This window comes from Prosthecobacter sp. Pr1 (assembly GCF_057652315.1).
Map to the genome: position 1 here is coordinate 460222 of NZ_JBYFBS010000004.1, position 57671 is coordinate 517892.

Sequence of the window (57671 nt, forward strand, 5' to 3'; positions counted from 1 at the left end):
CTCACGATTGGCTGCGCGCGCTGTCATGACCATAAGTTTGATCCCATTTTGCAGACGGACTACTATCGCATTAGGGCCATGTTTGAGGGTGTGCAGCATGCAGAGCGTGAACTGCGTCCGGCAGATGCTGATCAACGGCTGAAGGAGGCCGAAGGCGTTCGAGCAGAGATCGCGAAGGTGGATGCGGCACTTGCTCGCTTCCAACCGCGCGCCCAACTGACGCGGCGTGTGCTGGTGGATGATGATCTGCCGCCGCCAACGAAGCCAGATGCCATTGGCTGCGTGCAGATCGAACAGCCCACGAATGGCAAGCCCATCGAATACTCACCGGGCACAGAGCTGGGCCAAGCCGCAGATCCAGGTGATGCAACACGGCTGCCCAATCTTGGCGAAAGTTACCGCTACTGGAAGGCGGAGAAGGATGCCGCCGCACAGGATTTCTTCTCATGGAATCCGCGCGTCTCTGGCAAACAACGCATCTGGCTTTCATGGGCGGCGTGGACGACGCATGCGAAAGATGCGCGCTACATCCTCGATCTGGATGGCGATGCGAACACGAATGGCGACCAGCAAGAAATCGCCAGCGTGGATCAAAGCAAGTTTGCCGACGGCAGCGGTGCGATTCCTGGACAGAAGCGCTGGAGCGGTTTCAAGTATGCCGGAACGTATGCGGTGACGCCGGATTCCATCCTCATTCTGCGCAGCGGCAAACTCGGCGGGCCGACCGTGGCTGATGCGGTGCTGTTTGAAGCCTCGGACGGAACCCAGCCTGCATCACAGCCGCATCTGCGCGCGCCCGTGACGCATCTGGCGAACCGAGAGAGCTTTGATGCGGTGAAGGCGAAGTTTGTGCGCTTCACGATTCATGCGACGATCGGCGGTCAACCGTGCATCGATGAGCTGGAAGTGTTTTCCGCCGGGAAGCAGCCACGCAACGTGGCGCTGGCGAAGAACGGCGCGAAGGTGACGGCTTCGGATGTGTTCAGTGATGGTACGAATCCGATTCATCAGATCGCGCACGCAAATGATGGTCTGTATGGCAACGCGAAGAGCTGGATTTCGAAGAATGCAGGCAAGGGCTGGTTGCAGATCGAGCTGCCACGTGAAGAAAGCATCAGCAGCGTGGTGTGGAGCCGGGATCGCGGAGAGAAGAAGGGCAAGGTCTATGAGGATCGTCTCACCACGGATTATGTGATTGAGACTTCGCTGGATGGGAAAACATGGCAGGCGGTGGCTACATCGGCTGACCGGCTGGGCGTGGAGTATCGGGACCGTATTCGCGACATTCCGACACTGAGCGGAGTCTCTTCTGACAATGCTGCCACGGTGAGGAAACACAGCGAGCAGCGTGCCGTGCTGCAGCGCAGGTTGAAGGAAATGACGAGTTTCCCCATGGCTTACCTGGGCAAGTTTGAGCAGCCGGGACCGACCTACCGGCTGCAACGCGGCGACCCGATGACGCCGCAGGAGGAAATTGCACCGGGGGCGCTGGCGCAGATCGGCGCGAAACTGGATCTGCCCAAAGACACACCGGAAGCGGAGCGGCGCATGGCCTTGGCGAAATGGCTGACCGATCCACAGAATCCGCTGACGGCGCGAGTGATGGTGAACCGAATCTGGCACTATCATTTTGGTACGGGCATCGTGGATACGCCGAGCGATCTTGGATTTAATGGTGGCAAGCCGTCACATCCTGAACTGCTCGACTGGCTGGCTACGCAGTTCATGCAGCGCAAATGGAGCATGAAGGAGATGCACCGGCTCATCATGAACTCAGCGGCTTACCGGCAGTCGAGCACGACCAATGACGCGGGCATGCTGGCGGATTCAGGCGCGCGGCTGCTGTGGCGATTCCCGACGAGGCGGCTCGAAGCGGAGCCGCTGCGCGACACGATTCTCGCCGTAAGCGGCGTGCTGGACCTGACCATGGGCGGGCCGGGCTTTGATCTCTTTGTGCCGAATGACAACTACGTAAAGGTGTATCAGTCGAAGCAGGAGTTTGGGCCCGACACGTTCCGGCGCATGGTGTACCAGAGCAAGCCACGCGTGCAGCTTGATGACACGTTTGGAGCGTTCGATGTGCCGGATGCGGGGCAGATCGCCCCGCGCCGAACCTCAAGCACGACACCGCTGCAGGCGCTGAATTTCTTGAACAGCACGTTTGCCATGCAGCAGAGCGAGCTGCTGGCGGCACGGCTCGAAAAGGAGGCTGGCAAGGAGCCTGATGCGCAAGTGAAGCGGGCATTTCAACTGGCCTATCAACGCGAGCCTAAACCGGATGAGGTGACGGCTGCCGCAGAGCTGATTTCACAACACGGGCTGGCGATGTTCTGCCGCGCGCTGTTCAACACGAGCGAGTTCATGACCCTGTATTGATCCTGTTATGCAAAACCATCTTCTTTCCCGTCGGAACTTTCTCAATCAAGGCGTCAGCGGATTGAGCAGCATCGCTTTGACCTCGCTGCTGGCGCAGAAGGGTCTGCTGGCGAACGACCCCATTCGCCCGCGCATTGATCCGGCGCATCCCTATGCGCCGCGACCGCCGCATTTTGAACCGCGCGCGAAGAACGTGCTCGTCATTTTCTGCTCGGGAGCGATGAGCCATGTGGACACGTTTGATTACAAGCCGGAGCTGGTGAAGCGGCACGGCATGCCGCTGCCGGGCGCGGCGGATTTGATCACCTTCCAGGGAGCGCAGGGGAACCTCGTCAAACCCATCTGGGAGTTCAAGCCACGCGGACAGAGCGGCAAGATGATCAGCGAACTGCTGCCGAACATCGCCGGGCTCGCGGATGACATGTGCTTCATCCATTCCATGACGGCCAAGTCGAACACGCACGGCCCGGCGGAGAATCAGATGAGCACAGGGTACATTCTGGACGGCTTCCCGGGCATGGGCTCCTGGGTGACGTATGCGCTCGGCTCCGAGTGCGATGACATGCCGGCCTTTGTGGCGATCCCTGACCCGCGTGGCGTGCCGCAGATCGGCCCAAGGCACTGGAACTCGGCGTTTCTGCCTGCGGCATTCCAAGGCACGGCATTCAATGCGAGCAAGCCGATTCCCAATTTGATCCGCCCTGCGAGTGTGAGCGAGGCGGCAGACCGCGACACGCGTGCATTCGTGAATTTGCTCAATCAGAAACAGGCGCAGGAGCATCCGGCGGACAGCGACCTGGCGGCACGGATTTCGTCCTACGAACTGGCGGCGCGGATGCAGATTGCCGCTTCAGAGGTCGGCAACATGTCGAACGAGAGCAAGGCCACGCTGGATCTGTACGGTGTGAACGACAGCAACGAGACGAAGGCCGGCTTTGCCAAGAACTGCCTGCTGGCGCGGCGCCTGATCGAGCGCGGGGTGCGGTTTGTGCAGCTTTTCAACGGCTCCTACGCCATGGGCGAGGGCGTGGGCAACTGGGACGGGCACAAAACGATCGAGCAGCAGTACTCGGTGCATGGGCCGATCCTCGACCAGCCTGTGGCCGGGCTGCTGAAGGACCTGAAAGCCCGGGGGCTGCTGCAGGACACGCTGGTGGCCTTTGTGACCGAGTTTGGGCGCATGCCGACCTTCCAGAAGGGTGCGAATGGTCGCGACCACAACCCGAAGGGCTTCACCGTCTGGCTGGCCGGTGCAGGGGTGAAAAAGGGCTTCAGCTACGGGGCGACGGACGAATTTGGCTACAAAGCCGCCGAGCGCGTGAGCACCATTTACGATCTGCATGCCACGATTTTGCACCTGCTGGGCATCGACCACGAGCGCCTGAGCTACTACAATAACGGCATCGAAAGACGGCTCACGGACGTCCATGGGCATGTGCTCAAAGACGTGCTGGCATGAGCCGACCTGAGAATGAGGGGGAAAAAACGTTTGATTTTCTTCTCAAAGTCTCCACCATGCGCCTCCCCAAAACCTGACCCCATTCCCGTACACGTACCATGGCAGTTGTTCTCCGTCTCCGTCAAGAAGGCCAAAAAGGCCGTCCAGTCTTCCGTATTGTTGCGGCTGACCAACGCTTCCCAAAAGAAGGCCGTTTCCTCGAAATCCTTGGTACCTACGATCCTCAAAAGGGCGTCAAAGGTGCTGTCGTGAAGCTTGATCGCGTCAATGCCTGGATCTCCCAAGGAGCCAAGCCCTCTGACACCGTCAAGAGCCTCATCAAGCACGCCGCTTCCGTAGTCCCAGCATAAGCTGCCATGGACGCGCCGGAAGCCCTCCGCGAGTTCCTCTCTTATGTGGTGGCGAATTTGATCGACCACCCGCAGCAGGCGACCATTGCCATCGGCACTAATATCAACGGTGCCGTCGCCTACCGTGTGCAGCTGGCACCGGAAGATGTGCGTCATGTCATTGGCAAGAATGGCATGACGATCAGCGCGATCCGCTCCTTGCTCAATACAGCGGCCGCCAAGCACGGGATCAAAATTTCCCTCAAAGTAGGATCCGCACGTGAAGAGGATGCGGAAGCAGCCCTCGAGATGCCTCAGGCTGAAGCCTGAGAGGATCAGGCCAGCTTGCTGCCAGCCCACCAGCCGACGGCTGCGGCGGTGATGCCCAGCAGAATGCTGCCAATGGCATTGAGCAGCGCGAGCCAGGAATGCTGGTTCAGCATCAGCAGCCACGAGTCATTCGCGAGCGTGGAGAAGGTTGTGTAGCCACCCAGTACGCCTGTAGCGGCGAACAGCCATGGGCCGCTGCCTTTTTCCTTCATGGCTGGCAGGGCAAAGAGGAAGCCCAGGATGAAACTGCCAAGGATATTGGCCGCGAGCACGCCCCAGGGAAAGACGGCCTTTGGCAGCAGACGCGCCATGCCGATGACCGTGCCATACCTCAGCACCGAACCGAGGCCGCCACCGAGAAAGATCAGCAGGATGTTCTTCATAGGGGATTGCTGATTGTGATCATGCCGTCACCGCCCCCTCACGTCTGGAGCCGCCGATCGTCTGCGGAGCAATGCGCGCGCGCCACACGTAGCGCTGGAAGAGCACCTTGACCGAGGCTGTGAGAGGCACCGCCAGGATGGCACCGAGCAGACCGCCCAGCAGCAGGCCCCACACAAACACGGAAACAATGACCGTCATGGGGTGCAGCCCGACGGCTTCACCGACGATGCGCGGAGTGATGAACAAAGCATCCACCTGCTGCACCAGAGCGAAGACACCGGTCACCACAAGCGGCATGACCCACCAAGGGTCCGCAGAAATCCACGCGCTCCCTCCCTGCACGGAAGCGATGATCACCGCCGGGATCCAGCAGAGGATGATGCCCAGATACGGGATGATCCCCGCCAGACAGAGCGCCAAACCGATGAGCAGGCCAAAGTCCAGCCCCACGATCATCAGCCCGATGCCCGTGGCGATGCCATTGATCACACTGACAAAAAGCTGGCCACGAAAGAAGGCGACGAGGTAGCTGTTGATCTCGTTCAGGCAGCTCACCAGCTCGTCTTTGAAGGCCGAGGCCCTCAGTGGCAGGTAGTCTGACCACCGCTCCTGAATATTGGCGCTCTCGATCAGGAAATAGTAGAGGTACAGGGGGACGATGATGAAGGAGAGCAGAAAGCCAAAGACACCGAGGAAGCCGCCCACACTGGTTCTGAGAAAGGTCCAGACGATGCCGGGGACTTTGGGCAGAGTGGTCTTCACCCAGTCACCCCGTAACAAGGCCTGAAAATCTGCGTCAGGGGCATCGTTGCCCTCTTTAACTGCCGAGGCTGTCCCCTGCCCTGCTGGTGCTGCTGTAGATGTAGGAGCTGGAGTCGCGGCCGACTCTGTGCGGGGCAGCAGCTTGATGTCGTAGTCTTTTTCGATCTTCGCTGAAAAGTCGATCACCGCCTTCTGCGCCTTGGCGTAATAAACGGGCACGCGGTCTGCCAGATGGTGGGCGGGATCGTCCAGCTTCACCACGATCCACCAGCCCAGACCGCCCATGGCCAGCGTAAACACCGCGAAGGCCAGCAGCACGGAACGCTGGCGGTTGAGGCCGCGGCGCTCCAGCCACTCCACGCCGGGCTCCAGCAGGTAGGCGAGCACGCCCGCCACGGCGAAAGGCACGAGAATGGGCTGCAGAAAGGCCATCACCTGCGTCGCAAGGTAGATCAGCCCGATGGCCAGCGCACCGATGATGGTGATCGACACGGCGGTGATGGCTGCCCATAACGCATTGCGCTGAAAGACGGTGGGAAGATTCTTCATAGGGGAGAATGGTGCTCAGACTAGCTGGGCACTGCCGTTTGGGTACTCCAAAGATAGCCGCAAATTGGACAGCTTAATCTCACTGCGTATCGTCACCCACCATGTCCCGCCCTCAGCCCCAGCCTGTAGATCCCGCCGAACTGCCGCAACTCGCGCAGGCCACCATGCGTGCCGCGAAGTTTCCCATGCTGGCCACGGTGGATGGAGATCAGCCACGGGTGCGCCCTGTTTCACCAGTGCGCACGGACGGTTTCACGGTCTATGTCGCCAATTTGCGCCGCTACGGCAAGACGCATGAGCTGGCGTGTAATCCGAAGGCTGAATTGTGTTACAAAGATGATCAGGACAATCAGGTGCGAATCACGGCCGCGGCCGTGATTGTCACTGAACGACCTCTTTTGGAGGAAATCTGGGCTGCCAATCCTTTGCTGCGTGCCTATCTCGGCAGCATCGACAATCCCGACCTGATCATCTACCGCTTTGTTCCAAGCCAGGTGCGCTACATGCGGGAATGGGCTTTGGAGTATTTTGAAGTGCCCTTTTCGGCACATTCATAAAGTTGATACACGCGTTGGCCTGAGCTGTGCGTTCATGGGGTGGTAGAAACGTGCCCCCAACTGTGAATAACTTCGTCTTTGTGAATAAGTTCTTGCCAGCCACTGCACGTTCTGACACTCTTCAGCAATTACCGTGATTCATTCAAAAAATCACATTTCGGGATCGGTACGTTTGGCTCTCCCCCGCGCCAACGAAAAGCTGTCCCCGCCTTTTTCTCCGCAGGCAACCACTACACCCACTAAAACACCATGGACCGTGACGACCACCCAGCATCGGTAATCTCTTCTGTCATTTCCACCCGCGCTTCTGACCCTGGTCCTGTTTCTGTGAATTCTGCCTCCCCCTCCTCCTCCCGCCGCCGCCGCGCCAACGCCCCGACCGCCACCAAGACTTTCGTTCTCGACACCAACGTCCTGCTGCACGATCCCGCCTGCATTCACCGCTTTGCCGAGCATCACATCTGCATTCCTGTCGATGTCTTGAGCGAACTGGACCGCTTCAAAAACGAGATGACGGAACGCGGCTCCAACGCCCGCGAAGTGCATCGGGCGCTGATGAAAATTTTCTCCAACAAGGGCGCGTCCGTCACCACAGGGGTGCCGACTGATGGCGGCGGCAGCATCCGCGTGGCAGTCTATGATCCTGCTGAGGCGCGCAAGCACGCCAGCGTGCAGGGATTTGAGCGTATTTTTCACGATCTGGACAAAGCTGATCATCGCATCCTGGCCTGCACGCTCTGGCTGAGTGAGCAGGTTTCACCGCCGGTGATTCTCGTCAGCAAGGACCTGAACATGCAGCTCAAGGCACGCGCCGTGGGCATCGAGTGTGAGGACTACCTGCATGACAAAGTGGAGCCGCGTGAGGTGGCAAACTTTGACATCGCCCGTGTGGAAGTCAGCCAGCATGAGCTGCAGCGCTTCGCGAGCAGCGGCTGCCTTTCCGTGCCAGAGACCCGCACCGTGGGGATGGTCGTGAACGACTACGCCCTGCTCACCGCCGGAGACAAAGCCACCATGCCGGCGAAACTGAGCACCAATGGTGAATTCGTCCGCCTGCACCACACGCCGGAGTCGATCAAGGTCGGTCAGGGCCGAGCCATCAAACCGATGAATCTGGGTCAGGCCTGCTTTCTGGATGCCCTGCTTGATCCTGAGATCAGTCTCGTCACCTGCTACGGTCAGGCTGGCACTGGCAAGACCCTGCTCGCTGTCGCAGCCGCCTTGCAGCAGGTGTTTAACCGCACCTACCACGGTGTCACGGTGAGCCGTCCCATCGTTGCGATGGGGCAGACTGTGGGTTTCCTGCCCGGATCTTTGCAGGAAAAAATGCGGCCTTGGCTGCAGCCCGTCTATGACGCGCTGGATCTCCTGATGCGGCCCATGGAGGGCACGCAGCAGGGGCCGGCACGCAAAAAGAACCGCTTCATGCCCGAGCCGCAGCAGCAGATGGCAGCACCTGCCGCGCCGTATGACCCGCTCATTCAGCAGGGTGTCATCGAAGTGGAGGCGCTCTGCTACATCCGTGGTCGCAGCATTCCAGATCGCTTCTTCATCCTGGATGAAGCGCAGCAGCTCACGCCGCTGGAGGCCAAGACGATCGTCACCCGCATGTCTCGCGGCTCCAAGCTCGTCCTCGTCGGCGACCCAGCGCAGATCGACAACCCATATGTGGACAGCCGCAGCAACGGCCTGGTTTACACGCGCCAGCGCATGCGCGGGCAGACGTTCGCGGCGCACGTTCCGCTGGTCAAAGGTGAACGCAGTGCCCTGGCGGAAGCGGCGGCGCGCTTGCTATAGGCTGTATTCATTACAGAAAATTGCACTTAGAAAATTCCTCTGAGAATTTTTGAAATGGAATGATCGCCGCGTCGTTTAACACGCCACGCGCCGGACTGGGCCTCCCAAAATCCAGCGCTCATTATCCACAACCCAATATCAACTCACATGAAAGTTATCACCTCATTCCTGGCCATTCTTGCAATCTCCGCCGTCACCTCCTTCGGAGCTGATGCCCCCAAGAAGCCCAAGATGACGCCAGAAGAAATGTTCACCAAGAAGGATGCCGACAAAGACGGCAAAGTCAGCAAGGAGGAATTCCTCAAGGGTGCCAAGGACGCAGCCAAGGCCGAGGCGTCGTTCACCGCCAAAGACAAGGACAAGGACGGATCTCTTTCCAAGGAAGAGTTTACTGCTGCTCCCAAGAAAAAGAAGGCCGCCTGATCCGAGCTTTGCTCTGACCTGAAAAGTCACCACGCCGCACCCGCTCCGCGCGAGTGCGGCGTTTTGATGTCTGCATCAGGGGGGCCTGATGCTGTTCTCAAAAAACAGTGTTCATTTATCGAAACCAAACGGGCATCTTCTCGTTTAACACGGCAAGCGCCGGACTGGGACATCCAGAATTCCACGCCCTTACATCAACAACCCAACATCGACCTACATGAAAGTTATTACCTCGCTCCTCGCCATCCTGTCGCTCTCCGCAGTCACCTCCTTCGCCGCTGAAGGTGATGCCCCCAAGAAGCCAGAAGGCGACAAGGGCAAGCCCAAGATGAATCCTGAAGAAATGATGAAACGGCTCGACACCGACAAAGACGGCAAAGTTTCCAAGGCGGAATTTCTGGCTTCTCCGAATGCCAAGAAGGACGAAGCCAAGGCCACCGAGCGCTTCGGCAAGATGGACAAGAACAGCGATGGCTCCCTCACACTGGAAGAACTCACCCCGAAGAAAAAGAAGAACGCCTGAGCCGTCTGACTCTCTGACTTCCACCAGTCATCAAGGCCGCACCCGCCCCGCGCGAGTGCGGCTTTTTTGTGGATGCGTTTGCCAGAAGGCGGAAGAAGCCCCCTGCCCGCCAACGTACCTTCTGTCTGTCCTGCTTTTTCTTTTTCGAATGCTTCGCTGCACCTTCATCACATTCCTGCTCTGCACTGCCGCCAGCCATGCGGCGGTGGACTACATCACGCAGATCAAACCGCTGCTGCAACAGCACTGCGTGAAATGCCACGGTGCGACCACGCAGAAATCCCAGCTCAAGCTCGACACCGCCACGGGTGCGCGCACCGGCGGCAAGCATGGCTCCACACTGCCAGACCTCCTTGTGCAGGTCGTCTCCGGGACTCATGCTGAAATCCCGCAGATGCCTTACAAACGCGGGCCGCTGGATTCTGCGCAGATCGCGCTCATCAGACAATGGGTTGCTGAAGGCGCACACTCACCCGCTGAAGAAACTCCGAGCGATGACCGGCACTGGGCCTTCATCGCGCCGGTCAAAGCACCGCTGCCGCAGAGTGACACCAAGCATCCCATTGATGCCTTCATTCGCGCGAGTCTCAGCAAGGCAGGGCTGGAGCCCTCGCCTCCTGCGGCACCTGCCACACTCATCCGCCGTCTCCATCTGGATCTCACCGGCCTGCCGCCGACGCCTGCTGAAGTGGCTGCTTTTCTCAAACAGCCGGCATCAAACAGTGAGGAACTCGTAACAAGGCTGCTCGCCTCCAAACACTATGGCGAACGCTGGGGCCGCTGGTGGCTTGATCAGGCGCGCTATGGCGACAGCAATGGCTACAGCATCGACGCCCCGCGCAGCATGTGGCCGTATCGCGACTACGTCGTCAACGCCTTGAACCAGGACAAGCCCTTCGACCACTTCACGCTGGAACAACTCGCCGGAGACATGCTGCCGAAGCCTTCGCGCGAGCAGCTCATCGCCACCGGATTTCATCGCAACACGCAGATCAATCAGGAGGGCGGCATCGACAAAGAGCAGTTCCGCATCGAGAGCATTTTTGATCGCGTGGCCACCACCGGCACGGTCTGGCTGGGACTGACCATCGGCTGCGCGCAGTGCCATGATCACAAATTTGATCCGATCAGCCAGCGCGAGTACTATCAGCTCTTCGCCTTCCTCAACAACCAGGACGAGCCCACTCTGCCCGTGCCTGATCCTGGGCAGGATCTCGACAAGCTGAAGGCCGAGCACACGCAGGTGCTCAAGCAGATCGATGCGCACATCAAGGCAAGAATCGCCGTGCTGCAGGAGTGGGAAAAGACGCTGGGTGACCAGTCCAAGAAGCTGGTCGATGCCGAGGCGCTGAAGTCCCTGACCAAGCCCGCCGCCAAACGTGGTGCCGCCGATCAGCGCATTCTTTTTAAAGCCATGACCGGCACGTCTGACAGCGTCTTCAATCCGCTCTACGACCGGCACCTTGAACTCGACAACATCTTCAAGAACGGCACCACCACCCTGGTGATGAAGGAGCTGCCGCAGCCGCGCAAAACGACGCTTTTCATCAAAGGGGATTTCACCCGGCCGTCCGATGAAGTCCAGCCCGGCGTCCTCGCCGTGCTGCCGCCGCTGCCCGAAGGGGCCAAGGCTGACCGCCTCGCCCTCGCACGATGGCTCATTGATCCGAAGAACCCGCTCACCGCACGCGTCATTGTGAACCGCGTCTGGCAGCAGTACTTTGGGCGCGGCCTCGTCTCGACGGAAAATGATTTCGGCACCATGGGCCGCCTGCCCACCCACCCCGAACTCCTCGACTGGCTCGCCGTGGATTTCATGGAGCACGGCTGGAGCCTGAAGCACCTGCACAAGCTCATCGTCACCAGCGCGACGTATCAGCAGGCTTCCACGATTCGGCCTACATCAGCTCGCATGGATCCCAACAATGACCTGCTCTGGCGGCAGAACCGCCTGCGGCTGGATGCGGAAGTCGTACGTGATGTCTGCCTCGCCGCCAGCGGCCTTCTCTCGCCCAAGATGGGTGGAGCGCCCGTTTATCCACCGATTCCTGAGGGCGTCATGTCATTGGGGCAAGTCAAACGTGCCTGGCCGCTCAGCAAAGGCAGCGACCGCTACCGGCGCGGCATTTACACCTTCATCTTCCGGGCCACTCCGCCGCCTGCCCTCAGTGTCTTTGATGCTCCCGACGGCTTCAGCACCTGCACACGCCGCATCCGCAGCAACACACCGCTGCAGGCCCTCACCCTGCTCAATGACAGCGCCTATGTGGAGTTCGCGCAGGCTTTGGCTGCACGCCTGATCAAGGAAGCCAAAACGGACGATGCACGCATCTCCCACGCCTGCCAGCTCTGCCTCTCCCGCCCGCCGCTGGATCGTGAACGCCAGACGCTCACACGCCTGCTTGCCGCCGAACGTCAAGCGAAGGCCAATGAGACTCAAGCCTGGCAGGCGGTGGCCCGAGTGATGCTCAATCTGGACGAGACCATCACGCGGGAATAGAAACAGACGCGGTCACCCGGCCATTCCTCAAATGCTCTCCCAAGCGCGCTCGCCTACAGGGTCGCGACCTTCATCATACTCGATGTGGTCGATGAGGGTCTCGATGGGCTTGCCGCTGAGGCCGCTGTCTTGAATGCGCTGGGGAAGCACGGCGGAGCGTTCATCACGCCAGCCGAGTTTGGCGATGAAGCGGTTCCACATGTGGCACTCCTCATCCGTGCGGACGGTGCCGCGGGCATGCACCCAAGTAAGGATTTCCTCGTCGGTGCCGCCTTCGAGGACGCGTGCCTGGAGCGCTGAATAAGGGATGCCGAGGAAACGGCAGCAACGACCGTCGAGGGTGTAATACTGAGTGTCACCCAGCTGCGCCGTGTAATCGGCAGGGAGTTTGGCTGCGGCATGCAGACGGATCTTGTCGAGCATGCGACCGAAATAGATGAGGCGGCCGACCTTAGCGTAGCAACTGCGGAGACCTGGGACGTGGGGCATGAGGGCACTCTTTTCCATCAGACCGCTGTTTGGCAAGCCATGATGACGGAGCGCCTATGTCCTTTTGTCTTCCTCAGGGCGGCGGCAGCGGCACATCATTGATCCTAGGTGCAGCGGGTCTGGGCGCACCACCGGGGACCGGAGTGGATGGCGGGGGAAGAATCGGATTGGGTGGCAGTCCAGTTTGAACAGGCGGGGTGTTCATGTTTCGACGCTGCTGCATGCCCATGCCTTGATTCGGTGCAGCAGGCTGCTGCGTGGGAATGGCACTCCTGACCTCGACGGGTGGTGCGGCGGAGAGATCGGCGAAGCTGATCCAGCCGGCCTGATCTCCCTTTTGTAATTGAATGCGGGTCTTGTCCACGCTCTCGCCAGGTTTGACCGCGCGGATCTTGATGCCCATTTCGTTTTCTGAACCAATGCGCGCCTCCATGACCTGCGAGGTGGTGCGATCCACCAGCACGGCGACGACACCGCCGTCGATCTCATAGATGCCGGAGAGGCTGAGGTTGTCGGCGAAATTAGGCCCTGTCGGTGCATCGGGTGAAGGCAGATCCTTGGTGGTGAAGATGGAACGCTCCCATAGAGGGGCAAAGTGCTGCAGTTTTGGAAACGGCACGGGTGGGGCGTCTTTCTTCTGTGGCTCCTGGGTATACCCGACTACGGAAAGCAACAGCCACAGCATGCAGCTCACAGTAAACGCGTGAGCGTTCTGGAGTGCGTCGGTCCTGCGGCGCTTTCGAACGTCGCATAGCCTGCGAAAAGCTCCAGAGGACTGGAGCAGTCCAGGACGCTGGCGCGCATCATCGACGCTCATGGAATGGAAATGAGATTTCATGGCTAGTTTGCTTTGCTGACCTTGGGTGCCGATTTCTCGCGGTAGAACTGCGTGAACTCGACCTCGGCGTTGATGGTCTTGTTGGTGCCGCTGGGATTGATCTGCATGCGGGTGATGCCGAGGAAACTCTGCGGCTGCTGCAGTGCATGGAGCCAGCCGAAGAAGGCCTGCTCCTGAATGCCTGCGAGGGTGATCTTCACGGTGGCCTTGTCAAAGTAGCCGAGGTTTTCCTCCAATGGCAGACCATCAGGCCCCAGCACGCGCACGGCTTCGATGAATTCCTTGCCGCCGATGCTGATGCCCCTTTTTTCCGCCTCGCCAGTGATGAGTTCAAGCAGCTTGGCTGAAGCCTCCTGCCGGCTGGTGAAGTTCGGGCAATGCTCCTCAAGCCAGCCGTACTTGTCCGCCCAATCCGCGCCCTGTGAGATAGCAAGATTCATATCGGCGAGACGATCCCGCAGGGTGTCGTTTTCCTCGCGGATGGCCGTGTAGTTGTTGAAGGCATACATGAGCCCGCCACCGCCGATGATGGCGAGGAACAGGAAGGCGAAGACGCCTAGCAGCACTTTCTCACTCTTCTTCATTCGCCGGGCCCTCCCTTCATCTCAAAGCTGGCGCTGCCGTCGCTGGCAAAGGCTGGCGGCGGCCCGTTCAATGCGAAAGGAGCGAGTGCTTCGATCGACTTGAGATCCTGGGTGTACTTGAACGCCAGGGTAGCGTCGGGCATGCGCCCGCGCAGACTCATGCGCTCCGGTGTCCATTCCCAATGCGTGATGGAAACTTCCTTGGATGATTCAGGCTCCATGAGGTGCAGCAGGATTTGCTGCGGCCAGGTGGTGGGATCCACGGCAGGCGCGACCTCCTGCCATGCCTTTTTGTGATCCATGACCCGCGAGGCACGCGGCGTGAGAACGGCGACTTTTTCGCGCAGCAGGTTGCGCTCCTGCAAGGCCAGCGATGTTAGCGTGGCAACGAGTGCAATGGCCGCGGCGATCACCGTTCCGGCCGCCAGCGCCATGAAGCGTGTCTTTGCGCGGCGCGTCTGGCTTAGACGCTCTGCAGTAACATCCTGCGGCATGAGCAGGCTGGAGCCACGCTCAGGCATGGTGGGTGCCGGCATGTCGCAGCGGTAGGCGGCCAAACCGGTGACGCGCTGAATCTGCGTGATGTCACCCTCGTCAATCCACAGCACGATGCTTTCCAGCCTGCCAAGCACGCCCTGAAAACCGAGCTGAAGGCAGATGTTGTTGAGCTCTGCGAGTGCGTTGCCATCCAGTTTGTTCGCGGAGAGCGGGGTGCAATAGATCAACTGCGATCCGCTGGTGATGGCGACGACGAGACGCCCCAGCTCACGGAAAATCGTGAGGCTGTTTTGCACCATCGGATAGCACAGAGCATGCAGCGTGACTTCATCCGGCAGCCGTGCGGTGTCGGTAAGCGGCGATGGCAGGTCCTTGAGCGCGAGGATGCGCGTGAGATACGCGCCTTCCTTTCCCTGCATGTTGCGCACCTGCACCGTGGATTCCTCGTCCTCGGCTTTGATGCCCATGCGTTCGAGATGCAGCAGCGCCATGCTGCGCAAATGCTCGGGCTGCCCCTTGAGCCAGGCGGGCAGCGCCCAGAAATGAACGGCGGGAAGTGCGAGAACCCGACGCTGGGCGTCCTTGCCAAATCGGGCGCCTTCGGCGTTTTGCTCGGCGTGCAGCAGGCATGAGGCGCCCTCCGCACCCATCCAGCTTTGCCAGACTTGTGCGCCGGGGAGCAGCAGCTCGCAGGGAGGTTTACGTGTTTTTGCCATGGGCGGGGATTTCACCACGCCAGACGGCCTTGCCGTCCTGCGTGATGAGGATGAGTTTGCGTTGCAGAGGTCCGAGTGAACCGACGCTTTCGATGCGGCGAATGGGACCGGCGAATTGAATCCATTGAGTGAGCTGCTGAAGGATCTGCGGCTGATAGACGCCCAGCAACTGCGCCACCTGCGGCACGCTGCTGAGCCGCACATCATCCTGCGTGTGCAGCGCGCCATCGCGTCCGGCACGCAGCGTGAGCAGCGGCTGAATGCGCTCCAGCGGCAGATCGGCCAGCAATGCGATGAGCTCCGGACGGGCGTCATTTATATCTACGCGGCCATCGCCAAAAACGGTGAACCACTCGCGCCAGTCAGGCCTTTCAACGTTGACGATATCCATGCCGCGCACGAGCAGCATTTCCTCAACTTCTTTGAACGGGCGATTGAACGGCATGCCCTCGAAGCCCATCTTCTCGTAATCACGCTTTTCAGCGCCGTTGAGACTGACATTGGTGTCTGCATCGACCCAGTCCTTCAGCGCATCGCACAGGGCTGAGACAAACTGCTCCTTGAAGCCCCAGCTGGTGAACAAGCGGCGCAGCAGGACCTTGTCACCGGTCTGGATAAGATGGTTGGCGTTCAGCCGCGCCTCCTCGGCGACGAGCTTGACGTTGTAGCCGCCGCCATCGTCTGCATTGAAGTGCAGAAGCGGATCGTCCTCCCGCATGACGGGATGACGCGCCACCTCAAGGCCCATTTCCGCATAACGTTTGGCAAAAATACGCCCGCGCATCATGCGCGTGTACTGCGAGTCTGCCTGCAGAGACTTGGCTCCCGCAAACATGACCATGCCGAGAATCGCGATCATCCAGAACACCACGATGAGTGCGGAGCCGCGCTGCAAGGATGCCTGACGAAGAGCATAAGACGAAGGAATGACAAAGCCCGAACGACGAGTGTGGACTTCCTGACGGGCAGCACTGCCCATCATTCTGTCTTCGGTCGTTGGAGGTTCATTCTTCATTGTGGCGGTGGTGCCTGCGGCACGCTGACCTGAGCCAGGTCGTTCGCGATCCAAAACGTGTACTCGTGCTCACGCGGGTCGGCGGTGAAAGCAAACTTGAGCTTCATGAAGAGCGGCGGCTGCGGGCGTTTCTTCGGATCCCAGCTGGTGTACCATTTCTTTTCCTCCGGCTCATAGAACTGCCACTGCATCTGCTTGAGCCCGTCGAGGATCGGCAGTTCGGCGATGAGGTTGTATTCTCCCGGCGTGCGGGCCTTGGGGTTGAGCTTGAAGTGGCGCACCACGAGGCTCAGGTCTTTGGTCTCCCGATTGCGCACGACGCCAAACTCAACGGCATCGGCGAGCTTCAAATGACGCTCCCAGGCGAATGGCATGTGACCTCCCGCGATGAACATATTGCCCGAGGCACCGCGCGCGACTTTTTCCAACCCGGCGCTGAGCTGGATGCCGGGGTCCATGGTTTCCAGATAGTCGCGCCACTGGGTGACGAAGTTGCTGATGCGGGTCTCGGCCACGCGAGCGGTGCTCATGGATTTGCCCAGCTGCATGGCGCCGTTGGCCACGCCATAGACAGCGCTCAGGATGAAGCCGATGAGCGCCATGGCCATAATGACTTCGAGCAGCGTGAACGCGGCCTTAGATCGGACTGTGGGGCGAATACACATAGGTTTCCATGCTGCGTTTCATGCGCCGCGTGCGCCCGTCATTGATCCATGCTTCGGCGCGGATGCGAAACATGTGGTCGAGTTTGACCTTGTCTTTGTTGATGAGTTCAACCTTCTCGATCGTAGCGCTGGCGTCGATGTGATCAGCGGTGGGATTGAAGGAGATGCTGGCGGCTTTGAACTCGGGCTGATGCGCCACTTCCGCGAGGACCGACTCCAGCACACGCAGCACCTGTGCCTCCTGGCGCGCGGAGGTGGAGGCCTTGGCGATCTGCTCAATCGCGCGCGTCATGCTGACGGCCACGAGCGAGAACAACGCGAGGGCGAGAATGATTTCGAACAAGGCGAAACCATGTGCAGAGGAGGATGTGCGGGTGTGTTTCATCCTTTGACCTGAATGGATTTGCGTTTTGCGCAGGCGGTGAGCGGATCGAAGCCGATCTCGATCTGTCCCGCAGGGCCGCTGATGCGAACCTCGATGGGTTCGCAGATGCCGCTAGGACTGAACTCCCAAGCCTCGCCGCGTTTCGGTTTGCGGAAGGCGGCTTCGCCATAACGGCGCACCTGCAGCATGCCGCTGAACTCATCGCTCGTGCCGAACGCACCGGCGGAAAGTTCCATGCGTACTGTCTGCTGGCTGTTGAGCGCCTGCAGCATGTTTTGCCGGGCGGTGGTTTCGATCATGGCCGCCGCACGCCGCAGCTTGTCTTCAGCGCGCACGCCGGAGATGCTGACGGTGGCAATGCCAATGATCAGCAGGGTGATCGACATCGCGACGATGATCTCCAGCAGGGTGAAGCCTGCTGCGCGGGAATGACTAACACCACGCTGAGCTTTCAGCGTGGTTTGCACGGTCTTGGTGATGGACTGGCAATTCGTCATTCTCGTTTTGTCGTTATTGATCCCAGCTGCCGATGTCGTCAGCGTTGTCGGCAACTCCATCCGGACCGGCCGAGTAGACATCGAAGCCTGTCTTGTCCTTCACGCCGGGGCGGCGGTAGTGGTAGGCGTTGCCCCAAGGGTCGATGGGCAGCTTCTTGAGCTTCGGACTCCAGCTTTGCGGAGCAGGGCGGCTGGTGGGTTTTTCAACTAAAGAGGAGAGTCCTTGCTCAGTGGTGGGCAGGAACATGTTGTCCACTTCATAGGCACGCAGCGCCGAGGTGATGCTGCTGATGTTGCCCTTTGCGGTGGTTTTTTTACCGCCTTCAAGCACACCGCCAAAATTGACGATGGCCGCGCCCACAAGGAGCGCAACGATGGCGAGCACGAGGATCATCTCGACGAGGGTGAAGCCGGACGTCGGGAGGCGTGGTTGGGTTTGGGTGTGTTTCATGAGGATGTGTGAATGAGAACCGGGGCGGCTATTTGTTGATGCTGGAAATGGTCTGGAAGATGGTGGTCATCATGAGGTAGGCCATGAGTCCGACCATCGCGGCCATGAGGCAGACGATGAGGGGCTGGATGAGCGCGGCGAGCGTGTCGATCTTCTTGCTGAGTTCGCGGTCAAAGCGCTCGGCTGCGCGTTCGAGGGCAGCAGGCATGTCGCCTGTTTGCTCGCCCACGTTTACCATGTCGATGAGCAGCGGGGGGAACTGAGCACTGCGGTCCAGCGCACGGGAGAGCGCGACACCTTCGCCCACATTGCGCATGACGCTTTCGAAGCCCTGCTGGAGGTAAGGATTGTCGATGGCCTGATGGGTGAGCTGCATGGCCTGCACCATGGTGAGGCCGTTGCCGAGCAAGTTGGCCATCGTCTCCAGAAACTGGACGTAGAAGCGTGCGCGAAAGATGCCGCCAAAGAGTGGGAGGCGAAGTTTGAAGTGCGCCCAAGGAATGGCCGACTCGGGGCGAGAGACCCATGCCTTGCCGAGAATGTAGGTGGCGATGCCGCCGAGGATGACCATCCACCAGGTGGCCTTGAAGGTGTCGCTGATCTTCAGGATGATCTGCGCTGCAAAGGGCAGCGAGCCACCGGTCGAATCCAACATCTCTGTGAGTTTCGGAATGAGATAAACGACGAACAGCAGGGTGACGGCAACAGCAGCGACGATGAGAAACGCGGGATAGAGCAGCGCGGAGAGCACCTTGGACTTCAGTGCCTGCAGGGAGCGCATGTACTGCGCCTGACGCTTTAAGATGGTGCTCAGCGAACCGCTGGCCTCACCCGCCGAAACGAGAGCGCAGAAGAGCTTGCCGAAGCTGGGACTGGTGGCCGCAATGGCCTTCGAGAACGCCATGCCATCGCGCACTTTGCTGCGCAGGACCGTGGCGAGTGTTTTGATGCCGGAGAGTTCACGGCGGCGCTCCATGGTGGCGAGCGCCGGCTCAAGCTGGATGCCAGCACCGACGAGGTCGGAGAGTTCCTCGATAAAGAGAACCACCTGCGGAAGCTTGAGCTTGATGGGACCACCTGGGATGGTTTCGGCGGCTGCGGCGCTTTGCTTGGCCTTGGTGGCATTGCTGGCTGAAGCTTTTGCGTCACCTGCGGCTTCGAGCTTTATGGGCTGAATTTTCTTTTTCCCCAGCAGTGCAAACGCTTCGCTGCGATCCGACGCAGACAGCTCCCCGGTGATGACACCGGAAGGACCGTGAGCGCTGTAAACGAAGGTGGGCATGGGTTAGGCGGCTAAACGAGTGGAAGGCATGGAGGTCGTCTGCGGCGCGTGATTGCGATCACTTGCGGCGGTGACGCTGAGAACTTCCTCGATGGTGGTTTCACCACTGAGCACTTTCTGGAAACCGTAGCCGCGCATGGGGATGTAACCATCCTTGAGGGCCTGCTTGTGAAACTCGGCGGGATGCGCACGGCTGTTGATGAGGTGCTGCAGCGCATGGGTGACGAGGCAGACTTCATAGATGGAGAGTCGACCTTGGAATCCGCTGCCACGGCAGGCCTCACAACCCACGGCACGCATGATTTTCCCAGACAAATGGGAAGGAAAGCCGATGGACTTGAGATAGCTCTCCTCCACCTCGGTGGGTGTTTTGCACACCGGGCAGAGTTTACGCACGAGACGCTGGGCAAAGAAGGCGCGCACAGCACTGGAGACAAGGAAGGGTTCCACGCCCATGTCGATGAGACGGGTGATGCCGCCGATGGCGTCATTCGTGTGAAGGGTGCTGAAGACGAGGTGACCGGTGAGAGCGGCGCGCACGGCGATCTCGGTGGTTTCGAGGTCGCGCATTTCTCCGATCATCACTACGTTTGGATCGCCGCGCAGAATGCTGCGCAGTCCTGCACCGAAGGTGAGGCCGATCTCCGGCTTCACCGCGATCTGCACGATGCCGGGCATCTTGTACTCCACCGGATCTTCGATGGTGACGATGCGACGATGCGTCTGATTGAGATCGGTGAGGAAAGCGTAAAGCGTGGTGGATTTACCACTGCCGGTGGGGCCGGTTATGAGAATGATGCCGTTGGGCAGCTTCAGCAGTTCATCGACGACGGGACGGATGTTGTCGGTCAGGCCAAGGCGGTTCACGGTGACCTGCTGCTGGGCCAGAAGGCGCAGGCTGATGCTTTCACCTTCAACCGAGGGGATGGTGGCCACGCGCACGTCGATGGCGAGGCCGTCGAGTTCGAGATTGATGCGGCCATCTTGTGGGAGACGCTTCTCGGCGATGTCGAGACGCGCCATGATCTTGAGGCGGGCGATCACCGAGGCCTGCAGTGATTTGATATTCTCCGGCACCGGCAGTTCTTCGAGGCGGCCGTCAATGCGGTAACGAATGCGCAGGCGGTCCTGCTGCGGCTCCACGTGAATGTCCGTGGCGCGTTGTTCAAGGCCACGGCGAATGATTTGATTCACGAAACGAACCACCGAAGCCTCTTCGTCCTCGGGTTCATCGAGCACGGTGACTTCATCCTTCAAATCTTCTGCGCCCCAGTCGGCACGACCACGCAGGATTTTTTCAAACGTATCGGCACCCAGGCCGTAGAGTTTTTGCAGACCTTCGACAATGCGGGTGCGCTGACCTACATGCCAAACCACGGGCATCGACAGACTCGCTGCTACGCGCTGATGTGCCACGAGGCTTAGCGGATCAAACGTGGCGATGTGCAAGGTGCGCTCCGTTTCCGAACCGTCATCGTTCTTCGTTTCTTCCGTGAAAACAGGCAGCAAGCGATGACGCAGAGCGATCTCCGCCGGCAGCATGCGGCGCATCCCCTGCTCTGTGGGTTGGTCTTCATCCTTCGGCTCCCACCATGGCAGGCTGAGAGTCTTGGCCAGGGCCGTCAGGAAATCACGCTCACGCACGCCTTCGCAATCCAGTACGGCATCCACAAAGGACGTCTGATTGAAGCACGCCTCTTCCACCGCCTGCCGCACAGCAGGAAGATCGGCACAACCCGAGTCTTTGAGGATCTGATCGATGAGTGGAAGCATGAGGACGGAGCGCCTAAATTCGGCCTTATAATACCGTATAATTATGGTTTTTCATAGAAATGGCAAGTTTTTAATACTTCCAAACCATTTAGAGAGCCGAAAAGTTGAGGTAACCCAACCCTCGTTTGGCACGATTAGGGAGATCTACCCGTACCGCCCGCCGCCTATTTGGCAGCGTTGATCTGCGCCACCATCGCGTCCAGAGACCCATTTTTGATCGCGATCAGGCCCTTGGGGTCGATGAGATAAAGGGTGGGAAAGTTGCGCAGGTTGTAGAGGGTGGTGTTGGGGCCGCTGCTGGTGTTGTCCAGCACGTTGCGGAAGCTGACCTGGTAATCGGCGAGTGCTTTTTTGGCCTCGGTCTCGATGTCGGTGTTCACACCGATCACGACGGCGTTTTTGTCTTTGAGCTGCGCGGCGGCCTGGTTCATCAGCGGCAGAGTGCCGTGGCAGGCATGGCACCAGCCGCCCCAGAAGATGACGATGACGTATTTGCCACGGTAGTCGCTGAGCTTGAAGCTCACGCCATCGGCGTCCTTGCCCTCGATTTCCGGCGCTTCACACCCAACCTGCAGGCTGGTCATCTCAAAGAACATTTTGGCGACGGAATCTGAGAGCTTGAAGCCCTGGATGGTGACGTCCTCGTAGTCGGCATAAAGCTGCTGAAAGCATTCGAGCGCCTTGCTCTTCGAGGCAGCGGCGGAGTCACGATCCGCAGAGGCGTCGAAGTTTTTAAAGTGGATGGCACCCAGGGCATAGAGCGCGGCGGCCTTTTCATCCCGATGCGTGTTCTTTTCGATCACAGCCTTCAGCACCGGTTCGGCCGGCAGGCCGTGGTATTCGAGCTGCTTCACGGCTTCGGCGATGCCCGCGCGATCCGCGAAGGTGGTGCCAAGCATCTTCAGCGCTTCCTGCCCTTCGGGAAAACCCGCCGCGCCCGTCACGAGCCAGTTCACCCCTTTCACCACATCCGGCTGGTCCAGGTTTGCCTGCACCAATTTCAGCATTTTCGTGGCATAAGGTCCGGCACTGGGGATGCTGGCGCGGAATTTGTTCTTGTCCTCCTCGGTGGTGGCGGCGATGAGCTTCTGCGTATTGGCACGCACTGAGTTTTCGTACTCATCAATGATCGAACGGATCTCCGTGGCCAGCGGTGCAGAGGGAGTCTGGGCCAGAATGGATGCAACGGACAGAAGCAGGAGGACGATGGATCTCATGGTGAATCAACAAAGAGTACGACGAGTGCGAAACAATAGAAACGGCAGGCCTGCTACCAGGCACAGCAGCAGGCTCCCGGGTTCGGGAACAATCATAAACGACTCATAAACATTGTCGGACACCATCACGTAAGCAGGACTTCCGGGGAGGCCATAATCTTCAACATGCTCGTTAAGGGTGAAGGTCTTGGCAGTGAGGCCGGTGTCGGGAGCTTCCACGCGATAGACAACACCATTGGTCAGGCCGGTGAGCGTGATATTGAAACCGCCGGCGCTGTTGCTAAATCCGCTGGCCACGAGGATGCCAGTGGTGTCGTTGTAAACATTGATCGCCTCACCAGCCAATCCTTCCCCGGGCGTGTAAAAGGCATCCGCCAAGATGGTGTCCTGATAAACCGAGCCTGTCAGAATGGCATCTGAAAAGTAGTTGATGCCATCATAGCGAAACTGCGAGGCCAGATGCTCGGTGATGACGTACGGCCCGATGGCTGTGGCATTGCTCCCCGGAATCGAGATGTCCTGGAAGCCGATGCCGATTTCCTTCATGGTTGTATTGAGCAGGAGATCGCGGTGGCCGGCCGGGTTCTGAATGCCATTTCCATAACCGGCCGTTGCGCCATTGCCATCTCCCCAGTCGACCACGAATGCGGCATGCGAATGAAAGGGTGACTGCGCCGAGGCAAAAAGATTCTCGCCGGCATTCAACCAGTTGGCGCTGTAACCGCCGTTGATGATGCGCTGGTCCAAACTGTTCGTGTCCAGCGTGTGTGACTGCTGATCGGAAGTCACCATCAGGTTCGAATAGCTGGTGGCAGAGACATTCAAAGCGCTGCTCCATGCCAGCGGTGGTGCCGCAGCGAGACTGGAAAACTGCGTGGCCAAATCTGAGGCGCTGGTGCCAAAGAAGTTCAATGCGTAGGCGATGCTGGGATCGTTCGACTTGGTGGGAGCCCACACACCTGGAGAGGAAAAATTGACCAGCTTTGCCAGCTCACCCTGGGGATCACTGCGGAAACGATTGGTCAGTTCGAGCATGTACTGCTGCTCTGCCGTGGGATCGGCTCCCTCTGCCAATCCAGGCAGAAGAATGGCCGCACACAACAGTCCTGCGCACCAGCTTCGCCCAAAGTGGTGTGTCGTTTTGCGCAAACCTGACGCGGATTGATTCACTTCCCTTAACTTATGGTAATTATATAAAACTGCCAAGCCTGTTTCGTGTCGGCCAGCAGAATCATCGCTTTGTGGCGCAAAGTTTTACTTGCAGCATTCACTTTGGCGCGCAAAGTGATTCACATGAGCACGACCGAAGCCGCCTTGGAGAATCTCCGCATCATTCGTTCCCTGATGGAAAAGGCGCATATCTACCGGGCCGTCTCTGCTCCTGCGGCGCTCGCTGGCGGTGTGCTGGCACTCGTCGCCTCCGGATGGCCGGTATGGCACGCGGTGAAAATGCAAGGCGATGCCGTGATGTGTGACATGTGCTTCCTGGAGACCTGGCTCATCATTCTGGCCATCGCATCCGCCTTGAATGTCTTCCTGCTGGCCAAAGAAGCCAAACGTCGCAACCAGCCCTTTGTCTCCGCCGGCATGCGCATGGCGCTGCGCGCCTTCGTTCCGCCGTTGCTTGTCGGCGGCAGTGTGGGCATTGGTTTGATCGTGTTCCTGCACAATCTCACCCTTGCCGCGCTGATCTGGGCGCTTTGCTACGGTCTGGCCCTGCTTAGCACCGCCAGCTTTTCGCCACGGTCGCTGGTGCGTCTTGGCTGGGCATTCGTCATCACGGGTCTGCTGACCTTCTTCGTCTGGGCTGCTTGCAGCGATGTGCGCCTGCTCTCCAGTGATCTTGGCCCAGCTTCTCTCGTCATGGGCCTCACCTTCGGCCTGCTGCATGTTGTTTATGCTCTGGCCGTGTTCCTCAGCGCTCAACCTGCGGAGGTGCAGCCGTAATGATCGACTTCGATCAAATCGACAAGCTCATTCACGAAAAGGGCCGCCTCTCCATCATGACGCTGCTCTCCACACGCGGCGAATGGGCCTTTCAGGATCTCAAAGCAGAGCTCAGCATGAGCGACGGCAACCTCATCTCCCACCTCCGCACCCTCGGCACGGCTGGGTACATCAAGGAAACCCGCGACGAATCCGGCACCCGCCCGCGCACCAGCTACGAACTCACCCCCGCCGGACGCGCGGCCTTTAAAGACTACGTCGAAGTGCTCGGCGAGATCGTCAAAGCCGCTCAGCAGACCTGACTTGCCGTTTTTTGCCCATTCACTTTGCCCCACAAAGCTAACACCACCATGAACATCATCCTCGCTCAACATCACGGCATGTGCTTCGGCGTCCGCGACGCCCTGCGCACCACCCACGCAGCCGCCCAGCGCGCGCCGCTCACCATCCTCGGTCAGCTCGTTCACAATCCATTGGTTGATCGCCATCTCGCCACCCTTGGCGCACAGCGCGGTGAGCTTGACGATTTAAACAGCGCCAGCACGCAGCAGGTCGCCATCACCGCCCATGGTGCTTCAGACCGACATCGACAGGCTTGGCAAAGCGCCGGACACACCGTCATCGACACCACCTGCCCTCTTGTGAAGAAGGCGCATCAAGCTCTCGCCATGCTGGTGAACGAAGGCTACCAGCCCATTGTTATCGGCCAAAGTCAGCACGTCGAGGTGCGTGGGCTCATCGGCGATTTCCCTTCCGCCATTGTCGTGCTTGAAGAAGCTGACCTTCATCTTGTGCCAGCTCACCCACGGCTCGGCATCGTTTCACAAACCACGCAGCCGGTCGAACTTGCCCTGCGTCTGGTGGATGCGATCAAGCGGCAGCATTGCAGCTCTGAAGTGCGATTCATCGACACGATCTGCCATCCCACCAAGCAGCGTCAGACAGCCATGGATGATCTGCTGCGCGACTGCGATCACATCGTCGTCATTGGTGGGCGCAACAGCAACAACACACGGCAGCTCGTGCAAAAAGCCACTGCACACGGCCTGCCAGCGATCCAGATTGAGCAAGCTGGTGAATTGGATCCCGCCTGGTTTGGCAAAGCCCGCAATGTGGGGGTCACCGCAGGCACCTCCACGCTGGATGAAACGGTGGATGCCGTGATGCAACGCCTCCGCCAGATCGCCGCCGAAATGCGCAGCAACCCTGTCCACGAATTCCTCCGCTCCATGCTCCACGCCGCCTAACCCACCCACCAACCATCCTCATGAACACCCAACATTGGATCAGCCACTTCGAAGCCAACACCCGCCTCAATCATGAGCTGCAACTGCCGGACACCGCATGCGATCTGCCCGAGCATGTGCGCAGCTCCCTTGCCCGCTCCATTGCCATTTTCCAGCTGGGGGAAAGTGGGGGAGGCACACGTTTGCGCCGTTACACGCGCAGCATCGCTTCACTGGAAAATCTGAAGGGCTATCAGCGCGCCGTTGACCTCTTCGTTGCCGAGGAGCAAAGCCACGCCGCGCTGCTGGCACGCACCGTGAAACATCTGCGCGGCACCTTGCTGCAAAAGCAATGGACCAATTCCATCTTCCGCTGGATGCGCGATCTGGTGAACCTCGAGTTCAACATCCAAGTGCTGCTCACGGCGGAACTCATCGCCGAAGTCTATTTCGGCCTGCTTTCCCTGCGCTGCAGCGATCCCGTCGTGCAAACGGTCGCCAAAAAGCTCCTGCGCGATGAGATGGGCCATCTCTCCTTCCAGCGTGATTTCCTGTTTGAACGCCTCAAGGCACTCACTCCTGCCATGCAGCGTCTCTGGCGCTGGCAGTTCCGGACCATCCACTTCGCGACAGCTTGCGTCGTCTCATGGGATCACCGCGACTGCTTGCGCAGTTTGAACGTCACTCCCGCTGACTTCCGCTCCCGCGCCCTGCGCTGCTGGCAGAGCTTCCAGTCACGTCTGGAACGCCGATTGCATGAGCATGAATCTCACGCCCGCCACGAAGAAGGATCAACACCCGGATACAGCCGCTCCAGCAATGCCACCATGCAGTCTCCGGTGAGCTGACGGGACTGGCGTGAAAGCGCTGCGGGCTGAGTGTCTTTTTGCACGCCGGATTTCCACAGATGATCCAACGCATCAGCATGCAGTTCGGTCACTTCATCCACAACTTCCTGCCAGTGATGCGGCTGCGCGCTTTCCTTCCATTCACCGCGACCACGGCCAAAATGGCAGATGGCCAGGTAGGTGAGAAAGGCCAGTTTGACCTGCTCACGAAAATGCTCGCGTGACCAGCGAAGGCGCTGGTCACTGCCACGCACGAGATTGTAGCTGCGAATCAAAGCATAGGCACCAATGCCGGATGCCAGCCCGCCCAGCAGCGCACCACCACCGAAGGTCATGCCGCCCAGTTTGAGATCGGCAATGAGTCCGCCCATGGCACCGCCGGCGAAACTTCCCAGCACACCCCAGATGTTTTCAGAGACGGCCTGAGGCAGATGAAAATGCTCGCGCGCGATCTCGTTGAGCTCATGGCCAGCCTGACCTTTGAGACCATGGGCTTCGATCAAATTGTTCGTCGTCTGCTCGGTGCGGTCCGCCAGCTGTGTGGCCAGTTTTTGGCGCGCTTCGTTATACTCGCGGTTCAGGTCATCGCGCTGCCATCCCACGCGTTCCAGCAGCGTTTCAGAGCGCACATCCACGCCGTCAAATAGCGCGGCCGTGAGCTGCTCTGAGATCAGGCGTACCGAGGCTTGAAACACCTCCACATTGCGTTGCGCCCAGGCACGTTTGATCTGCAGGAAGGTCGGAATTTTGGAGCCCTGCATCAGGGGGGCCAGGGAGTCCATGAGGATATCCTCCTGCACCCAGCAGCGGGCAAAGGCATCCAGCGTCAGCACTTCGCGCACAATCTCAAACTGCTTCAAATGCGTCCGCCAGGATTCCAGCTCCGCAGCTTCCATGGATGAACTGCCCGGAAGTCCGGTCTGATTCAGCAGCACTACCACGGGTTTTTCCACCCAGCTGAGGATTTCCATCTCAGGCCCGATGTAGGCGGCAGCCTCGGGCGGCTCGGCGGCATTGACGAGGTAAAGCACCACGTCCGCTTCATCGCGCACGTTTTTCAGCGCCTGCTGGCTGCACCACAAAGGCCGGTCGGTGATGCGGTCCCAGGTCTGAGAGAGAAACCACAGCACCGGACTGCGCTCGCGCTGAAGGCGCTTCAACAGCCGCGCACTGTCACCAAAGCCCGGGGTGTCCCACAGACGCAACATGAAGCCGCCTGCTTCGAGCAGCGTGTGCGATTCATTGAAAAGGGTGACATGCGGCGCATCCTTCACCTCCCCCACATCCCGGCGCAGCAGCGTGCGGGCCAGGGTCGTCTTGCCCGCGTTCGTGTGCGAAATGAGGCTCAGCGTGACGATGTCTGAGGCATCACGTACATTCAGTTCCGCCGACTGTCGGTCAGAGGAGCTGGCAGTTTTGGTTCTGGAAAAAAGAGCGGGCACGAGAGACGAAAACTTCATGAACATTACGATACCGGAGGCTTTGCGCGTGCGGATTCTTTGCGTACAGCCACAATCACTTCAGAGGCCAGGCCTTCGACCATCTGCGACCATAATTGCTCACGTCCGGCGATTTTTTCCGGTGACCAGCGTCCCGCAAGACTCGTGCCGTCCAGCAGCACAACGAGCTCCGGCTCGGCATGTTTGGTGAGCAGGCGCTGGCGCACATCGGAGACCAGGCGACGCTGCACCTCGGCCTCGGGCGTGGTGGCCATGTTGAAAAGCATCACCAAATTGGCGCACACGGGCTGCCAGGCAGCGGCAAATTCGTCCTCTTCGCCGGCCGGGATGCGCACATACTCCGCACGGGCCATGCCGCCGAAACGCTCCCTGACGCCGCGGTCCCAGACCTCGCGGTGATGGGCGGTGGGCTCGATGGCATGCACGAGCACCTGAATGCGCTCGCTGCCGCCTTCCACCGCACGCAACAAGGCGCGCAGGTAGCCGCCCCAATTCAAGGCACGGGCCGGTTGCGCCACCACCCGGCAGCAGCGCGCCGCCCCCAGGCCTGCCAGCAGGAGACGAGGAAGAACAATCAGCACCAGCAGCGTGCCTGCGTACAAATGAATCCAGGGCAGTGCAGCAGCCGGTTTCGCCACCTTGCCCAAAGTGCGATGCATGCCGGCGATCTGATCCAGCGGCACGGGAATTCTCAGCACCTTTGAGGCGGGTTTGAACAAGGTCTCAAAAAAGGCCGCGGCCTCGTCGCTCTCTCCCAGCAGGGTACTTTCCCACACGGCACGATATTCGTGCGACCAGCCACGGGCATACAGGGCTACCGCGCCACCTATGGCCAGCAACGCCGCCGCCACATGCAACCATATCCGCAGCCGCATCTGCAAGCGCCGCCAGGCCAGCGGCCAGGCGAGCTCTTCATACCGCGACCGCACGGTTTCAGCGACACCGCTTTCGACCTCCTTGGTCGCTTTGCCCATGCGCGAGATGCCATGAGCGAGAAATTCCGCCACCCAGCCACCCCGGCCAGCCACTGCGGAGGTCGGCATCAGTTCGCACAACAAACCGAGGACAATCACCACCGCATTCCAGGCCAGCAGACCCACCAGCGGCAGTGCCAGCAGATTGAATTCGCCCGCCTGCCCCAGATCGGTAAACCAATAGCCAGTCACCAGCGCCAAGCCCCATCCCGCCAGCGCCCAGGACCAGCGTCCCTGAGGCACACGCAGCAGATCAAGAACATGGATCAGGTCTCCGCGCCAGCCCACGGCCTCGCGCTCCAGCCACTCGGCCCGTTTGTCCAGAAACGACTCGGAACGCTCCTCCAGCACATCTCCGGTGATCTCCTCGGAGGCCAGTCCGGCGCGCGTGTGGGCCGTGGCCTCACGGCGACGCTCCGCATTGACGAGAACGCCATCGGCATCGCCTTCTTCGAGTGCGCGCCATTTCAGGACGCGCTGCCAGTCAGTCCAATCCATGCAGGGGGTGTTTTTGGGACACTAAACGCAGCTTCGGCGGGATTCCAACCGCACAGTGAAAATCATCCCTTCGATTCCACCTCCAGCCGGCCTGCCACCATTCGCAGATGCAGGGTGCCCAGCGCCGCCGCTTCACTGCTGGAATGGGTGACGTGCAAAACGGTGAGCGCATGCTCCTGCTGCACGCGCTGCAGCAAGGTCACAGCCTCCGCGCGCATGCTTTCATCGAGCGCGGACAGCGGCTCGTCGAGGAGCAGCAGCTTGGGCTGGGCCGCCAGCGCACGAGCGAGGGCCACGCGCTGCTTTTCGCCGCCGGAGAGCATGTCGGGCTGGCGATCCATCAGATGAGCAATGCCAAACTGCTCCGCGAGGCGGTTCACGCGTTGGTTGAGTTCCTCAGGAGCCATGCCGCGCAGTTTCGGGGCGAAGCCGATCTGCTCGCGCACGCGAAGGCCCGGAAACAGCGCCAGATCCTGCGGCACGTAGCCGATGCCGCGTTCACGTGGTTCCAGATCGGTCACGTCCACGCCATCCAGCAGCACGCGGCCGGAGGTCGGCTGGCGCAGGCCGCAGAGGATTTCCAGGAGCGTGGTTTTGCCGCAGCCGGTCGATCCCATAAGCACCGCGTAGGTGTTGGCCGGGATCGACACTGTCACGCCCTCCAAGATCGTGCGGCCAGAGACCTTCCAAGTGATTTGTTCGAGCTGGATCATACTTTTTCCCCCGTGGCACGCACCGCCACCAGCACCAGCACAGCCAGCAGCACCATGAACAAGCTGACCGCCACGGCGGCTTCGAGATTCCCAACGCTGAGCTCCAGCCAGACCGTCGTCGGCAGCACCTCCGTCTTCATGCGCGTAGCGCCGGCAAAGACAAGGATGGGCCCAAATTCCCCCAGACTGCGTGCCCAGGCGATGCAGAACGCCGCCACCATGCCGCGCCGTGCCGCCGGAAGCGCCACATGCCACAATGCTTGAAATCGGGTGCAGCCCAGGGTAAGCGCCACGTCTTCAGGACGCGCTGAGAGGTGCTGGAAGGTACCGCGCATGGTGCGGATCGCGAAGGCAGCGGCCACCACGAATTGTGCCAGCACCACGCCGCTAACTTGATAAGTGAAGGGAATCGCCATCTCGATCACCTTTCCGATCTTGGTTTGGAAAAAGATCAGCAGGCACAGACCGACCACCAGCGGAGGCAGGATGATGGGAATATCGAGCGCCGCATCCAGCCAGGATTTGCCGCGAAATTCGAGGCGCGTCATTAAATATCCCACGGGCACCGCCAGCAGCAGCGCAAAGCCTGCCGCGAGCGAACAGGTCACCAAACTCAAAAAAGTCGCATGCCGGATCTCAGGCGAGCGCAGCACCTGCAGCCACGAATCCGGCGTGCTGTACGTCGCCGTGGCTCCAAGCAACAGCGCCCAGAAGAGGAGATAACCCGCTGTGATCAGGGCCAAGGCCAGCCAGCAGAGATTGGAACGGTTCAGGGGCATTGGATTTATTCGGGCTTTCTGAGCCAGAGAGAACGTCGAAGTCTCTCTGGATCCTGCGCTCCGTGGAAAACCGCATAAACGACTACCACGCCACCCGTGAATTCATAATAGATCGTATAAGGAAACCGGCGGACTTTGAAGTGCCTGAATTCATCCATGATTTTGGCAAATCCTTCTGGCATCTGGCAGATCGTTGCCAATGCCGCCTCCAAGCAACGCAGAAACTCTTTTCCAAGTCCAGAGCCTCGCCGCTCCAGCCAGTGGTAGGCATCCGCGATCTCTTGATCAGCCTCGGGTAAAATGATCGACTCAACGGCCATCGCTTCCGAGCAGAGTGTTTTTCACGTCACTCCATGAACGGCCCTGACTCGCACCGCTCACGTAGGCCGCCCTGCGCCGTGTCAATTCCTCGCGCTGCTCTGCGGTGAGAGGAGGCGGCTCCTCAGATTGCGCGATGCGATCCCACATGTCTTCGACCAGCTGAATCTGCTGCGCTGGCTCCAAGAGGGTGAATGCCTGAAGGATGGCTTCTGTGCTCATGGCCTCACTGTGGGTCATGCCAGACGGATTTCAACCAGCCATCCAATCCCGGCCTCACCAGTCCACGTCCTGCCCGATCTTTTCGTCGAGCCACTTGCGCAGCTTGTCGAGGCCTTCGCCGGTTTCGGCGGAGACGGGGTGGATTTTGATGCGTTTGAAGCGCTCTTTGAAGTGGACGAGGTTTTCGGCGCTCTCGGGAAGATCGATCTTGTTGGCGATGATGCACCAGGGGCGTTTGGCCAGTTCTGGAGAGTAGAGAGAGACTTCTTTGCGCACGATTTCCAGATCGGAGACGGGATCGCGGCCTTCGGTGCCGGCGGTGTCGACGACGAAAAGAAGGACCCGGCAGCGCATGATGTGGCGCAGGAAATCATGGCCGAGGCCGATGTTTTCGTGCGCGCCTTCGATCAGACCAGGAATGTCCGCGAGACTGCCGCGACGGTTTGGACCAAACTCGATCACGCCGACCATGGGTTTCAGCGTGGTGAAGGGATAGTTGGCAATCTTCGGCTTGGCGGCGCTCAGTTTGGAAAGGAGCGTGGATTTGCCCGCGTTTGGGGCGCCGACGAATCCGGCATCCGCGATGCTGCGGAGTTCGAAGTGGAAGTCACCCTCCTCACCGGGAGTGCCGGGGGTGAATTCACGCGGAGCCTGGTGCGTGGAGGTCTTGAAGTGCACGTTCCCCTTCCCGCCTTTGCCGCCTTTGCAGAGCACGTAGGTGGAATTGGTCTCGGTCAGGTCGGCCACGGGTTCGTAGCGCGTGACGAGTTCATGGGTTTCGTTGTCGTATTCCTGAGTGACGCGGCTGACGAGGGTGCCCGGCGGCACTTTGTACACCACATCCTTGCCACTGCGGCCGGAGCACTGGGTGGCACCGCCCTTGGCACCGTCTTCGGCAATGAGCTTGCTGTTGAAAACGTAATTGCGCAGGCTGTCCGTGCTGGGATCCACCAGCAGGATGAGGCTGCCCCCGTTCCCGCCGTCGCCGCCGTCAGGGCCGCCTTTGGGACGGAATTTTCCGCGGTGAAAATGAGCGCTGCCATCGCCGCCTTTTCCGGCGCGCGCATGAACTTTGATTTGATCGACAAACATGTGACGGTCCAGTTAACCGGGGATGGGCATGGGAGCAAGGGTTAGCTTCATGTCCCTGCTACTGCGCGGCGGCTTCCCGCTCCCCGCCTGCCACCTTGGCTGGAACGGGGTAGAAAAGCTGCATGGCGCGGCGGATTTGCGGGCTTTTCAGGCTGGCCGCATAGATCGCGTCCGGGATTTTGCGGTTTTTGGCAAACAAATGGTAGGCACTGAGGGCCTCGAAGCCGGCATTCAGCGAACCTTCCATCGGCAGGTAGCTGCGGCCATCGACATTGAGATTTTCGACCATGCCCCAAGGCGGAAAGTAGCTGGCCTTCTCCATGCGTTCGAGCAGGTCAAAGGTCTCCTGGGACTGCGGATTCAGGGTGGCAGACATCAGGATGTAGTGCGGATGGATGAGCTTTTGATCCGGCAGATCGACGCCGCCTACGTAGTAGCCGTTCCCCGCCTCATTTTCGCCGGCAGAGAGACCGTAGATGCCATTGCGTGCGGCATGGGACTGGGGCCAGCGTTTCGGAATGTAGGCGCGCTGCGCGCCCAGCATGGCGCGGCGTACGCTAAGCCAGCGAACACCGTCATGCGCATCGGGCACGTCACTGTCGAAATCCGGATGGAGCAAACTTTGCAGCTCGGTGATGAAACCCGTGCCCTGCCAGGCCTTGCCCGGAGTGCGCATGGGCGGCGGGCGGTGATCGGGGTTGGCGATGCCTTCCATGAGCATCACCAGGGTGGTTTCACCACCCCAGTCCTGCCAGCCATGCGGCAGGAGGGTGATGCCGTCGTCAGCAAGGCCGTGCGAGAGATGGCCGTCTGGCAGGTGCAGCAGATCGTAATCGATCTCTTGGATTTGCAGGATCAGGTCCTCGGCCACAGCAGGGACGTCCAGCATGATCGCCGCCTGCAGCATGGACTGAGTGTAGATCGCCGTGTCCACCGTGCTGTATTCAGTACCCGGATGGATGCTGTAAGCGTTCTCCCGCCCATGCCGGTGTACAAAATGGGGCAGCAGGCCGCAGCCGGTTTTAAGCTTCTTCACCGCTTCATGCGTACGCGTGAGCACCCAGCGCGCGTAATCTGCCGTGACAATACCCAGCGACTCCTGCGCCGCCGCCGCGGAGGCCAGGACATACATGCCCGTGGCGGAGACGGACTCAAAAGCCCCCTCCTCAATGTGAGCGCGGTCACGCACGAAACCGGTCCCGATGGAATAACTGCGGGCGATCTTCGCGTAGGAGGCGAGGAAAGCATAAGAATCCCAGGGAATCTGGGGCTGCTCGATGCCGAGGAACAAGCCGGACACTTTGACTTCCGAACCAGGTTCAGCAGTCCATATGATGGTTTTCCCATCGCGCACTGATTCAGGAGCCACCGGATGGACAAACATGCGGTATTGCGGCTCGTTGAGTTCGATCACCTGCGTCCAGCGCTGTTCGTCGGTGGGAGATTTGATCTCGAGCTTGATCCGGCCGCGCCCGGACGCCCTGAGCATGACCGCAGTGACACGCGGCTGGTATCTGGCAGTGACCGGCTCGGGATAGGCATGCGTGAAATCCATCACGCGGTTCGCATTGCGCGCCTGCCCGGCGAGGCTGTGCCACATGCCCGCCCATGCATCAGGCTGCTGGCCGAGGTGCACCACGACTTCATCGGTGAGCCATTCGATCTCGTGCTCCGCCGGACCATGGAAACCGAAGTCCGTGCCGATGTGGGTGTAAGCCGTGAATGAATTCAGCCGCTTGGTGCCTGCCAGCACCTGCTGCCCTTCGTCACGATGAATGAAATACTCCTGCACCGGCTGCCACACGAGACGTGTGGCAGGCTGCGCCATCACCTGCGTGCCGAGCATCACAGCGACGGCTCCGACGGTTGAAAGGAGACGCATGAAGCATCTACGTTAGTGGCAAACACAAAGTTTTGCCACCTTTGCAGCATTCAAATTAATTCCTGCCCCACCTTTCGTCCGGGTAGAATCAGCGCTCGTCAATCGGCACGACCTTCTGGCCATACGGCTTGCCGACATACTGGCTGAGGGGGCGGAAGAGGCGGTTTTCGCTCCATTGTTCCAGCACGTGGGCGGTCCAGCCGCTCATACGGGCGATGGCGAAGATCGGGGTGAAGAGATCGGTCGGAATGCCGAGGCTGTAATACACCGTGGCGCTGTAGAAGTCGACGTTCGCATTGAGGCCCTTCTGCTCGCGCATGATCTGGGCGATGCGCTCGGACATCTGGATCCACTTCGACTCACCGAGCTGGCTGGTGAGCTGGATGGCCATCTCACGCAGATGCGGAGCGCGGGGGTCGAGGACCTTGTAAACGCGGTGGCCAATGCCCATGATCTTCTTCTTCTGGGCCAGTGCGTCGGCGACCCAGGCGTCCACCTTGTCAGGGGAGCCGATCTCTTCGAGCATGTGGATCACGCCTTCATTGGCACCGCCGTGCAGCGGTCCTTTGAGAGCACCGATGGCGGCGCTGATGGCGGAGAACATGTCGCTCAGCGTCGAAGCCACGACGCGGGCGGTGAAGGTGGAGGCATTGAAACCGTGCTCGGCATGCAGAATGTAGGCAATGTCGAGGGTCTTTTCGGCTTCCTTGCTCGGCACTTCGCCGTTCATCAGGTAGAGGAAGTGGGCGGCTTCGCTGAGGTCCTTGCGCACAGGCGGCAGTTCCAGCCCCTGACGTGCACGGTGGTAGTAGGCGGCAATGACGCCGATCTGCGAAGTGAGGCGGATGGCGTTGGCCATGTTTTCGCTGACTTCGAGGTCATAACGGCTCAAGTCATAGCAGCCGAGCATCGAAACGGCCGTGCGCATGATGTCGATGGGCTTGGCGGTTTTTGGAGCCGCCTTGAGGAAGTCGATGACACCCTGCGGGAGCTCACGCTCGGCACGCAGCGCCGTGGTCAGCTTGTTGAGTTCGGTGCGGTTCGGGAGCTTGTTGTAATAAAGCAGGTAGACGACCTCTTCGTAGCTGACCTTGACCAGTTCGTTGATGTCATAACCGCAGTAAAACAGGATGCCCTCCGCTCCATTCACCTCCCCAAGACGGGTTTCGGCAGCAACGATTCCTTCAAGACCTTTGGATACAACAGACATGGGGTGGGCGTGGGGTTTAGGTTTTGGTAGCAGATAGCGTGCTCAAACTACGGCTCAACCAAAGACTCATTAACAGAAAAAGAAATCTTCCGCTGAGGGATGCCCGGCATCCCCTGAGGACAGGAGGTGGTTTTTGTTTGTGAAACACCTCTCACTGGCCTAGCTCCTTCAATGGCCGCCCCTTATCGCCTCCTTTTTGTCTGCCTGGGCAACATCTGCCGCTCACCTGCGGCAGAGGGCGTCATGCGTGCACTGGTCGAATCTAAAGGTTATGCTGATCGTGTCTCGATCCGTTCGGCGGGCACGGCCGGCTGGCATGCGGGCAAACTGCCCGATCAAAGAATGCGCACCGCAGCGCAAAATCGGGGATATGATCTCAGCAGCCGCGCCCGGCAGGTCACGGAAAACGATTTGAGCGAGTACGACCTCGTTCTCGTCATGGACCGGCAAAACCTGCGCGACGTGCAGTCTTTTGACCGCACATCCCAGTTCAGTTCCAAAATCCGCCTCTTCTGCGAATTCTGCACCGACCATCAGGAAAGCGAAGTGCCGGATCCCTACTACGGCGGTGAGCAGGGTTTTGAACTCGTGCTTAATCTGCTTGAAGATGGCTGCCGTGGCGTGCTGGCGCACATCAGTTCATCCCTCGCGTAAAATGGCCTCCGCCACACGCATGCCGTCAGCAGCAGCGGAGATGATGCCACCGGCATAGCCTGCGCCTTCACCTGCTGGATAAAAATGCTTTACGCCGGTGCATTGCAGCGACTGTGCATCTCGCGGGATGCGCGCGGGTGAGGAACTGCGAGTTTCCACGCCTGTGAGCACAGCGTCATCCAGCGCAAAGCCGGGCAGGTTTTTGTCGATGCGCGGGATGGCTTCCTGAATCGTCTCAATCGTGTATTCGGGCAGCACCTCGCACAAATTGGACCACACCACGCCCGGCTCATAGGATGGCAGCACCTTGCCGGGGCCGGTTGAGGCGCGTCCTGCGAGGAAATCGCCGAGCAGCTGCGCTGGGGCGTGATAATTGCCCCCACCGAGCACGAAGGCCCGGCGCTCCAGATTGCGCTGAAATTCGATGCCGCTCAGCACATCGCCCGCCGGCATGTCCTCGGGCCGAACGTCGACCATGAAGCCGCTGTTGGCATTCGATTCTTCGCGGGCGTAGCTGCTCATGCCGTTGGTCACCACCATTCCCGGCTCCGATGTGGCCGCCACGACGAGTCCGCCGGGACACATGCAGAAACTGTAGGCCGCACGACCCGTACCGCAGTGAGCCACGAACTTGTAGGGCGCTGAACCGAGCCGCTTATCCCCAGCCCATTTGCCGTAGAGACTGCGGTCGATCAATTTCTGCGGATGCTCAATGCGCACGCCGATGGAGAACGGCTTGGCCTCAAATGGCACGCCATGCCGATGCAGCATGTAAAAGGTGTCCCGTGAGCTGTGGCCGATGGCGAAGATGAAGCGCGAGCCTTCGATCGTTTCACCATCCGCGAGCGTCAACGCGCGCATCACGCCTTCTTCGATCACCACATCCACCACACGGGCGCCAAAACGCACTTCGCCGCCCAGCGCGATGATTTCCTCACGCACATGCCGCACGACCTTGATGAGCCGGTCCGTGCCGATGTGGGGCCTGCTTTTGATCAAGATGTCCTCAGGGGCTCCTGCGGCCACCATTTCACGCAGCAGCCAGGGGATGCGGTGCTCGCGGTCCCGAATCTGTGTGTAGAGCTTGCCGTCCGAAAAGGTGCCTGCTCCGCCTTCACCAAACTGCACGTTGGATTCAGGATTGAAATCCCAGCCGCGCCGCCAGAAGCCGGTCACATCACGTGCGCGATCCCCGGCCGCCTTGCCACGCTCCAGCAGCAGCGGCTTGAGTCCCGCACGCGCCAGCAGCAGGCCGCAGAACAAGCCGCAAGGCCCTGTGCCGACGATCACCGGCCGCGCAGAGGCCGAACGCGCTACGTTTTGCGCCACCTCCTGATAGATCTCCTCGGGAGCCGGGCCGATGCGCGGATTTTTGCCGATGCGCTTGAGCACGCGCGCCTCGTCTTTCACTTCGACGAGGAGTGTGAAGCTGAACTCCACATGCCCGCGCCGGGCATCAATCGCCCGCTGCTTCACTTTGACGCTGATCACATCCTCATCGCGTGCTCCCAGCTGTTTCACCACTGCACGACGCAGATCATCTTCTTGATGATCGACGGGAAGGAGAACCTGGGAGAGCTGAAGCATGGGTGACGGGAATTGGCGGCAGTGCCAATAGCCCACGTCAAAGCCATATCAACCCTGCTTCGTGTTCTCAGCCGCATGCGCGTGGCATCCTCACACATTGCCTGCATGGCCGCGTAAATGAATCGAGGGGCCAGGGCTGGAGCATGGACATATCAGTAGGGTTTCACCCCATTGTTGGCCAAGGGCGGCTGGCACGAGGCTTGATGCGTCAAAACGCAATCCACTCAAACCCAACCAACAAAGATGACCACACTCGAAAAACGCATCGCAATCCTAGCAGGAGCGCGCCCCTCAATATGGCGGGCGGCCTGGTGCAGTCTTGGCCTCATGGCCGGGGGCATGCTGTTGCTGGAAGCACCAGCGCATGCGCAGAGCCTGGGGGCGGCATCGAACTTTTCCGTTCTGGGGGGCTCCACTGTCACCAACACAGGGCCCACCCTCCTGATTGGTGACCTGGGTGTGAGTCCGGGATCGGCGATCACAGGCTTCCCACCAGGGGGCGTGACAGGGACGATTTATGTGGGGTCGGACGCGCCGGCGGTCAATGCGCATGCGGACACGTTTACGGCCTATTCTGTCATCTCAGGGCTGGCGGTGGATACCTCCCTGACGGGTCAGGACCTGGGTGGATTAATCCTGACGCCGGGTGTGTATAATTTCACCAGCTCGGCCCAGCTCACGGGTCAGCTGACTCTGGATCCTCTAGGTGATTCGAACGCGGCTTTTTATTTCCAGATCGGAAGCACACTGACAACAGCGGATTTCTCTTCTATCACGGTCGTGGGGAGCCTGCAGCTCGCGAACATCTACTGGCAGGTGGGCAGCTCGGCCACGCTGGGGATCGGATCGGCCTTCGCAGGCAACATCCTGGCCTTGGAAAGCATCACGCTCACCACAGGTGCCAGCCTTTCAAGTGGCAGGGCGCTGGCGATCACCGGCGGCGTGACCCTGGACACCAACAGCATCAACAATGGTGGGCTGGCGGGCGCGCCCCTTGGCATCAACGGCACCTACTGGAAGGGCGGCAACAGCAATCTGTGGTCGGAAATGAACTGGTCTCCAGACACCACCGGCGCGGTGGACCAGTTTATCCCGGCAATGGGTGCAAATGTGATTTTTTCCGTGACAGGTGTGGTACCGCTCCGTCAGGACACCTTGCTTGGCGTGGACCAGAACATCGACAGTCTGGTCATCAATGACAGCGTGGCGGTGAGCATTTCTGGTGCGAACACGCTGACGATTTCGGGCACAGGACTGCTGTCGGGCATCCGGGTCAACAATGGCGCGGGGTTGGTCACGATCGGGAGCAGTCTGGTCCTGGCGGGCACTTCCCAGACGATCAGCGTGAACAACGTCGCAGGAATGGTGATCAGCGGTGTGGTCGATGGCACCATCGGCCTGACCAAGGACGGACTGAAACAGCTCACTCTGACTGGTGAGAATATTTACACGGGCCCCACGATCATCAATGCAGGCACCCTGCAGGTGGGCAATGGCCTCACCGGGTCCATTGCGGCGGGCTCGCTGGTCACCGTGAACGCTGGAGCAAACTTGCTCATTGATCTGGTGAACGGCGGAGTGTGGAGCAATGCCGTCGTCAACAACGGCCAGGTCAAATGGATCGCGCCAGGGAACAACGTCCAGGCGGCGACGAGCGTGATCAGCGGAACGGGCAGCATGCTGATCACCAGTCCGGGCAACACGGTTCTGCTCGGGACGAACACCTTCAGCGGCGGGACGACGATCAACACGCCAGGCAATGTTCTGGTGGGCAGTCCCTTTGCCAGCACTTCGACCGCCTTTGGCACCGGCACGCTGGACATTCAGCAAGGCAATGTGGACACGCTGGGCGGCCAGCTTCTGCAAATCAATGTCGGCGGTTATGTGCAAAGCGGCGGCCAGATCAGCATGCATTTGCAGGGCACCACTCCCGGCACCTACACGCAGTACAATGTGACGGGCACTGCTGCGCTGTCCGGCGGCACGGTGTTCGTGTATGATGACAGCGGCCTGTATGTGCCCAATGGCGCATCGGCTGGCAACCCGACCGGCGACAGGCAAACGATCATCCAGACCACGGGCGGATTGACTGGCCAGTTCGCCTCCAACGCGCCCTTTTCGAGGTTCTACAACGCTCAGTTCAACCAGAACTTCTTATACCATCAAGGTGACACTCTGCTGTACCCGACTGTGACCTACGATGCCAACAATGCTTACATCACCTGGGTCCAAGATGCTTACACTTCGGTGCCGGGCCTGACACCCAACCAGGCCGCGGCGGCCGGAGGTCTTGATGGTTTCCAATTTCTGAATCCTGGGAATGCCGCAGTCACCTACCTCAATGGACAGCCTGTTTCCCGGCTGCCGGGCCTCTATGACCAGATCGCGCCGGATGAAATGACCGCGATTTTTCAGATGGGTTTTCACGCGGCTGAAATTCAGGCGGCGAGCATCCAGCAGCATCTGCAGCAGGTGCGTGACGGTGCCCGTCGCGACAGCAGTGACCTGACGCGAAACACCATCGCATCTTCGGCGGATGGCAAAACAACTGCATCCACTGTCACCGAGCCCTACGAGCGACGCTGGAATTTCTTTGTCGAAGGCCTGGGTGGAAACGCCAATGTGAGCACGACCAGCAATGCGAGCGGTTACAACTTCAACACCATCGGCACCATGATGGGCGCCGACTACCTGCTGAACGACCACTTTGCCTTTGGTGGCATGGGCGGCTACACCCGGTCGAATGCCAGCCTCGTCAATGGAGGCAGCATTCAAGCCGACAGCTTCCGTGGTGCGGTGTACGCCACCCTGTTTGGCGGCGGCTTTTATCTCGACGGGCAGACCGGCCTGACCTACAGCTCTTATGACACCGACCGCTCCTCCCTGCTGGGCCGTGCGACCGGCAGCACGAATGGCGTGGCGTTCAACTCCATGATCAACGGCGGCTACGACCATCATATCGGCGATGCGACCGTAGGGTTGTTCTCCTCACTCGGCTACACGCGGGTGAACTTTGACAACTTTACCGAAAGTGGCTCCCTGACTCCCCTGAGCTATCCCAAACAGCACCAGGAATCACTGCGCTCCAACCTCGGTGTCAGGGTCAGCTACTCGACGCAGGTGGGCCGCATGAGACTTACCCCGCAGGCGCGCGCTTCCTGGCAGCACGAGTTTCTCGACAGCATGCAATCCATCGATTCCAGCTTTGTCGCGGGTCCCGGCCCGATGTTCAGCGTGAATGGTCCAGCCATTGGCCGCGACAGCCTGCGGCTCAGCACCGGTGTGCACCTGCAGATCACTCCCACCGTGGGTGCCTACCTCTTCTACGGTGGCCAGTTCGGGCGCACGAACTACACCTCACACAATGTGACTCTGGGCGTGAACATCAGTTTCTAACACGCCTCTTCGGAGGATGTGAGCGAGCCGCTGCTTAAGCGCGCTCAGCTTAATATCTGTGCGCTGGCACCAAGCAGAATAAACACCTGCTTGGTGTCCAGATGTACGGGAGGCAACAACTTCATGTAAAGGAAGCCAATGACAGCGACCGGCTTGAGAAGCCGGACCACCCTTTGCGCCTGGCAGATGCTTTGATGTCAGCTGTCGCACTCGCGGCATGCCATTGATCTCCACGCCTCATGACTCATGCCAACAGCATCACGGCCCTACTTCGTGTTCGCCACCTTCTCCGGAGGAGGTGAGTACCAGCCGAAGACCTTGTCGCCATTGAACAGCTTGTGGTGCTCCGGCGTCATGCCGCCGTAATCAGCGATGACGCCGGCCTGCTCCACCGTGCCGACGCGCAGATTGGCATACACGTCGCCTTCGTCGTAGAGCACATGCAGCGGATCGCGGCTGTTTAACTGCACGCCTTTGACCGGTTTGACGACGGTGAATCTCCAGGTGGTGTTGATGTGCTGGATGGAACCCAGCTCACGGTAGGTCAGAGCCTTGGGCACATTCTTGAGATCATACTGCGCCACATTGTTGGCACGCCATGGATCATAGGCCGGGCTGCCCGGATTGGAATAGTCACCGGTCCAGAACCGCTGATATGGGGTGGGATCAGGCTGCGCAGCACGGATCGCCGCAGGAGATTGCGTGACCGGGAAATTGTGGATCACCGGCAGCGGATCGATGCGGTCCGCAATTTTGCCCACGAGCGCGAACACATCACTTACCCGGCCATAGGTGAAGAACTGGTGGGAATCCATCAGCTCTGAGGTCGTGACACGGGTCTTCTTGACTGTCAGGCGATGCTCGTTGGCGTTGGAAAACAAATTGAAGCTCAGCAGGTAGTCGATGTCCTTGTCGAGCGCCGGTGTCTTGACGGGCGCATCCTTGGGCATCACCAGAGTCTGAGTACCGTTCTTGGTCTCCTCGGTGGTCAGGTTGAAAACCCGCATCTGCCCACGACGCAGCAAATGGGTGCTGAGACTGTCCGCCAGCGCCCGGCCTAGATCGGGGCGGCGCGTGCCATCCACCGTCACATCCTCGGCAAAGATCGCCACCTTGGGCCGCTCGGCGCTTTTCACACTCCAATCACCCTCGGCATGGATTTTGGCGGAGATGACCGTGCTCAGTAGAGCAGCCAAGGCGAAGGTAATTCGGTGCTTATACATGGCCTGTTGGAGTTCAGGCGATGTTAAAGGTTCAAAAATCGCTTGGGAAGCGAAATTTCGCCCCCTCAGGAGCGTGGGCCGGGGCGGTTCAAAAAGGCCTCATGCTCCGATTTTTCCAGCAGGCCGTCGCTATTTTGATCGATCCACTGGAAGAGCTGTGGCGGACCGATGAACTCCGCTTTGCTGACCTTGCCGTCCTTGTCTTTGTCATCGCGGCCAGTAATGACCTCCCAAGGAATGCCGCGCCGCCCGCCGGTTGGAGGCATGCCTTTGCGTGGATCACGCTCCATCATCGCCGCATCCGCAGTGCTTTCGGTGGTCAGGGCTTCGGCCTTTGCCGTATTGCTTTTCAGTCGTTCGGCAAAGAACTGGCTGACCATGTCGTCGATGTTTTTGCCGGCAAAACCCGGCCCGCCGTGACCTGCGCCGTGGATCGTGTGAAAATGCGCGCTGACCTCGGTTTTCTTCAGTGCATCAAACAGAAGCTGGCTCTGATTGATCGGCACCGTTGGGTCTTTGTCGCCATGCACAATCAGAAAGGGCGGATCATCCCGGGTGACATAGGTGATCGGATTCACCCGGGCTGCCTTGTCTTTGTTTTGCATCACCGCACCGCCGATCAGTTTCGCTTCGGGTGAAGCATCTGTGGCATGACTCTCATATCCAGGTGTGGTGACGAACACGGTGAAGTCCGTCGGACCGTAGTAGTCACACACCGCCTGCACGCGGCTGGATTGATCCAGGTTGGCGCCCACGTCGAACTCCTTCACCTCACCACTGGTGCCGATCAGCGCCACCAGATGCCCGCCTGCCGAACTGCCCCACACGCCAAAGCGCTGCGGATCGAGCGAGTACTCCTTGGCATGCGCCCGCAGCCAGCGGATCGCAGCCTTGCAATCTTCAATCTGCGCCGGGAACACCGCGTGACCACTCAGGCGATAATTGATGCTGGCCACCGCATAACCCTGCGCCACATAACCAGCACGCAGGGGCGGGCAGCCATCTTTGCTGCCGTTCTGCCAGCCGCCGCCATGCACCCAGATGATGAGCGGCAGAGGGCCTTCGGCTTTTTCCGGCAGGTAGAGATCGAGCTTGTGCCGCTCGTGCCCGCCTTCGACGTAAACGAGATCACGATGCGCCTGCACTCCCGCGATCTGCCCCTGTGCAGAAATGACAAGACTCAGCGCAGCAAAGAAGGAGAGGGTGATGCATCTCATAGGCCTGATGAATGCACGGCCTCACTGAAAGTTGCGCCTCAGGCTCAAGGTTTTTTTACCAACGCCATCACTTCCACCGCGCCGATGGCCTGATGAAACACCATCTGGGTGCCCAGCTGATGGATGACGGTGGCTTCACTTTTCTTTTTCCGTGGCGGCAGTGCATCTTCGATCACAGTCTGGATTTCCGACACATGACCCACCGCATTGCCAAACTGATCCATCAACGCAGAACCGCTTGATCCAGGCGCCCAGTCGGTAGTTGTTTCGAGCCACACAGGCTTGGGTGCCTCAGTCCCTTCGGGCAGCTTGTCCGCCTCCTTTTTGGTCATGAACGAACGCTTCACAAATCGGCTCACGATGCCCTCGCTGAAGTAGCCGCGTTTGCCGTTGGGGTCGCTGAAACACCACACGGAATCCCCCGGACTCACGTCCAGAGTGAGCGGCAGCGGGGTGAGCGGCTGGGCGGACTTCACTCGAATGATGGCGCAGTCGGTACCAATGTTGCAGGCGAGCACTTCCGTGACGGGCAGGATCACATCCTCCTCCGTCGCCACCACCAGCCAGCCCTCTTTCATGTTAGGCGGCGGCGCGATTACATGCGCACAGGTGGCCACCACGCCATCGGCCGTGATGGCATAGCCGCCCGACAGATCGAGATGCCATTTGTCACACTTGGAACACAGGTACAACTGCCCCACCCGCAGGTGTGACATGCGCGCACGCTGCCAGCGTTCGCGTGGACTGAGCGGCTTGGAATCTGCGACCGGCAGGGTGATGTCGCACTGCGTGCGCTGCGCCTGCTCCAGCGCCTTCGTCATCGACAGCAGCTCGGAAGCTCCCTGCAATTTCTTCGCCTGCTCCAACAGCACCGCATTCGGACGCGCTCCTCGCCCTTCAGCATAGACCGGCACGCCGGGAGCCTGCGCACAGGCGATGCGGGCGGACACCAGCAGGAGCAGCAGGGCGCAGGCTTGTTTCATGAAGATCAGCCGATTTTCTCAGCACCGAAGTGACCGCGCAGAGCCTCAGGAATCAGGATCGTTCCATCGGCCTGCTGATACGTTTCGACGAGCGCCACAAACAAACGCGCCAGCGCCGTGCCGGAGCCGTTCAATGTGTGGGGGATGCGGTTTTTGCCGTTCTCATCCTTGTAGCGCAGGTTCATGCGACGGGCCTGGTAGTCACCAAAATTCGAGCAGCTGGACACTTCAAGGTAAGTCCCCTGCCCCGGTGCCCAGACTTCAATGTCATAGGTCTTGGCCGAGCCAAATCCAATATCGCCCGTGCAGAGCTCGATCACACGATAGTGCAGGCCGAGCAGTTGCAGCACCTTCTCCGCATTTGCGGTGAGGCTTTCCAGTTCGGCCATGCTCGTCTCCGGAGTGACGATCTTCACCAGTTCAACCTTGTCGAACTGATGCATGCGGATCAGCCCGCGAGTGCCAAGCCCCGCGCTGCCTGCCTCACGACGGAAGCAGGGCGTGTAGGCTGCGTAATTGACCGGCAGCTTTTCCAAAGGCAGGATTTCATCACGATGCAGATTCGTCACCGGCACTTCGGCTGTCGGGATGAGATAGAGATCATCTGCGGCGCTGTGATAGACCTGATCACCGAATTTAGGAAGCTGGCCGGTGCCGACGAGACACTCCGACTTCACCAGCAGCGGCGGGCTGATTTCCTCGTAACCATGCTGCGAGGTGTGCAGATCGAGCAGGAAACTGATCAAGGCGCGTTCAAGCTTGGCTCCAGCTCCGCGATACACCACGAAGGCGCTGCCGGAGATCTTGGCCCCGGCTTCGAAATCGAGCATGCCGAGAGCCGCACCGAGCACGGTGTGGTCCTTCGGCTGGAAATCATACGTGGGCTTCTCACCCCAGACCTTCACTTCAGGATTCTCCTCCGCAGTGCTGCCCACGGGGCAGGCTTCATGCGGCAGGTTCGGAATGCTCAGGAGCAGATCGCGCTGGCGTGCGTCCGCCACATCGGCCTCACGGCCGATTTCTTCGATGCGGCTGCCGATGCCACGCACCTCCGCCTCGATGGCGCTGGTGTCCTGACCGTTCTTTTTCGCGATGCCGATTTCCTTGCTGATGCGGTTGCGGTCACTCTGCAGCTTCTGCCGTTCCGTCTCAGCGGCGCGGCGCTGAGTGTCAATGGACTGCACCTCATCCACCAATGATGCGAAGTCGCCGCTGCGGTTGGCGAGGCGCTGTTTGACCTGATCTGGGTTGTCACGAATGAGGCGGATGTCGAGCATAAGGGCAGGGAGGTTAGCGGGAGTGGGCGTCTTGTCGAGTGCCGGAAGGCGTATTGACAGCAGGAATCGCAGTCCGACCTTCTCCCCGTGATCTACCTCGACGCCAACGCCACAACGCCGGTCGATCCAGCAGTGCTGGAGGCGATGCTGCCGTTCCTGCGCGAGCACTACGCCAATCCCTCTGCCAGCTACGCCGCCGGGCGCAGGGTGCGCCGCGCCATCGAGCAGGCGCGGGCCCAGGTGGCAGCCCTGCTCAATGCCAGCCCGGCAGAGATCACCTTCACCAGTGGCGGCACCGAATCCATCAATGCGGTGCATGCCTCCGTGCGCGCCCTTTGGCCGGAGAAGCCGGAACTCATCATCACCGGCACGGAGCACGCCGCAGTCATGGAGTCCGCCCGGCGCTGGCAGGCCCAGGGGGGTAAAGTCACCACAGCTCCCGTGCACCCTGACGGCCGTGTTGATCTGGATGCCTTTCACAGACTGATTCAGCCTGGAGTCACCGCGCTCGTCTCCATCATGTGGGCCAACAACGAGACCGGCGTGCTCGCCCCCATGCACGAAATCGTCGCGCTGGCGCACGCCGCTGGTGCTCTGGTGCACACGGATGCCGTGCAGGCGGCGGGAAAAATCCACCTCGATGTGCGGACGACGCCGGTCGATTTTCTCAGCCTCAGCGGCCACAAAATGCATGCGCCGAAGGGCATTGGTGCGCTCTACATCAGCCAGCGCGTCCGCTTTGCACCGCTGCTTGTGGGCGGTGGTCAGGAAAGCGAACGGCGCGGCGGCACGGAGAATGTGCCCGGCATCATCGCCCTTGGCAAAGCCGCAGAACTCGCCGGCCAGCATCTTGCAGACGGCAACAAGGCCCGCCTCAAATGCATGCGCGACCGTTTCGAGCACCTCATCCACGCAGCGCTGCCAGACATGCGGATTCATGGCTGCCCGACGCACCGCCTGCACACCACCAGCTCCTTCTGCCTGCCTGAAATGGATGCCGCCGGGATGCTCATCCTGCTGGATCAGGCAGGCATCGCCTGCTCCACCGGGTCCGCCTGCCACACCGGCGCGCTGCATGCCTCGCATGTGCTTGAGGCCATGGGTGTCAGCGCCCGCGATGCCGCGTGCACGCTGCGTTTTTCCTTCAACCGCTTCAACACCAAGGCGGATGCCGAAGCTGCAGCGCATGCGGTGATCGAGTCCGCCCACAAAATACGCGAGGCGCAGGGGTGTGAGTTTGCCGTCATTTCCCACTAACCCGCCACGATCATGAAATTCACCCCAGTGCTGTTATTGCTGCTGTCTCTTCTGTGGCTTCCTGACTGCACTGCGGGAGGACTGAGCAGGGCCTTTGCCGGTCAATCGCTCACGTTGAATTATGATGATTTCGGCCCCGAGCGCATGGCTGCGTCGTTTCTGGGACCACGTGGTGCCCACACGGTCATCGTGGCGCATTATGGGTTCAACGACCTTGCTCCTTCGGGGCCAGAGGATGTTCGTTATGTGAATGTGCTGCAAAGCCTGAACTTTCTGCGGCAGGAAGTGCACAATCTGCCACCCACTGCGGCCAATGAACCCCTGCAGCAGCGCCTGCGCACTACTTATGCCCGGCTCTATCCGCTGCAGCTTAGGCGTCACAATCTCGCGTTGAGTGGTTCCTTTATCCAACCGTTCAGCGGAATGAATCGCAGGCTCATGCTCCCGGCACTTCCGCCGCCGGAGATTTGACGGCGATGAGTGTTTGAGAATCCGGCATCCAGCGACTAAGCATCCAGCCTCATGGCCCACCGTTTCACCTGCATCGAGCGCGTCCAGTTCTCTGACACCGACATGGCCGGCATCGTCCATTTCTCCAATTTCTTCCGCTACATGGAGCGCGTGGAGCATGCCTTCTTCCGCAGCCTCGGCTTCTCCATCGTGGACAAGCCCGTGGAAGGCGAAGAACGCGTCGGCTGGCCGCGCGTTCACGCCTCCTGCGACTATATGGCTCCGCTGCGTGTCGAGGAGGAGTTTCAATGTGAACTCCTCGTGGAAGAAGTCCGCAGCAAGGTCATCCGCCATTTCATCCGCTTTTGGAAACTGGACGGCACCCTGGCTGCTGAAGGCCGCATCACCGCCGCCTGCGTGCGCAAAGACCGCGAGACCGGCCAGATGAAGGCCGTGGTGATCCCGCAGCGTTTCCGCGACAAGATCGAAGCCGCGCCGCCGGAATTGCTGAAACGGCCGGACAGGAAGTAAACTCTTCATGAGCTTCTTGGGGTTTCAGATCCATCCGGTCGTTCTTCTGCTGTTGATGGTCGCCTGGGGTGCGGGTGGACTCTATCTGTTCAGCACGGGCGTCTGCGAACTTCTCCAGATCAACCATGAGATTTCTGAAGTTTTCACAAAGGGAAATACGGCGGTCACTTCAGACCCAACTCCACCAGCTCAAGTTCACATAGGCTGGCGGCTTATACTCGGCACTGCGAGCCTGGCTCTGGCCACGTCTTTTTTCCGTTACCACTATTCCAGACGGAGAGAATTGTAGACCGTGCGCTGTCGCATTGCCCGCTCAAAGTCCCCTGACCATAAAAAGTGAACAAAGCCGTTGTGAGAGGCGTTCTCCAAAGGCAATTCATTGCTCACTCCCCAACTCTTGTGAACTCCCAACCCCGATCCAAAATCATGCAGCCCTGGCTCCTTTACGCTCTTCTCACCGTGCTCTCCTGGGGCGTCTATGGCGTCATTCTTCACGCGGCACGCTCCAAGATGCCCATGGGTGCTGAAACCCCCAATGCCAGCCTTAAGGCATTCCTGTTTGTCTGCATCGCCTACGCTCTCATCGGCATCGTGACCGCGCTGGTGCTGAAGGCCCGGGGCACCAACTGGAGCTTCACCGGTGAAACCGGCAGCGGCATTCCCCTCAGCCTCATCGCGGGCATGGCAGGTGCTCTGGGTGCGCTCACGCTGGTCCTCGCTCTTGGTGCAGCCGCCACTCCCATCATCAAAGGTGGCGGTGGTTTCGGTGTCGCTGCGGCGGCGGCTGTCATGCCCATTGTCTTCGGTGGCGCACCGGTGATCAACACCCTCACCGCCATGCTGCTCCATCGGCCGGAAAAGGCCATTCCACCGCAATTCATCATCGGCTGCGTGCTGGCTGTCGTAGGCGCTGTCATGGTGGCCAAATACGCACCGTCCAACACCGGCGCTGCAGCACATCCTCCTGCCTCAGCCTCCAAGCCACACTGAGATGGCACGCCTGCTTCTTTTCGACATCGACGGCACGCTGATCGACAGCAATGGCGCGGGCGGCGCGGCGATTCTCGACGCTGCTGAAGAACACTTTGGCATTCAGCGCGAACATTTCCCGCCGCTTCAGCTCGCCGGGTCCACCGACCCCGCGATTGCCATGGATGTGTTCGGCCACCTGAGCCGCCAGCATACGCCGGAGGAAGTCATCGCGTTTCTTGACCGCTATCTCTCCCATCTCCAGCGCCGCCTCCAAGCGCCGGACTTCACCGGCTACACCCTGCCCGGTGTGACGCAACTGCTGGAAGCCTTGCGCAGCGAAAACGAAGCGCACCTGGGTCTGCTCACCGGCAACGTGCGTCGCGGCGCGGTGATCAAGCTCTCGCGCCACGGCATCTACGAGCATTTCATCGAAGGCGGCTTCGGCAGTGATCATCATGACCGCAACCAGCTCGGCCCTGTGGCGCTAAAACGCATGCAGGATGCCACCGGCACGACCTACCACATCGACGATGTGATCGTCATCGGTGACACCCCCAAGGACATCCGCTGTGCCGAAGCCTTTGGCGCCAAGTGTCTTGCCGTCGCGACGGGTCAGTATTCCCATGCTGAACTGAGCGCCCTGAATCCCTGGCGCTGCGTCGAATCGTTTGCCGATGTGCCCGCCATCGTCGAACTGCTGCTGCGTGACTGATCCCTCATGAGCAACACCTCCGACGCCACGCGCGCCATGCGGTTCTCTCTCGCCGTGGGGTTCCTCATGCTTGTGCTCAAAATGGGGGCGTATGTGCTCACCGGCTCTGCGGCAATCCTGGGTGATGCAGCGGAGTCTGTCGTGCACGTCGCGGCGGTGATGTTCGCGACCTTCAGCCTCGGTGTGCTGCACAAACCAGCCGATGCCGACCACCCCTATGGCCACAGCAAGATCGCGTTCTTTTCCGCCGGGATCGAAGGCGGGCTGATCATCCTAGCCGCCTTGTTCATCATCTATGAATCGGTGCGCCGACTGCTGCTGCACCTGCCACCTGCCAATTTGGACCAGGGTCTGGCGCTGACCGCGCTGACGATCGGCATCAATGCAGTACTCGGCACATACCTTATCCGCACAGGGAAAAAACAAGGATCCCTGATTCTTGAAGCCAATGGCAAACACGTCTTCACCGATGTATGGACCAGCCTGGGTGCCATCGTGGGTCTCGGCCTCGTCGCCTTGACCGGCTGGCACAGCTGGGATTCGATCTGCGGCCTTCTCATGGCCGCCAACATCATCTGGACCGGCTACGGCCTCATGCGCCAGAGCGTTGGCGGCCTCATGGACAGCGCCGATCCAAAACTGAACGCCATCCTCGACGCCGCGCTGCGCCGCGAAACTGAAAAACACGGCCTCCAGTTTCATGCCTTGCGCCATCGTGATGCCGGCGAAATGCACTACGTCGAAGTTCATCTGCTCTTTGCCGATGACATCATGCTGCGCGACGCCCACCGCATCGCCACCCAGATCGAGACCGCCGTGCAGGACAGCGTGGCCAATCCGGTGCTGATCACCACGCATCTCGAATGTCAGGGTGACCATGATGAGCTGCATCAGCATGGAGAAGCCAGCGATCCGCACAGCATCCGCGCATGATCCCGCTTGATGCCAGCGCCTTGAACGATCCCGCCCTGCCGTGGCACATTACGGTGCTGGATGAAGTGGGATCCACCAGCGACTGGCTCAAACAAAATGCCGCCACTCTCCCGGTCGGCGCTGTGGTCTTCACCGAATCACAAACCGCAGGCCGGGGTCGGCGCGACAACCGCTGGATCGCCCCACGCGGCAGGGATTTGATGTTCTCGCTGCTGATGAAGCCTGCGGCCCCCATGGAATCGTGGCCCCGCATCACCACCCTGGCCGCGCTTGCCATCTGCAAAGCCATCGAGGCCGAACTGCCGCTGCAACCGCGCATCAAGTGGCCCAACGATGTTTATCTGAGCGACCGCAAGGTCAGCGGCCTGTTGGCGGAGACTGTCTCCACCCGTGATGGGATGCGCATCGTTCTGGGCATCGGCCTGAACGTGAACGCGCGCGACTTTCCGCCGGAGATCCATGCCACTTCATTGCTGCGGGATCTCGCCAGCCCCGTGGTGAGCGAACTCGACCGCAACACTCTTGCCCACCGCCTGCTGAGCTCTTTAAACACAGAGTTTGCGCGCATCGAAGATGGTTTTCCCGCAGCCATCGCCGAAGTACGTGAGCGCAGCTGGCTGTCCGGGAGGCAGATCCGCTGCCGCGCCGAAGGCCGTGAATTGCATGGCCGTGTCCTTGATTTGAATGAGGAGGGTCATCTCTTGCTTGCACTGCCGGATGGCAGCACACTGACGCTCACCAGCGCGGAAGAAATCCGCGATGTGAGAATTTGATGAATTTCAGCTGAATTGGCTCGGTATCGGCTCCCTAAGCAGACCAACCTGTCACACACTCTCAGCTTGAGCTTTTTCCTGAACGAGGTTTAGGATGCATCTGGCCGTCCACGACTATCTCTGCATGAGCGAAGAAACTGAATCCCCGATCACTCCTGAAGAAAAGCCTGCGGAGGAATCCCCCTTCCCCACCCTGGAGGAAATGGCGGCGCTGCTGCCGCAGTATGAGTTTCACGGTATTCTCGGTGTCGGAGGCATGGGGGCGGTGTATCTCGCCAGACAGGCCGCGCTGGACCGCTGGGTGGCCATCAAGCTTCTGCCGGAATCCGCCTCTCAGAATGAGGAGGATGCACACCGCTTCATCACGGAGGCACGCTCCATGGCCCGGCTCGCGCATGTGCACATCGCGGCAGTGTACGATTTCGGCCAGACCACACAGGGGCACCTCTATCTGGTAATGGAGTATGTGAACGGCATGGACCTGCATCGCCTTATCCATCACGATGAAGTGACGCCTGAGCGTATCCGCAGCCTCGTACCGCAGCTGTGTGACGCGCTTGCCTATGCTCACAGTCACCACATCATCCATCGCGACATCAAACCCGCCAACATCCTCGTCACGGAGGACTGGCAGGCAAAGATCGTCGATTTCGGCCTCGCACACGACAAGGACACCGTTGCAGCCGGCGAGGCCGAGTACGGCACCCCTGACTACGTGGCTCCCGAACGCCTGCAGAGTGGTGCCGCCGTGGATCACCGCGCTGACATCTACGCACTGGGTGTGGTCATCCATGAAATGTTCACCAAGCTGACACCAGGTGCAGCCGGAGTTATGGCAGGCCAGGGCGTGCCAGCGGCTTACGCCAGCATCGTGAACCGCTGCATGATGGCGGACCCCGCCCGCCGTTTTCAGAATTGTGCCGAAATCAAAACCTTCCTCCAAGCTGCCGCCACAGCAGCAGCTGCTCCGGCAGCGACCGTGCATCGCGCTCCGCCGCCGCAATTGCAGGCGCGGGTACGCCCGCAAGGATCCGCCCGCTCGCAACCAAAACAAAGTTCGTACGGATGGCTCTGGGCTGCCGCCTGCATTGCTTTGCTGAGCGCCGGCAGCTGGTTCATCCAGCAGCAGAACAAGCCTGACACCTCTGCCCAGTCCAAACCAGATGCGAAAGTCGCAACAACAAGTGAGACGAACGCAAAGAAAGACGCGGCAGCCCCCGCCCCCATGCCGAATGCGGCCACAGTTCCCGCGCCCGCGCCCGCGCCCGCCATCCTCAGCAATGCGCCTGCCGGACCTTTCAAACCCGAGGCCGGAGACTTCACCATCCTCAGACGCCTCAAAGGGCACAAAGAACTCGTCTATTCCTGCAGCATTCTACCCGACCAACGACGTGCCATTTCCGGCGGCCAGGATGATACGCTGATGATCTGGGACGTGGCCACGGGTGCTGAACTGAGACGTTTCCCCTCCCCGGTCGGCGATATTAACGGCATCGAGCTGGCAGCTGATGGCAGGCGCGTCCTGGTCTACTCATTGCGCTCACATCAGGTTGCCATCTTCGACCTCGAAAAGGGTAGAACCATCGCCAGCATCAAAGCCCCTGCCAACAGGCTGACATTTGCCACGTGGGCCACCGACCAAAAAGGCGTCTACCTGCTCTGCAATGACGCCAGCGGCGGCGTCTATCACTGGGACCCGTCGAAAGGTGCCGTGCTGCAGCAGTTCTCTGAATGGCCTCGCGCGGCTTATCACCTCTTCCAGCTGCCCGCGATGAAGCCTGACGAGGCATCCCAGCTTCTGGTGGTTGGCAGCACCATGAAGCCCAATCCGAATCAAGGCCCAGGCTCCACTCAAAGCATCATCATGGACAAGCCCTTTGCGGCGCTGTTCTCCGCGCCAGACCATCGCCACATCCGCGATCTGCCGGGCTACACCAATATTCGCAACCGCCTTTCCCTCTCCCCGGACGGCAGCACCATCGTCGGCGGCCTCGGCCCCCTCTACCTGCTTGATGTTCCAGCGCTCACCCCGCGTTTCCTCATCAATCCTCCTGCCGGCCTCAGCTGCTCCAGCACGGCTTGGGCGGGGGCCGGTCGACTCCTCGTCTGTGCCTACTCCAATGGCAGTCTTCTCATCCGCGAAGCCGACACCGGAGCTGAACTGGCCAGCCTCGACATCGGCATGCGCGCCAACACGATCCGCATCTCCCAGGATGAGGGCTGGATGTTAGTCACGGGGTTCCCGATCGACATGAAAAATCAGCAGGCAGATGACTTCGATGCGCTCGTCATCCGCCTCCCGGATTTGAACAGACTCGGCACAAACAAAAGCTTCCTCACGCTGGCCACACGTCAGATTTCCCGCCTGGAAAAATTCGACCCGGAACTCGCCGCGTTGCGCGCTCAGTCAGCTCCGTCAGACTCGCTCGTCAATGATGAGCAGTTCCACGCACAGATCCGCGATCTCACCAGCAAATACGGTGCCGCCTTGCTTCGCTCCGCCGCCGCGGCTTCCCCCAAAGACCAGCTCGCCATGCGTGCTGAGGCGAATGCCATCGCCGCCGGACAGCCCGTGCCCGATCCCTCCACCGACGCCACGACTTCGGGGGAGCACAAACGCTTTCGTGGCATCTACCGCCAGCAAATCGAGCAACTTGAGAAACGCCGCATGGAATCTGCGGAGGCCATGCGCGGGACCCTCGAAAGTGGTGTCAAAAACCTCGCCTCCAAGCGCCAGCAGGCGGGAGACCGTCTTGGCTCCGCCCGCTGCGATGCACTGCTCGCCAGCCTGCCCCCTCCGAAGCCTCTCAACAATGTGACTTCTTCCGGCACTCCGACTCTAGCCGCGGTGGCCGCCCCATCTCCTGTCACTGCGCCCCCGGCGCCCACCGCTGCTCCAATGCCGATCAATACGGCGGCTCCCAAAGTCCCCTTCGCGACCGGTGTCAAAATCGAAGTCATGATCGGTCGTCCCGCCAAAACCGAGGGCGGTGACTTTGACGACGAGATGCAGGTGATCAATCCGCGTGTCAAATTCACCAATACTTCGACCGCTCAGGCCTACGATGGCTACACGGTGAGTTTCATCCTTCTCGGCGAAAGCACAGTGGACATGAAAGTCGCCAAAGTCCTGCAGCGGGAGGATTTCCCGGTGTCCATCCCCATCCGCCAGGTGTTTGAAAACAAGCTGCCCAGTGTCACTACTCAGTTTGACACCACAGGTGCTGTGTTTGGTTTCAAGTATCAAGGCTGGATCGTCCAGGTCACGGATCCGAATGGTGCGATCGTCCTGACCAAATCCACCTCGTCGGCATTTGAGAAACTGGCGGAAAAGGTCAAACTGATGAAGGCCGACGAGTGCTATGACAAGAAGCTCACGAGCGTCTCAGACCCCGATAGACGTTTTTAGGCCGGACGGCAATGAACGGTGTTCGTGATTGAACTGCCCGCCACCTCATACTATGAGGCAGGCCACCCATGTTTCGCGCCCTCCTCACGTCCCGTCTCCAGGCAGCCTTCACCGCCGCCGGCATTGATCTGCCCGAAGGTTTCACCCCCGGCGTCGTCATCGCATCCGACACACGCTTTGGCGACTACCAGAGCAATGCGGCGATGATCCTGGCCAAGCAGCTCAAGACGAATCCACGTGCTCTCGCGGAACAGATCAAGGCGGCGCTTCAGGTTGAGGACCTGTGCGAAAAAATCACCGTGGACGGCCCGGGCTTTCTAAATCTCACGCTCAGCCCTGCCGCACTGGCCCAGAGGCTCTCCGTCATTGTCAAAGATGACCACGTCGGCGTCCCCCAGGTGGAAAAGGCCAAGACCATCGTGGTCGATTTCTCCGCGCCCAACATCGCCAAGCCCATGCATGTGGGCCACATCCGCAGCACCTTCATCGGCGATTCCCTGGCCCGCGTGGCCCGCTTCATTGGTCACAAGGTCATCACCGACAATCACGTCGGCGACTGGGGCACACAGTTCGGCATGATCATCCACGGCTGGAAGACGCAGCTTGATCAATCCAGGCTCAAGGCGGACCCGATTCATGAACTCGTTAGCGTTTATAAATCCGTGAACGCCGCCGCGAAAGCGGATGAAGCCGTGCTCGAAACCTGCAAGGCTGAACTCGTGAAACTGCAGCAGGGCGATGCCGAAAACCTCGGCATCTGGAAGGAATGCGTGCGCCTCACGCTCGAACAGCTCGAAAAAGTGTACGGTGCCCTCGACATCAAGTTCGACTATTACCTCGGCGAAAGCTTCTACAATGACGCCCTGGCCCCGCTGGTGGCAGAGATGCTCAATCAAGGCATCGCCACGATCAGCGAAGGTGCCACCGTGGTCTTCAGCGACGGCAGCGTGAAGCCTGAGAACGACCCCTTCCTGATCCGCGACAAGGACGAGTGGAAGCCCGCCCCCTGCATCATTCGCAAAGGCGACGGCGGTTATCTCTACGCCACCACCGATCTCGCCACCATCGACTACCGCGTGAAGGAATGGCAGGCAGACGAAATCTGGTACGTCGTCGGCGCACCGCAGCAGCTGCACTTCCGCCAAGTCTTCGCCGCCGCTCAGCGTCGTGGCATCACCACCAAGATGATTCACATCGCCTTCGGCAGCATCCTCGGACCCGACGGCAAGATGTTCAAAACCCGCAGCGGCGAAACCGTCGGCCTCCTCGAAGTCATCGACGAAGCCATCGAGCGCGCGCGCGCCGCTGCCGATGAAAAAGAGCAGGGCCTTAGCGACGCTGAAAAAGACGAGATCGCCCGCATCATCGGCGGCGGCTCCGTCAAATACGCCGAACTAAGCCAGAACCGCCTCACCGATTACAAGTTCAGCTGGGACAAGATGCTGTCCCTGCAAGGCAACACCGCGCCTTATCTCATCAACGCCTACGTCCGCACGCGCGCCATCTTCCGCAAGCTCGATGGAGAAGTCACTCTCACCGAAGATCTCGCCATCACCGAACCCGCCGAACGTGCCCTCGCGATGAAGCTCGCTCAGTTCGCTGAAAACGCCCACGACATCCTCGACGATCACCGCCCAAACCTGCTCGCGAATTACCTCTACGAACTCGCAGACACCTATCACAGCTTCTACGAAGCCTGCCACGTCCTGCGTTCCGAAGGCACCGCCCGCAACACTCGCCTCACCCTCTGCGAAGCCACCGGCCGCGTGCTCAAGACCGGCCTCGGCCTGCTGGGCATTCAGACGACGGAGCGGATGTGATCAGGCAGATCGCGCATCATCAACCGTGTACGTGAGAAAAAATTCCAGCCTGTGATCCGCTCTCAGGAGGAGGTGGGCGGCTGGCCCAAACTGACGGAATAAGGAATCGCTGGCACGCCCCCCATTCGTCATTCATCATTCGGCCTTCGTCACTTTTTCCTCCCATGCCCGTCCCTCTTCTCGACGTCAACGCCCAGAACCTGCCCCTCGAATCCGAACTCCAGGCCGCCTTCACGCAGGTGCTGCATCATGGCAGGTTCATCATGGGGCCGGAGTTGGAGACCTTTGAAAAAGAAATCGCAGAGATGGTGGGCGTGAAGCATGCGCTGTCTGTCTCCTCCGGCACCGATGCCCTGCTGCTGGCCCTCATGGCGCTGGACATCAAGGCGGGTGATGAAGTTCTCTGCCCTGCGTTCACCTTCTTTGCCACGGCCGGAGCCGTCTCACGCCTCGGCGCTGTGCCGGTGTTCACAGACGTCTGCCCCGTCTGCTTCAACATGGACGTGAACGATGCACGGAAAAAGATCACCGAAAAGACCCGCGCCATCATCCCTGTCCATCTCTTCGGCCAGTGTGCGGACATGATTCCCATCCTCGCTTTGGCCAAGGAACACGGCCTCAAAGTGATCGAGGACGCGGCACAGTCGATCGGCGCCAAATACCGCGGCGAAAGCAGCGGCACGCTGGGAGATTTCGGCTGCTATAGCTTCTTCCCGAGCAAGAATCTCGGCGGCTTTGGCGACGGCGGCATGCTGGTGACGAATGATGACGCACTGGCCGAGTACGCCCGTGTGCTGCGTGTTCATGGCGGCAAGCCCAAATACTACCATCACTACGTCGGCGGCAATTTCCGCATGGACACGCTGCAATGCGCCCTGCTGAGCGTGAAGGTGAAGCGCTACGCGCAAT

General features: G+C 60.0%; 54 protein-coding genes (2 of these 54 only partly in view). 25 read left to right on the forward strand and 29 right to left on the reverse strand.

Annotated elements, in window-relative coordinates; translation table 11 throughout:
• The 4 genes from AC24GY_RS09400 to AC24GY_RS09415 form a co-directional block, all read left to right on the forward strand.
• Nucleotides 1–2376: the 3' portion of a DUF1553 domain-containing protein gene (locus AC24GY_RS09400; protein ID WP_487682273.1), read on the forward strand. 975 nt of this gene lie to the left of the window's left edge; only the last 2376 of its 3351 coding nucleotides appear in the window; its start codon lies beyond the left edge, outside the window; the stop codon is at nt 2374–2376.
• Nucleotides 2377–2383: 7 nt separating this feature from the next.
• Entirely contained in the window at nt 2384–3835 is a 1452-nt protein-coding gene (locus AC24GY_RS09405) for a DUF1501 domain-containing protein (RefSeq protein WP_487682275.1), read from the forward strand.
• A gap of 98 nt (nt 3836–3933) precedes the next feature.
• Nucleotides 3934–4185 carry a 30S ribosomal protein S16 gene (rpsP, locus tag AC24GY_RS09410; RefSeq protein WP_461526422.1) on the forward strand — a complete coding sequence of 84 codons (252 nt, stop codon included), beginning with the start codon at nt 3934–3936 and terminating at the stop codon, nt 4183–4185.
• Between the two features lie 6 nt (nt 4186–4191).
• Nucleotides 4192–4494 (forward strand): KH domain-containing protein, encoded by a 303-nt coding sequence (locus AC24GY_RS09415; protein WP_487682278.1) that lies wholly within the window; start codon nt 4192–4194, stop codon nt 4492–4494.
• Between the two features lie 5 nt (nt 4495–4499).
• Here AC24GY_RS09415 and AC24GY_RS09420 read toward each other — a convergent pair whose 3' ends face one another.
• Together AC24GY_RS09420 and AC24GY_RS09425 are read right to left on the reverse strand one after the other, a co-directional pair.
• Entirely contained in the window at nt 4500–4877 is a 378-nt protein-coding gene (locus AC24GY_RS09420; RefSeq protein WP_487682280.1) for a fluoride efflux transporter FluC, read from the reverse strand.
• Nucleotides 4878–4896: 19 nt separating this feature from the next.
• Nucleotides 4897–6189 carry an AI-2E family transporter gene (locus tag AC24GY_RS09425; protein WP_487682282.1) on the reverse strand — a complete coding sequence of 431 codons (1293 nt, stop codon included), beginning with the start codon at nt 6187–6189 and terminating at the stop codon, nt 4897–4899.
• 101 nt (nt 6190–6290) lie between these two features.
• Here AC24GY_RS09425 and AC24GY_RS09430 point away from each other — a divergent pair, with 101 nt between their 5' ends.
• The 5 genes from AC24GY_RS09430 to AC24GY_RS09450 all read left to right on the forward strand — a co-directional run bounded on the left by AC24GY_RS09430 (nt 6291) and on the right by AC24GY_RS09450 (nt 11989).
• Nucleotides 6291–6746, forward strand: coding sequence for a pyridoxamine 5'-phosphate oxidase family protein (locus tag AC24GY_RS09430; RefSeq protein ID WP_487682284.1), 456 nt, complete (start codon nt 6291–6293; stop codon nt 6744–6746).
• Between the two features lie 327 nt (nt 6747–7073).
• A complete protein-coding gene (locus AC24GY_RS09435) occupies nt 7074–8543 on the forward strand; it encodes a PhoH family protein (RefSeq protein WP_487682286.1) in 1470 nt (489 codons plus the stop codon).
• Between the two features lie 147 nt (nt 8544–8690).
• Nucleotides 8691–8966 (forward strand): EF-hand domain-containing protein, encoded by a 276-nt coding sequence (locus AC24GY_RS09440; protein WP_397380669.1) that lies wholly within the window; start codon nt 8691–8693, stop codon nt 8964–8966.
• A 217-nt stretch (nt 8967–9183) separates the two neighbouring features.
• Complete coding sequence (locus AC24GY_RS09445; protein WP_422320343.1) at nt 9184–9489, forward strand: EF-hand domain-containing protein; 306 nt, start codon at nt 9184–9186, stop codon at nt 9487–9489.
• Between the two features lie 148 nt (nt 9490–9637).
• Nucleotides 9638–11989, forward strand: coding sequence for a DUF1553 domain-containing protein (locus AC24GY_RS09450; protein ID WP_487682288.1), 2352 nt, complete (start codon nt 9638–9640; stop codon nt 11987–11989).
• Between the two features lie 27 nt (nt 11990–12016).
• Here the strand turns inward: AC24GY_RS09450 and AC24GY_RS09455 are convergent, their stop codons facing one another.
• The 13 genes from AC24GY_RS09455 to AC24GY_RS09515 all read right to left on the reverse strand — a co-directional run bounded on the left by AC24GY_RS09455 (nt 12017) and on the right by AC24GY_RS09515 (nt 23434).
• Nucleotides 12017–12478 carry a DUF5069 domain-containing protein gene (locus AC24GY_RS09455; protein ID WP_487682290.1) on the reverse strand — a complete coding sequence of 154 codons (462 nt, stop codon included), beginning with the start codon at nt 12476–12478 and terminating at the stop codon, nt 12017–12019.
• 73 nt (nt 12479–12551) lie between these two features.
• Entirely contained in the window at nt 12552–13163 is a 612-nt protein-coding gene (locus tag AC24GY_RS09460) for a hypothetical protein (protein WP_422320346.1), read from the reverse strand.
• A 155-nt stretch (nt 13164–13318) separates the two neighbouring features.
• Complete coding sequence (locus tag AC24GY_RS09465) at nt 13319–13900, reverse strand: hypothetical protein (RefSeq protein ID WP_487682292.1); 582 nt, start codon at nt 13898–13900, stop codon at nt 13319–13321.
• Entirely contained in the window at nt 13897–15114 is a 1218-nt protein-coding gene (locus AC24GY_RS09470; protein ID WP_487682294.1) for a hypothetical protein, read from the reverse strand. The genes AC24GY_RS09465 and AC24GY_RS09470 overlap by 4 nt, the downstream gene beginning before the upstream one ends.
• Nucleotides 15098–16129 (reverse strand): type II secretion system minor pseudopilin, encoded by a 1032-nt coding sequence (locus AC24GY_RS09475; protein ID WP_487682296.1) that lies wholly within the window; start codon nt 16127–16129, stop codon nt 15098–15100. The genes AC24GY_RS09470 and AC24GY_RS09475 overlap by 17 nt, the downstream gene beginning before the upstream one ends.
• On the reverse strand, nt 16126–16794 hold the full coding sequence (locus AC24GY_RS09480; RefSeq protein WP_487682298.1) for a type II secretion system protein: 669 nt from the start codon (nt 16792–16794) through the stop codon (nt 16126–16128). The genes AC24GY_RS09475 and AC24GY_RS09480 overlap by 4 nt, the downstream gene beginning before the upstream one ends.
• Nucleotides 16766–17179: a PulJ/GspJ family protein gene (locus AC24GY_RS09485; protein ID WP_422320351.1), complete on the reverse strand. Its 414-nt coding sequence runs from the start codon at nt 17177–17179 to the stop codon at nt 16766–16768. The genes AC24GY_RS09480 and AC24GY_RS09485 overlap by 29 nt, the downstream gene beginning before the upstream one ends.
• Entirely contained in the window at nt 17176–17676 is a 501-nt protein-coding gene (locus AC24GY_RS09490) for a pilus assembly FimT family protein (RefSeq protein WP_422320352.1), read from the reverse strand. The genes AC24GY_RS09485 and AC24GY_RS09490 overlap by 4 nt, the downstream gene beginning before the upstream one ends.
• Nucleotides 17677–17689: 13 nt before the next feature.
• Entirely contained in the window at nt 17690–18127 is a 438-nt protein-coding gene (gspG, locus tag AC24GY_RS09495; protein WP_422320353.1) for a type II secretion system major pseudopilin GspG, read from the reverse strand.
• Between the two features lie 28 nt (nt 18128–18155).
• A complete protein-coding gene (locus AC24GY_RS09500; protein ID WP_487682301.1) occupies nt 18156–19409 on the reverse strand; it encodes a type II secretion system F family protein in 1254 nt (417 codons plus the stop codon).
• A gap of 3 nt (nt 19410–19412) precedes the next feature.
• Nucleotides 19413–21182 carry a GspE/PulE family protein gene (locus AC24GY_RS09505; protein WP_487682303.1) on the reverse strand — a complete coding sequence of 590 codons (1770 nt, stop codon included), beginning with the start codon at nt 21180–21182 and terminating at the stop codon, nt 19413–19415.
• 164 nt (nt 21183–21346) lie between these two features.
• Nucleotides 21347–22399: a peroxiredoxin family protein gene (locus AC24GY_RS09510; protein ID WP_487682305.1), complete on the reverse strand. Its 1053-nt coding sequence runs from the start codon at nt 22397–22399 to the stop codon at nt 21347–21349.
• 6 nt (nt 22400–22405) lie between these two features.
• Nucleotides 22406–23434: a CAP domain-containing protein gene (locus AC24GY_RS09515; protein WP_487682307.1), complete on the reverse strand. Its 1029-nt coding sequence runs from the start codon at nt 23432–23434 to the stop codon at nt 22406–22408.
• A 258-nt stretch (nt 23435–23692) separates the two neighbouring features.
• Here AC24GY_RS09515 and AC24GY_RS09520 point away from each other — a divergent pair, with 258 nt between their 5' ends.
• The 4 genes from AC24GY_RS09520 to AC24GY_RS09535 are packed head-to-tail and all read left to right on the forward strand — an operon-like array spanning nt 23693 to nt 26420.
• Nucleotides 23693–24346, forward strand: a complete 654-nt coding sequence (locus AC24GY_RS09520; protein ID WP_487682309.1) for a hypothetical protein — start codon at nt 23693–23695, stop codon at nt 24344–24346.
• A complete protein-coding gene (locus tag AC24GY_RS09525) occupies nt 24346–24648 on the forward strand; it encodes a transcriptional regulator (RefSeq protein WP_422320359.1) in 303 nt (100 codons plus the stop codon). The genes AC24GY_RS09520 and AC24GY_RS09525 overlap by 1 nt, the downstream gene beginning before the upstream one ends.
• A gap of 48 nt (nt 24649–24696) precedes the next feature.
• The gene (ispH, locus tag AC24GY_RS09530; protein ID WP_487682311.1) at nt 24697–25593 is read left to right on the forward strand and encodes a 4-hydroxy-3-methylbut-2-enyl diphosphate reductase; all 897 of its coding nucleotides are present in this window, start codon (nt 24697–24699) and stop codon (nt 25591–25593) included.
• Between the two features lie 20 nt (nt 25594–25613).
• A complete protein-coding gene (locus AC24GY_RS09535) occupies nt 25614–26420 on the forward strand; it encodes a hypothetical protein (RefSeq protein ID WP_487682313.1) in 807 nt (268 codons plus the stop codon).
• Here the strand turns inward: AC24GY_RS09535 and AC24GY_RS09540 are convergent.
• From AC24GY_RS09540 to AC24GY_RS09580, 9 genes are all read right to left on the reverse strand, one after another.
• Nucleotides 26342–27880, reverse strand: coding sequence for a GTPase domain-containing protein (locus AC24GY_RS09540; RefSeq protein ID WP_487682315.1), 1539 nt, complete (start codon nt 27878–27880; stop codon nt 26342–26344). The genes AC24GY_RS09535 and AC24GY_RS09540 overlap by 79 nt on opposite strands.
• 5 nt (nt 27881–27885) lie before the next feature.
• Entirely contained in the window at nt 27886–29352 is a 1467-nt protein-coding gene (locus AC24GY_RS09545; RefSeq protein WP_487682317.1) for a hypothetical protein, read from the reverse strand.
• Nucleotides 29353–29414: 62 nt separating this feature from the next.
• Complete coding sequence (locus AC24GY_RS09550) at nt 29415–30065, reverse strand: ATP-binding cassette domain-containing protein (RefSeq protein ID WP_487682319.1); 651 nt, start codon at nt 30063–30065, stop codon at nt 29415–29417.
• Nucleotides 30062–30844, reverse strand: a complete 783-nt coding sequence (locus AC24GY_RS09555; protein WP_422320365.1) for an ABC transporter permease — start codon at nt 30842–30844, stop codon at nt 30062–30064. The genes AC24GY_RS09550 and AC24GY_RS09555 overlap by 4 nt, the downstream gene beginning before the upstream one ends.
• Before the next feature lie 5 nt (nt 30845–30849).
• Nucleotides 30850–31164: a type II toxin-antitoxin system RelE/ParE family toxin gene (locus tag AC24GY_RS09560; protein WP_422320366.1), complete on the reverse strand. Its 315-nt coding sequence runs from the start codon at nt 31162–31164 to the stop codon at nt 30850–30852.
• On the reverse strand, nt 31154–31384 hold the full coding sequence (locus AC24GY_RS09565) for an addiction module protein (RefSeq protein ID WP_422320367.1): 231 nt from the start codon (nt 31382–31384) through the stop codon (nt 31154–31156). The genes AC24GY_RS09560 and AC24GY_RS09565 overlap by 11 nt, the downstream gene beginning before the upstream one ends.
• Before the next feature lie 54 nt (nt 31385–31438).
• Nucleotides 31439–32476: a GTPase ObgE gene (obgE, locus tag AC24GY_RS09570; RefSeq protein WP_422320368.1), complete on the reverse strand. Its 1038-nt coding sequence runs from the start codon at nt 32474–32476 to the stop codon at nt 31439–31441.
• A gap of 58 nt (nt 32477–32534) precedes the next feature.
• On the reverse strand, nt 32535–34358 hold the full coding sequence (locus AC24GY_RS09575; RefSeq protein WP_487682322.1) for a hypothetical protein: 1824 nt from the start codon (nt 34356–34358) through the stop codon (nt 32535–32537).
• Between the two features lie 88 nt (nt 34359–34446).
• Nucleotides 34447–35568 carry a citrate synthase gene (locus tag AC24GY_RS09580; RefSeq protein WP_487682324.1) on the reverse strand — a complete coding sequence of 374 codons (1122 nt, stop codon included), beginning with the start codon at nt 35566–35568 and terminating at the stop codon, nt 34447–34449.
• Nucleotides 35569–35739: 171 nt separating this feature from the next.
• Here AC24GY_RS09580 and AC24GY_RS09585 point away from each other — a divergent pair, with 171 nt between their 5' ends.
• Nucleotides 35740–36222, forward strand: a complete 483-nt coding sequence (locus AC24GY_RS09585) for a low molecular weight protein-tyrosine-phosphatase (protein WP_487682326.1) — start codon at nt 35740–35742, stop codon at nt 36220–36222.
• Here the strand turns inward: AC24GY_RS09585 and AC24GY_RS09590 are convergent.
• The gene (locus AC24GY_RS09590; RefSeq protein ID WP_487682328.1) at nt 36208–37809 is read right to left on the reverse strand and encodes an NAD(P)/FAD-dependent oxidoreductase; all 1602 of its coding nucleotides are present in this window, start codon (nt 37807–37809) and stop codon (nt 36208–36210) included. The genes AC24GY_RS09585 and AC24GY_RS09590 overlap by 15 nt on opposite strands.
• Before the next feature lie 339 nt (nt 37810–38148).
• On the opposite strand from AC24GY_RS09590, the gene AC24GY_RS09595 reads away from it, so the two are divergent.
• A complete protein-coding gene (locus AC24GY_RS09595; RefSeq protein ID WP_487682330.1) occupies nt 38149–41205 on the forward strand; it encodes an autotransporter domain-containing protein in 3057 nt (1018 codons plus the stop codon).
• A gap of 266 nt (nt 41206–41471) precedes the next feature.
• On the opposite strand, the gene AC24GY_RS09600 is transcribed toward AC24GY_RS09595, so the two are convergent.
• The 4 genes from AC24GY_RS09600 to serS form a co-directional block, all read right to left on the reverse strand.
• Complete coding sequence (locus AC24GY_RS09600; protein WP_487682332.1) at nt 41472–42428, reverse strand: hypothetical protein; 957 nt, start codon at nt 42426–42428, stop codon at nt 41472–41474.
• Nucleotides 42429–42493: 65 nt separating this feature from the next.
• On the reverse strand, nt 42494–43645 hold the full coding sequence (locus tag AC24GY_RS09605; RefSeq protein WP_487682334.1) for an alpha/beta hydrolase fold domain-containing protein: 1152 nt from the start codon (nt 43643–43645) through the stop codon (nt 42494–42496).
• 44 nt (nt 43646–43689) lie between these two features.
• Entirely contained in the window at nt 43690–44628 is a 939-nt protein-coding gene (locus AC24GY_RS09610; protein WP_487682336.1) for a S1 family peptidase, read from the reverse strand.
• A gap of 5 nt (nt 44629–44633) precedes the next feature.
• Nucleotides 44634–45905, reverse strand: coding sequence for a serine--tRNA ligase (gene serS / locus AC24GY_RS09615; protein ID WP_487682338.1), 1272 nt, complete (start codon nt 45903–45905; stop codon nt 44634–44636).
• A gap of 87 nt (nt 45906–45992) precedes the next feature.
• On the opposite strand from serS, the gene AC24GY_RS09620 reads away from it, so the two are divergent.
• The 10 genes from AC24GY_RS09620 to AC24GY_RS09665 form a co-directional block, all read left to right on the forward strand.
• A complete protein-coding gene (locus AC24GY_RS09620; protein ID WP_487682340.1) occupies nt 45993–47162 on the forward strand; it encodes a cysteine desulfurase family protein in 1170 nt (389 codons plus the stop codon).
• A gap of 12 nt (nt 47163–47174) precedes the next feature.
• Nucleotides 47175–47633, forward strand: coding sequence for a hypothetical protein (locus tag AC24GY_RS09625; protein ID WP_487682342.1), 459 nt, complete (start codon nt 47175–47177; stop codon nt 47631–47633).
• Nucleotides 47634–47684: 51 nt separating this feature from the next.
• The gene (locus AC24GY_RS09630) at nt 47685–48143 is read left to right on the forward strand and encodes an acyl-CoA thioesterase (protein WP_461526460.1); all 459 of its coding nucleotides are present in this window, start codon (nt 47685–47687) and stop codon (nt 48141–48143) included.
• Between the two features lie 426 nt (nt 48144–48569).
• Nucleotides 48570–49133, forward strand: coding sequence for a hypothetical protein (locus AC24GY_RS09635; protein WP_422320382.1), 564 nt, complete (start codon nt 48570–48572; stop codon nt 49131–49133).
• Nucleotide 49134: 1 nt separating this feature from the next.
• Entirely contained in the window at nt 49135–49827 is a 693-nt protein-coding gene (locus AC24GY_RS09640) for an HAD family hydrolase (RefSeq protein ID WP_487682345.1), read from the forward strand.
• Between the two features lie 6 nt (nt 49828–49833).
• A complete protein-coding gene (locus AC24GY_RS09645; RefSeq protein ID WP_487682347.1) occupies nt 49834–50760 on the forward strand; it encodes a cation diffusion facilitator family transporter in 927 nt (308 codons plus the stop codon).
• Complete coding sequence (locus AC24GY_RS09650; RefSeq protein WP_487682349.1) at nt 50757–51533, forward strand: biotin--[acetyl-CoA-carboxylase] ligase; 777 nt, start codon at nt 50757–50759, stop codon at nt 51531–51533. The genes AC24GY_RS09645 and AC24GY_RS09650 overlap by 4 nt, the downstream gene beginning before the upstream one ends.
• A gap of 124 nt (nt 51534–51657) precedes the next feature.
• On the forward strand, nt 51658–54942 hold the full coding sequence (locus AC24GY_RS09655) for a WD40 repeat domain-containing serine/threonine protein kinase (protein ID WP_487682351.1): 3285 nt from the start codon (nt 51658–51660) through the stop codon (nt 54940–54942).
• A gap of 68 nt (nt 54943–55010) precedes the next feature.
• Nucleotides 55011–56762, forward strand: a complete 1752-nt coding sequence (gene argS, locus AC24GY_RS09660; protein ID WP_487682353.1) for an arginine--tRNA ligase — start codon at nt 55011–55013, stop codon at nt 56760–56762.
• A gap of 164 nt (nt 56763–56926) precedes the next feature.
• Nucleotides 56927–57671 carry the 5' portion of a DegT/DnrJ/EryC1/StrS family aminotransferase gene (locus AC24GY_RS09665; protein WP_487682355.1) on the forward strand. It continues 443 nt past the right edge of the window, so only the first 745 of its 1188 coding nucleotides appear in the window; its start codon is at nt 56927–56929; the stop codon falls past the right edge of the window.

Coding starts and splice junctions, on each gene's coding strand:
- AC24GY_RS09405 (WP_487682275.1), top strand. CDS start 2,384: ATGCAAAACCATCTTCTTTCCCGTCGGAACTTTCTCAATCAAGGCGTC.
- rpsP (WP_461526422.1), top strand. CDS start 3,934: ATGGCAGTTGTTCTCCGTCTCCGTCAAGAAGGCCAAAAAGGCCGTCCA.
- AC24GY_RS09415 (WP_487682278.1), top strand. CDS start 4,192: ATGGACGCGCCGGAAGCCCTCCGCGAGTTCCTCTCTTATGTGGTGGCG.
- AC24GY_RS09420 (WP_487682280.1), bottom strand. CDS start 4,877: ATGAAGAACATCCTGCTGATCTTTCTCGGTGGCGGCCTCGGTTCGGTG.
- AC24GY_RS09425 (WP_487682282.1), bottom strand. CDS start 6,189: ATGAAGAATCTTCCCACCGTCTTTCAGCGCAATGCGTTATGGGCAGCC.
- AC24GY_RS09430 (WP_487682284.1), top strand. CDS start 6,291: ATGTCCCGCCCTCAGCCCCAGCCTGTAGATCCCGCCGAACTGCCGCAA.
- AC24GY_RS09440 (WP_397380669.1), top strand. CDS start 8,691: ATGAAAGTTATCACCTCATTCCTGGCCATTCTTGCAATCTCCGCCGTC.
- AC24GY_RS09445 (WP_422320343.1), top strand. CDS start 9,184: ATGAAAGTTATTACCTCGCTCCTCGCCATCCTGTCGCTCTCCGCAGTC.
- AC24GY_RS09450 (WP_487682288.1), top strand. CDS start 9,638: ATGCTTCGCTGCACCTTCATCACATTCCTGCTCTGCACTGCCGCCAGC.
- AC24GY_RS09455 (WP_487682290.1), bottom strand. CDS start 12,478: ATGCCCCACGTCCCAGGTCTCCGCAGTTGCTACGCTAAGGTCGGCCGC.
- AC24GY_RS09460 (WP_422320346.1), bottom strand. CDS start 13,163: ATGCTGTGGCTGTTGCTTTCCGTAGTCGGGTATACCCAGGAGCCACAG.
- AC24GY_RS09465 (WP_487682292.1), bottom strand. CDS start 13,900: ATGAAGAAGAGTGAGAAAGTGCTGCTAGGCGTCTTCGCCTTCCTGTTC.
- AC24GY_RS09470 (WP_487682294.1), bottom strand. CDS start 15,114: ATGGCAAAAACACGTAAACCTCCCTGCGAGCTGCTGCTCCCCGGCGCA.
- AC24GY_RS09475 (WP_487682296.1), bottom strand. CDS start 16,129: ATGAAGAATGAACCTCCAACGACCGAAGACAGAATGATGGGCAGTGCT.
- AC24GY_RS09480 (WP_487682298.1), bottom strand. CDS start 16,794: ATGTGTATTCGCCCCACAGTCCGATCTAAGGCCGCGTTCACGCTGCTC.
- AC24GY_RS09485 (WP_422320351.1), bottom strand. CDS start 17,179: ATGAAACACACCCGCACATCCTCCTCTGCACATGGTTTCGCCTTGTTC.
- AC24GY_RS09490 (WP_422320352.1), bottom strand. CDS start 17,676: ATGACGAATTGCCAGTCCATCACCAAGACCGTGCAAACCACGCTGAAA.
- gspG (WP_422320353.1), bottom strand. CDS start 18,127: ATGAAACACACCCAAACCCAACCACGCCTCCCGACGTCCGGCTTCACC.
- AC24GY_RS09500 (WP_487682301.1), bottom strand. CDS start 19,409: ATGCCCACCTTCGTTTACAGCGCTCACGGTCCTTCCGGTGTCATCACC.
- AC24GY_RS09505 (WP_487682303.1), bottom strand. CDS start 21,182: ATGCTTCCACTCATCGATCAGATCCTCAAAGACTCGGGTTGTGCCGAT.
- AC24GY_RS09510 (WP_487682305.1), bottom strand. CDS start 22,399: ATGAGATCCATCGTCCTCCTGCTTCTGTCCGTTGCATCCATTCTGGCC.
- AC24GY_RS09515 (WP_487682307.1), bottom strand. CDS start 23,434: ATGCTCGAACTGACCAATCGTTTCCGCAGTGATCCCCAGGGTGAGCTG.
- AC24GY_RS09520 (WP_487682309.1), top strand. CDS start 23,693: ATGAGCACGACCGAAGCCGCCTTGGAGAATCTCCGCATCATTCGTTCC.
- AC24GY_RS09525 (WP_422320359.1), top strand. CDS start 24,346: ATGATCGACTTCGATCAAATCGACAAGCTCATTCACGAAAAGGGCCGC.
- ispH (WP_487682311.1), top strand. CDS start 24,697: ATGAACATCATCCTCGCTCAACATCACGGCATGTGCTTCGGCGTCCGC.
- AC24GY_RS09535 (WP_487682313.1), top strand. CDS start 25,614: ATGAACACCCAACATTGGATCAGCCACTTCGAAGCCAACACCCGCCTC.
- AC24GY_RS09540 (WP_487682315.1), bottom strand. CDS start 27,880: ATGAAGTTTTCGTCTCTCGTGCCCGCTCTTTTTTCCAGAACCAAAACT.
- AC24GY_RS09545 (WP_487682317.1), bottom strand. CDS start 29,352: ATGGATTGGACTGACTGGCAGCGCGTCCTGAAATGGCGCGCACTCGAA.
- AC24GY_RS09550 (WP_487682319.1), bottom strand. CDS start 30,065: ATGATCCAGCTCGAACAAATCACTTGGAAGGTCTCTGGCCGCACGATC.
- AC24GY_RS09555 (WP_422320365.1), bottom strand. CDS start 30,844: ATGCCCCTGAACCGTTCCAATCTCTGCTGGCTGGCCTTGGCCCTGATC.
- AC24GY_RS09560 (WP_422320366.1), bottom strand. CDS start 31,164: ATGGCCGTTGAGTCGATCATTTTACCCGAGGCTGATCAAGAGATCGCG.
- AC24GY_RS09565 (WP_422320367.1), bottom strand. CDS start 31,384: ATGAGCACAGAAGCCATCCTTCAGGCATTCACCCTCTTGGAGCCAGCG.
- obgE (WP_422320368.1), bottom strand. CDS start 32,476: ATGTTTGTCGATCAAATCAAAGTTCATGCGCGCGCCGGAAAAGGCGGC.
- AC24GY_RS09575 (WP_487682322.1), bottom strand. CDS start 34,358: ATGCGTCTCCTTTCAACCGTCGGAGCCGTCGCTGTGATGCTCGGCACG.
- AC24GY_RS09580 (WP_487682324.1), bottom strand. CDS start 35,568: ATGTCTGTTGTATCCAAAGGTCTTGAAGGAATCGTTGCTGCCGAAACC.
- AC24GY_RS09585 (WP_487682326.1), top strand. CDS start 35,740: ATGGCCGCCCCTTATCGCCTCCTTTTTGTCTGCCTGGGCAACATCTGC.
- AC24GY_RS09590 (WP_487682328.1), bottom strand. CDS start 37,809: ATGCTTCAGCTCTCCCAGGTTCTCCTTCCCGTCGATCATCAAGAAGAT.
- AC24GY_RS09595 (WP_487682330.1), top strand. CDS start 38,149: ATGCTGTTGCTGGAAGCACCAGCGCATGCGCAGAGCCTGGGGGCGGCA.
- AC24GY_RS09600 (WP_487682332.1), bottom strand. CDS start 42,428: ATGTATAAGCACCGAATTACCTTCGCCTTGGCTGCTCTACTGAGCACG.
- AC24GY_RS09605 (WP_487682334.1), bottom strand. CDS start 43,645: ATGAGATGCATCACCCTCTCCTTCTTTGCTGCGCTGAGTCTTGTCATT.
- AC24GY_RS09610 (WP_487682336.1), bottom strand. CDS start 44,628: ATGAAACAAGCCTGCGCCCTGCTGCTCCTGCTGGTGTCCGCCCGCATC.
- serS (WP_487682338.1), bottom strand. CDS start 45,905: ATGCTCGACATCCGCCTCATTCGTGACAACCCAGATCAGGTCAAACAG.
- AC24GY_RS09625 (WP_487682342.1), top strand. CDS start 47,175: ATGAAATTCACCCCAGTGCTGTTATTGCTGCTGTCTCTTCTGTGGCTT.
- AC24GY_RS09630 (WP_461526460.1), top strand. CDS start 47,685: ATGGCCCACCGTTTCACCTGCATCGAGCGCGTCCAGTTCTCTGACACC.
- AC24GY_RS09635 (WP_422320382.1), top strand. CDS start 48,570: ATGCAGCCCTGGCTCCTTTACGCTCTTCTCACCGTGCTCTCCTGGGGC.
- AC24GY_RS09640 (WP_487682345.1), top strand. CDS start 49,135: ATGGCACGCCTGCTTCTTTTCGACATCGACGGCACGCTGATCGACAGC.
- AC24GY_RS09645 (WP_487682347.1), top strand. CDS start 49,834: ATGAGCAACACCTCCGACGCCACGCGCGCCATGCGGTTCTCTCTCGCC.
- AC24GY_RS09650 (WP_487682349.1), top strand. CDS start 50,757: ATGATCCCGCTTGATGCCAGCGCCTTGAACGATCCCGCCCTGCCGTGG.
- AC24GY_RS09655 (WP_487682351.1), top strand. CDS start 51,658: ATGAGCGAAGAAACTGAATCCCCGATCACTCCTGAAGAAAAGCCTGCG.
- argS (WP_487682353.1), top strand. CDS start 55,011: ATGTTTCGCGCCCTCCTCACGTCCCGTCTCCAGGCAGCCTTCACCGCC.